This is a genomic window from Pseudomonas sp. LAIL14HWK12:I1 (genome assembly GCF_003202095.1).
GTDB lineage: Bacteria > Pseudomonadota > Gammaproteobacteria > Pseudomonadales > Pseudomonadaceae > Aquipseudomonas > Aquipseudomonas monteilii.
Map to the genome: position 1 here is coordinate 284,435 of NZ_QJKG01000006.1, position 56,375 is coordinate 340,809.

The following is a 56,375-nucleotide window of genomic DNA, read 5'->3' on the forward strand; positions in this document are numbered from 1 at the left end:
GTCGCATCCGTGTAGCCACTCGCCCCTTGCCGGGTCGGGCCGGCGTGCGCGTCCGAGAAGGCGCTCATTCCGCTCATCCAACTAGAGGTACGTATGTCTCCGCGTTTGCTGGCCATGGCGCTGGCGCCCCTGCTCGGGTTGTTCATCATTGCCCTGGGCAACGGCTTCATGTCTTCCCTGACCACCCTGCGCCTGGGCGCTGCCGGTGAATCAGCCACCACCATCGGCATTGTCTCGTCGACCTACTTCATCGGCCTGACCCTGGGTGCAATCTTCAACGACCGGCTGATCTTGCGCATCGGCCACATCCGCGCCTACACCAGCTTCGCTTCGCTGATCGCCGCGACCATCCTGCTGCAAGGGTTGTTCTACGACGTCACCTGGTGGTCTGTGCTGCGCCTGATCAACGGCTGGGCAGCGGTCGGCGTGTTCCTGGTGATCGAGAGCTGGCTGCTGCTGGCCGGCGACGCCAAGATTCGCGGGCGCCTGCTCGCGCTGTACATGATCGCCTTCTACGGCGCCGGGGTAATCGCCCAGGCCGGCCTTGGCGAAATCACCCAACTGGGTGACACCGCCCCCTTCATGCTGGCTGGCGTACTGGCTGCGCTGTCGGTGCTGCCTATCGTGATCTTGCCGCGGGTATCGCCCCTGCTGGACCAGGTCGAACCGCTCAAACCCCGCCAGCTGCTGGGTGTAGCACCGTCGGGCCTGGTGGGCTGCTTCGGTTCGGGTGTGGCCATTGCCGGGATCTATTCCCTGCTGCCGCTGTACCTGCAACGCATCGGCCTGGAGGTGGGCGAGGTCGGCAACATGATGGCTTGGGTGATCCTCGGCGCCATGCTGCTGCAATACCCGGTCGGGCGCTGGTCCGACCGCAAGGACCGCCAGGATGTGCTGATCGCCCTGGCTGCGCTGTGTGTGGTGCTGTCGCTGGTCACGGTGTTCCTGCCGTCGGACTCGTTCCTGCTGCCAGCCATGCTGTTCCTGCTGGGTGGTGGCGTGTTCACCCTGTACCCGGTGGCGGTCAGCCATGCCGCCGACCGGGCGCCGTCCGATGCGCTGGTACCGATGATTCAGGGCCTGCTGCTGATCAACTCGCTGGGCTCTGCCATGGCGCCGGTCGCCATGTCGCCGATGATGACCGAGTTTGGCGAAGCCGGCCTGTTCTGGGCCTTTGCCGTGGTCAACCTGGGCATGGTGTGCTTCTTCATGTGGCGCCGTGGCAAACGCCCGGCGGCGGAGCACCCGGCACCGTTTACGGCTTCGACCACCTTCTCGCCAACCGGCGCCGAGCTGCGCGTGACCGAAGACCTGATGCACGCCGCGCAGGAGCATCCGCCGCTGGAGCCGGTAGAAAACCCTGCACCAGCACAGCGCTCGGAATCTCATTGATCCCAGGGGCCGCAGTGCGGCCCCTGAAGTTACCGCTCGTCGCCCAAAGCGCACCCCGCTCCCCGCACTTGGCCAAACGAATGACAGATCATCCGCAAAGGAGACTTCCCATGATCCGCATTCGTCCGCTTTCCCTGTACCTCGCGCTGGCCCTGACCAGCCTCACCGGCACCGCCTTCGCTGCCACCAACACCGACACACACACCAACACCGACAGTCGCCCACAGACCGATCAGTCTGGCGGCAAGACGGCTGGTGAGGGCAGCAGCGTCAACAGCCCCGGCAGTGGTAAAAGCAACGACAGCAGCGACGCCGGCAACAACACCGATGCCGCCGACGGCGCCAGCGGCGGCTCCAACAGCACCGGCGAGGCTACCGGCTCCGGTGCGGGGCACACCGGAGGCACTGCAGAGGACCAAGACAGCCACTAGGTCGGGCGTTACGGTCATTGAACCAGCCAGTACAAAAACAAATGATCAACCCTATAGCATTTATCCATTGAATGGCCCGGCCGAACTGAAGTAAGCTCGGGCTCATTCACTGGAGAGCAACATGCCGAAACACACCCGCAACCACGCCAACCACACCGGTCGCACCCTGCGCCCTGTGCTGGCCGTTGCCGGCTGCGTGGCACCTGCCAGCTATTACTTTGGGTATTGGTTTAGCCACTAGGCGCCGATACCCACACGGCGCCCACCTTCGAGGGGCCGCCGAACATGAGAATACTCAAACCCCCGGTCGGCTCCCCGACCGGGGGTTTTGCTTTTCAGGCCTTTGAACAACACCGATTCACATTGAGGACAGATTCATGAACTACGCCACTTATTACTACGCAAACACCTATGCCTGGCGATTTAGCCAATCCCGTTCGGGCCAGCCTGCCGCCTCCGTCCGGTCTTCCACAGGTGGCAATGCAACAGCCAATACGAATTCAACGATCTGTCGAACACCTCGATAGGGCCGACCTCGCGGGCCAGAACCCGCCGTCCGCCCAGGGAAAAACGCCATGCAAGCTTCCAGCCTCGCCCTGCCCCTGACCCAGCCGCAAGCGGCCAACACCACCGTCAGCAAGCGCCTGCCCAGCCCGCACCTGCTCAAGCAGCAAATGCCGCTGTCCAGCGAACTCACCCAGCAAGTCCATGCCCACCGTCAGGCCATCCGCGACATCCTCGAAGGCCGCGATCCGCGCCTGTTGGTGATTGTCGGCCCCTGCTCGATCCACGACCCTCGTTCAGCCCTGGAGTACGCCGACCGCCTGGCAGCTCTCAGCCGTGAAGTCAGCGACAAGCTGCTGCTGGTGATGCGCGCCTACGTCGAAAAACCCCGTACTACCGTGGGCTGGAAAGGCCTCGCCTACGACCCGCACCTCGATGGCAGTGACGACATGCACTCGGGCATCGCGTTGTCCCGTGGGTTGATGCTGAGCATGATCGAACGCGGCCTGCCGATCGCCACCGAGCTGCTGCAACCGATGGCCGCCGGCTACTTCGACGACCTGCTGGCCTGGGCCGCGATTGGCGCACGCACCACCGAATCGCAGATTCACCGGGAAATGGTCAGCGGCCTGGAGCTGCCAGTCGGCTTCAAGAACGGCACCGACGGCGGCATCGCCATCGCCAGCGACGCCATGCGCAGCGCCGCCCACCCACACCGCCACTTCGGTATGGATGCGCAGGGCCACCCGGCGATCATCGAAACCCTGGGCAACCCGGACACTCACCTGGTACTGCGCGGTGGCCACAAAGGCCCCAACTACGATGCCAACAGCATCGCCATGGCCCGCCAGGCACTGGCCAAGGTTGGCGTGCAGGCGCGAATCATGGTCGATTGCAGCCACGCCAACAGCGGCAAGGACCCGGCTCGCCAGCCAGCGGTGTTCAACGATGTGCTGGCGCAACGCCTGGCCGGCGACCGCTCGCTCGTTGGCGTGATGATCGAGGGGCATTTGTTCGATGGCTGTCAGGCGCTGGGCAAGGGTGTACTGAAGTACGGCGTGTCGATCACCGACGGCTGCCTGGGCTGGACCTCGACCGAAACCCTGTTGCGCGAAGCGGCACAAAAACTGTAAGACGAAGGATGCAAGCCTGGCGAGACATACCCCAAGCAAGTGCGCTAGGCTTGCCTTTTTACCCCAAGGAGCAGTACCCATGGCCCGTGCAACCGCCCGCCACATCCTGGTCAGCAGCATCGATAAATGCAACGAACTCAAAGCCCAGATCGAAGCAGGCGCCGACTTCGCTGAAATCGCCAAAGCCAACTCCACCTGCCCGTCCAGCCGTCAGGGCGGTGACCTGGGCTCGTTCGGCCCAGGCCAGATGGTCAAGGAATTCGACACCGTGGTGTTCAGCGCTCCGGTCAACACCGTGCAAGGCCCGGTGAAAACCCAGTTCGGCTACCACCTGCTGGAAGTGACCAGCCGCCAGGACTAAGTCCTCGCAGCCGATGAAAGTCCGTGTGGGAGCGGGCGTGCCCGCGAATAGGCCAGACCAGACAACCTCGTTGCCTGAGCCGACGCATTCGCGGGCACGCCCGCTCCCACAGGGTTTGTGGGGCCTGCTCTTGCTTTGTCTGGCCTTCAATGCCCAAGCCGCCCCCACCCACGCACTCACCGTCTACGGTGAAGCTCCCCGCTACAACGCCAGCTTCCAGCACTTCGACTACGTCAACCCTAACGCCCCCAAGGGCGGCATCCTGCGCCGCTCGGCCATCGAGATCGGCCAGTTCGACCATATCCTGCCGTACATCGACAAAGGCATTGGCGTCAGCGAAGTCGATGGCCTGTTGTATGCGCCACTGGCCGTGCGCTCGTTCGATGAACCCTATACCGTCTATGGCCTGATCGCCCACAGCATGGAGCGCGGCCCCGACGATGCCTGGCTACGTTTCAATATCGACCCGCGTGCCACCTTCGCCGATGGCAAACCGGTGCGTGCCGAAGACGTACGTTTCACCTTCGAGCTGCTGATGAACAAGGGCAGCCTCAAGTACCGCACCCAGTTCGCCGACGTCACTGGTGTGACCGTGGAAAACCCGCACAGCGTACGCTTCGACTTCAAGCCCGGGCACGGCCGCACCCTGGCCCTTGACCTCGCCAGCCTGCCGGTAATGCCCGAACACGACTGGCAGCAACGCGACTTCGTCAACGGTGCCGGTTTTGACAAGCCAGTCGGCAGCGGCCCGTACCGCATCGGGCGCATCGACAACGGCCGCAGCATCACCTTCGAACGTGACCCCACCTGGTGGGCGCGCGACCTGCCCGCCAGCCGTGGCCGCTACAATTTCGACAAGCTGCGCATCGAGTACTTCGGCGATACCGAGGTGGCCCGGCAGGTGCTCAAAGGCGGGGGGTACGACTACAACCGTGAGTTCTCCGCCACCGCTTACACCCTGGGCTACAACGGTGCGCAACTGGAGGATGGTCGCCTGCAACGCGCCCACCTTGGCCCGGCCAAACCGCAAGTGGCCCAAGGCTTCGTGTTCAACCTCGACCAGCCGCAGTTCAAGGACCGCCGGGTGCGCCAGGCGCTGGGCATGTTGTGGGACTACGAGTGGAGCAACCGGCAGATGATGCGCAATATGTACATCCGCCAACAAAGCGTGTTCTCCAACACCCCGCTGGCGGCCCGCAAGTTGCCGGATGCCGGCGAGGTGAAGCTGCTGGAGCCGTTGCGCGGCCACGTACCAGGCGAAGTTTTTACCACGGTGTTCAGCGCCCCGGTCACCGACGGGTCCGGGATCATCCGCAAACAACAGTTGCAGGCCCTGGCCCTGCTTGAACAAGCCGGTTGGCACCCCGAGGGCGACCGCCTGGTGAACAGCGACGGCACACCGCTGGCCTTCACCTTCCTCAACGGCCAGGCGGGCATGGAGCGCCTGCTGCTGCCGTGGAAGCGCAACCTGGCCCAGATCGGCGTCACCCTGAACATCCGCAATGTCGACGCTGCCCAGTACGTCAACCGGCTGATGGCGCGCGACTACGACATGATCGTCACCGGCTACCCGGTTACCCTGTCGCCGGGTGCCGAGTTGTACAACTACTTTGGCTCGGCAGCCGCCCACGACCCCGGCTCGAACAACCTGATGGTGCTGCAAGACCCGGCCGTGGACCGCCTGATCGACGGCCTGGTGCGGGCCGACACCCAGGCCGACATGCTGCAGCACGCCCGCGCCCTGGACCGGGTGCTGCAATGGAACTACTACTGGATTCCCAACTACTACCCGCCAGGTAGCTCCACCGCCTGGTGGAACCGCTTTGGCCTGCCCAAGGTCCAGGCGGCCTATGACGAAGGCCTGGACACCTGGTGGGAGATCAGCCCCACTCCGCTGACCAACGCGCAAATGGCCGAACGCCAGAAGGCCTTGCGATGACCACCTACATCTTGCGCCGTCTGTTGTTGATCATCCCGACCCTGCTGGCGATCCTGCTGGTCAACTTCGCCATCGTCCAGGCTGCGCCGGGTGGCCCGGTAGAACAGGCCGTGGCGCGTCTGCAAGGCCTTGGCGGCGGTGCACCCGGCGCGCGGGCCGAAGTGGTGCACGGTGAGTCCCGCGCCACACGAGGCCTGGACCCGAAACTGATCGAGGAGATCAAGCGCCAGTACGGTTTCGACAAATCCGCCCCCGAGCGCTTGTGGCTCATGCTGGGCCAGTATGCCCGGCTGGACTTCGGCAACAGTTTCTTCCGCGGTGCCAAGGTCACGGACCTGATCCTGGACAAGTTGCCGGTCACCCTGTCGCTGGGTTTCTGGGCCACGCTGATCACCTACCTGGTGTCGATCCCGCTGGGCATACGCAAGGCGGTGCGCCACGGCAGCCGGTTCGATGCCTGGAGCAGCGCGCTGATCGTGGTCGGCTATGCCCTGCCCTCGTTCCTGTTCGCCTTGCTGCTGATCGTGCTGTTCGCCGGAGGGACCTCGCTCAACTGGTTCCCGGTGCGTGGCCTGGTTTCGGACAACTTTGACGAACTCAGCCTGCTGGGCAAGGTTGCCGACTACTTCTGGCACCTGGTGCTGCCAGTCGGCGCCTTGGTCATTGGCGGTTTCGCGACCCTCACGTTGCTGACCAAGAACGCCTTCCTCGACGAGATTTCCCGCCAATACGTCGTCACCGCCCGGGCCAAAGGCCTGAGTGAACGCCGGGTGCTGTATGGCCATGTATTGCGCAATGCCATGCTGCTGGTGGTAGCGGGCTTGCCGCAGGCACTGATAACGGTGTTTTTCGCCGGTTCCTTGCTGATCGAAGTGATCTTTTCGCTCGATGGCCTGGGCCGCATGAGCTATGACGCAGCAGTGTCGCGGGATTACCCGGTCGTGTTCGGCACACTGTTCATCTTCACCCTGGCGGGCCTGTTGATCCGCCTGATCGGGGACCTGTCGTACACGTTGCTCGACCCTCGCATCGACTTCGATACGAGGGCGCACTGATGCTTTCCCCCGTCTCGCGCCGTCGCCTGCAACGCTTTCGCCGCAACCGCCTGGGCTGGGTCTCGCTGTGGCTGTTTGCCGGCCTGTTGCTGTTGAGCATGGGCGCAGAGCTGGTGGCCAACGATAAACCCCTGCTGCTGGGCTACAAGGGCGAGCTCTACATGCCGGCACTCAAACGCTACACCGAGCAGCAGTTTGGTGGCCAATTGCCGTTCCAGCCCGATTACCGCAGTGCGTATGTGCGCCAACTGATCGCGGAACAAGGCGGCTGGATGCTGTTCGCGCCCATCCCGTTCAGCGCCGACACCCCCAACTACGACCTGCAAGTACCCACCCCCAGCCCGCCAAGTGCAAGCAACTGGTTGGGTACCGACGATCAAGGGCGCGATGTGCTGGCGCGGATACTGTACGGCACGCGGGTATCGCTGCTGTTCGCTTTTGCCCTGACCGTCGTTAGCGTGCTCATTGGCGTGATAGCCGGCGCGTTGCAGGGCTACCACGGCGGTTGGGTCGACCTGCTCGGCCAGCGCCTGCTGGAAGTGTGGTCAGGCTTGCCGGTGCTGTACCTGCTGATCATCCTCAGCGGCTTTGTCGAACCGGATTTCTGGTGGTTGCTGGGGATCATGGCGCTGTTCTCCTGGCTGACGTTGGTCGATGTGGTACGCGCCGAGTTTCTGCGTGGGCGCAACCTGGAGTATGTAAAGGCAGCCCGGGCGTTGGGCCTGCCGGACAGCCAGGTGATGCTGCGACATATTTTGCCCAACGCCATGAATGCCACGCTGACCTACGTGCCATTCATGCTGACCGGGGCGATCACGACCCTGACCGCACTGGATTTCCTCGGGTTTGGCATGGCGGCCGGGAGTGCTTCGCTGGGTGAGTTGGTGACCCAGGGCAAGCAACACCTGGAGGCGCCATGGCTGGGCTTTACCGCGTTTTTCGCGCTGGCGGTGATCTTGTCGTTGCTGGTGTTTATCGGGGACGCCTTGCGCGAAGCATTCGACCCCAGAGGTTAGGTTTTACAGGCCCGGCCTTCACATGATTCGGAATTTGCCCCATGCACGACAGCGACAGCCTCAAGAACTACCCCCAGGTACGGCAACTGGCAATTCACTCGCTGTTCGAGATTATCGAGCAGTCCAGCGAAGGCACGGTCATCGTTGACCGCAATGCACGTATCGTCTGGATGAACGAACGCTACGCCCGGCGCTTTGGCCTGGCCGATGCCGCCAGTGCCATCGGCCAGCCATGCGAAGCGGTGATCCCGGGCAGCCTGATGCGCGAGGTGGTGAGCAATGGCCGGCCAATCCTGCTGGACATGCTCGACACCCCGAACGAGCCCTTGGTGGTGATGCGCCTGCCGATCCACGACGACCAGGGCGCTCTGATCGGTGCCATCGGCTTTGCCCTGTTCGACGAACTGCGCAGCCTGTCGCCACTGCTTAAACGCTACGCCAGCATGCAGCAGGAACTGGCCTCGACCCGCTCGCAACTGCGCGCCCGCCAAGCCAAGTACAGCTTCGCCCAGTTCGTGGGCAGCAGCGCTGCCAGCCTGGAAGCCAAGCGCCGCGCCCGGCGCGGTGCGGGCAGCGATTCGCCGGTGTTGTTGCTGGGCGAAACCGGTACGGGCAAAGAGCTACTGGCCCATGCCATCCACGCGGCTTCGGCGCGGGCGCACAAAGCCTTCGTCAGCATCAACAGTGCAGCGATCCCTGAAACGCTGCTGGAAGCCGAATTTTTCGGCACCGCGCCGGGTGCGTTTACCGGCGCCGACCGCAAGGGCCGCAGTGGCAAGCTGCAGTTGGCCGAAGGCGGCACGCTGTTCCTCGACGAGATCGGCGACATGCCGCTAGCCCTGCAGAGCAAGCTGCTGCGCGTGCTGCAGGAAAAGGAATACGAGCCGGTTGGCTCGAACCAGATGCTGCGCAGCGACGTGCGCATCATTGCCGCCACCTCCATCGACCTGCAGGCGGCCATGGCCCGTGGGGCGTTTCGCGCCGACCTGTATTACCGGCTGAATGTGCTGCCGATCGACGTGCCGCCGCTGCGGGAGCGACTGGAGGATTTGCCAGCGCTGTGCGAGACCATACTGGGTGAACTGGGCAGCCAGTACGAGCTGGAGGCCGAAGCGCAACAACTGCTGGCGCGGCATGCATGGCCGGGGAACATTCGCGAGCTGCGCAATGTGCTGGAGCGCGCGACATTGCTGGCGGATCAGCCACGGTTGGGGGGGGCGGACTTGCGTGCGGCATTGGGGCCGTTGAGCCCGGTAGCGGGCGGGCCGGTGCGACAGACATACCGGGAGGCCTGCGAGGCATTCGAGCGCAAGCTGATTGGCGAGGCACTCGCAGAATGCGAGGGCAATGTACCGCAGGCTGCTAAGGCGTTGGGGCTAGGACGGTCGACCCTGTACAAGAAGATGGTTGCACTCAGTCTCTGATTAGAGACTCTAGTTTCTATATTGAGACTATGGCAAGGGCTTTGCCCTTGTGCCTCGAAGTGACGCAAAGCGAAAAAAAATCTCGAATTAGAGACAAATATTTTAGAAAAAACAAAAAACATCTATAAATCAATGACTTAAATGTTGGCACGATTCCCGCTATCTCCTGCACACCGATAAAAACAAGACTCACCCAGGAGACCCACCCCGATGACCGTGCTCATCGCCCTCGCCGCTCTGGCCCTGCTGATGCTGGCTGCCTATCGCGGTTACAGCGTAATTCTCTTTGCCCCCATCGCCGCCCTCGGCGCCGTCCTGCTCACCGACCCCTCTGCCGTGGCCCCCGCGTTCACCGGGGTGTTCATGGAGAAAATGGTGGGCTTCATCAAACTCTATTTCCCGGTGTTCCTGCTGGGCGCAGTATTTGGCAAGCTGATCGAACTGTCCGGCTTTTCCCGATCGATCGTCGCCGCCGCCATCCGCCTGCTTGGCACCCGTCAGGCGATGCTGGTAATCGTGCTGGTCTGTGCCCTGCTCACCTATGGCGGTGTCTCGCTGTTCGTGGTGGTGTTCGCGGTGTACCCGTTCGCCGCCGAAATGTTCCGCCAGAGCAACATCCCCAAGCGCCTGATCCCCGCCACCATCGCCTTGGGCGCGTTCTCGTTCACCATGGACGCCCTGCCGGGCACCCCGCAAATCCAGAACATCATCCCCAGCACCTTCTTCAACACCACCGCCTGGGCGGCGCCATGGCTGGGCCTGATCGGCACGTTGTTCGTGTTCTTTACCGGCATGGCCTACTTGCAACGCCAACGCAACAAAGCCCAGCGTGCGGGTGAAGGCTATGGCACCGACCTGCGCAATGAGCCGGAAACCGCTGCCGACCTGGCCCTGCCTAACCCCTGGCTGGCCTTGGCGCCACTGCTGCTGGTGGGGGTGATGAACCTGCTGTTCACCCACTGGATCCCGCAGTGGTACGGCCCCAGCCACAGCCTGCAACTGCCCGGCATGAACGCGCCAGTGCAAAGCGACGTGGCCAAGCTCACGGCCATCTGGGCAGTGCAGGCGGCATTGCTGGTGGGCATCCTCATGGTGCTGGTGTGTGCCTTTGGCGCCATCCGCACGCGCCTTGCCGAAGGCACCAAAAGCGCGGTGGGTGGTGCCTTGCTGGCGGCCATGAATACCGCTTCTGAATATGGCTTTGGTGCAGTGATCGCCTCGCTGCCAGGCTTTCTGGTGCTGGCCGATGCCCTGCGTGGCATCCCCAACCCGCTGGTCAACGAAGCCATCACCGTGACCTTGCTCGCCGGCATCACAGGCTCCGCTTCGGGCGGCATGAGCATCGCCCTGGCGGCCATGGGCGACACGTTCATCGCCGCCGCCCATGCCGCCAACATCCCGCTCGAAGTACTGCACCGGGTGGCCGCCATGGCCAGCGGTGGCATGGACACCCTGCCACACAACGGCGCGGTGATCACCTTGCTGGCGGTGACCGGCCTGACCCACCGCGAGGCTTACAAGGACATTTTCGGTATTACCCTGATCAAGACCCTGGCGGTGTTCGTGGTCATCGCCACGTTCTACGCCACTGGCATCGTCTAAGGAGCTATGCATGACCCTCAAAGGCAAGACTGCACTCGTCACCGGTTCCACCAGCGGCATCGGCCTGGGCATCGCCCAGGTGCTGGCCCGCGCGGGCGCCGATATCGTGCTCAACGGCTTTGGCGACCCGGCACCGGCGCTGGCCGAGATCAGCCGGCACGGGGTGAAGGCCGTTCACCACCCGGCCGACCTGTCGGACGTGGCCCAGATCGAAGCGTTGTTCGCCTTGGCCGAACGCGAATTCGGTGGTGTCGACATTCTGGTCAACAATGCCGGCATCCAGCATGTAGCGCCGGTGGAGCAGTTCCCGCAGGAAAGCTGGGACAAGATCATCGCCCTCAACCTGTCGGCCGTGTTCCATGGCACGCGGCTGGCGCTGCCGGGCATGCGCGCGCGCAACTGGGGGCGCATCATCAACATCGCTTCGGTACATGGCTTGGTCGGTTCGACTGGCAAGGCAGCCTATGTGGCGGCCAAACATGGTGTGGTCGGCCTGACCAAGGTGGTCGGGCTGGAAACGGCCACCAGCAATGTCACCTGCAATGCCATCTGCCCAGGCTGGGTGCTGACCCCGCTGGTGCAGAAGCAGATCGACGACCGTGCTGCCAACGGTGGCGATCCGCTGCAGGCACAGCATGATCTGCTGGCCGAGAAACAACCATCGCTGGCGTTCGTCACCCCCGAACACCTGGGTGAGCTGGTACTATTCTTGTGCAGCGAGGCCGCAAGCCAGGTTCGCGGCGCCGCCTGGAACGTCGATGGTGGCTGGTTGGCCCAGTGACGGGCAGCCTGGGCCTGGCGGTGGTCTCGCATTCGATTATTTGCAAGGAGGCCTTATGCGCCCTACCCCGATGACCGCGATTCTGGCCCTGACCCTGGCTGCCGCAGCCCCTGTGATGGCTGCCAGCCTGAAGGACGTCGCCCCCTACCCCGAGGCAGAAAAAGGCTTCACCCGGCAGGTGATCCACCTGCCGGCACAGGCCGATGAGTCGGCCTATAAACTGGAAATCCTCGCCGGCAAGACGCTGCAGGTGGACTGCAATCGCCAACGCCTGGGCGGCAACCTGGAAGAACGCACCCTGGAAGGCTGGGGCTACAACTACTACCGCCTGGACAAGGTCAGCGGCCCGGCCAGCACGCTGATGGCCTGCCCGGATGGCAAAAAGACCGAGGCCTTCGTGCCGGTGGTCGGTGACGGCTTCATGCTGCGCTACAACAGCAAATTGCCAGTGGTGGTGTATGTGCCCAAGGATGTCGAAGTCCGCTACCGCGTGTGGTCGGCATCGCAGGACGTGCAAAAGGCTAAAGTAGAGTAAGCACGGCCTTGCTCGGCGTCTGAAAGCTTGCGCTCCCACAGGGGATAGCGGATACCTGTCCCACAAAGAACAAGCCCGCAGTTGGCAGTAACGGGAGGAACCGCATGAACGATGTGCTCTGGCGCCCCTCCACGGCGCAGATCGAGGCCAGCCGGATGGATGCCTTCCGCCGACGGGTCAACCTGCGCTACAACCTGCAACTCACCGACTACCAGGCGCTGCACCGCTGGAGCATCGAACAGCGGGCCGCCTTCTGGCAGACCCTTGCCGACTATTTCCACGTGCGCTGGCACACCCCGCCGAGCCAAGTGCTGAGTGAAGGGCCACAAATGCCCGAAGCGCAGTGGTTCGCCAACGCCAGCCTGAACTTCGCCGAACACCTGCTGCGCCGTCGCGACGACCGCCCGGCCGTCGTTTCCATACGCGAGGATGGCCACCGCCAGGCGCTCACCCACGCCCAGCTGGCCGCCCATGTAGCGGGGTTGCAAGCGGCGTTCAAGGCCGCAGGCATCGTCGCAGGCGACCGTGTGGCTGCCGTGATGCCCAATACCTGGCAAACACTGGTGGCCATGCTTGCCTGCACCAGCCTCGGCGCGATCTGGTCGACCTCTTCGCCCGAGTTCGGCGTGCATGGCATCATCGACCGTTTCGGCCAGATTGCGCCCAAACTGCTGATCGTCTGTGCCGGCTATCAATACGCTGGAAAAGACATCGATCAGGTGGTCAAGATCAACCAGGTGTGCGAGCAGCTGCCGAGCCTGGAGCAGCTGATCGTAGTGCCTCATACCCGCAGCGGCACTCGCCTCGACGAGTTCCATGCAGCCCGGGTGAGCCTGTGGGATGACGTCTACCAGCCCGGTGGCGAACCGCGCTTCACCCCGCTGCCGTTTGACCACCCGCTGTACATCCTCTACTCCAGCGGCACCACCGGCGTGCCCAAGTGCATCGTCCACCGCGCCGGTGGCGTGTTGCTGCAGCACCTCAAGGAACACGGCCTGCACAACGACCTGAAAGCCGATGACGTGTTGTTCTACTACACCACCTGCGGCTGGATGATGTGGAACTGGCTGGCCAGCGGCCTGGCAATAGGCGCCACGCTGGTGCTGTACGACGGCTCGCCGTTTCACCCCGGCCCCGAACGGCTGCTGGACCTGATCGACGCCGAGGGCATCCACGCCTTCGGGACCAGCCCCAAGTACCTGGCAGCGCTGGAACAGGCGGGCCTTGAGCCTGCAGCCAGCCACAACCTGGCCAGCCTGCGATTGCTGCTGTCTACCGGCTCGCCGCTGTCACCCCACAGCTATGACTACGTGTACAGCAAGATCAAGGCTGACCTGTGCCTGGCGTCCATGTCCGGCGGTACCGACATTGTCTCGTGCTTCGTGCTGGGCAACCCGACCCTGCCAGTGCGCCGTGGCGAAATCCAGTGCAAGGGCCTGGGCATGGCGGTGGAAGTGTGGAATGAGCACGGCCAGCCGGTGCAGGACGAAAAAGGCGAGCTGGTGTGTACCCGCAACTTTCCCAGCATGCCTTTGGGGTTTTGGCACGACCCGGACGGCAGCCGCTACCGCGACGCCTATTTCAGCCAGTACCCGGGGGTTTGGGCCCAAGGCGACTATGCCGAACAGCGCACCCATGGCGGCCTGGTGATTCACGGCCGCTCGGATGCCGTGCTCAACCCGGGCGGCGTGCGCATTGGCACGGCGGAGATCTACCGCCAGGTGGAGAAAGTCGAACAGGTGCTGGAAAGCGTGGCCGTCGGCCAGGACTGGCAAGGCGATGTGCGCGTGGTGCTGTTCGTACGCCTGCAAGACGGCCTGCTGCTCGATGAAGCCCTGCGTCAGCGCATTCGCCAGGTGATACGCCAATTCACCCCCCCCCGCCACGTGCCGGCGGTGATTGCCCAGGTCAGTGACATACCACGTACCATCAGCGGCAAGCTTGTGGAGTTGGCGGTTCGCAATGTGGTGCATGGGTTACCGGTGAAGAACACCGACGCGCTTGCTAACCCGCAAGCGCTGGAGCAGTTTCGAGATCGCGTGGAGTTGCGCGAGCAGGCATAATGCCGCCCTTTTCCCCGAAGCACAGGTACCCCATGAAAGCCCAAGCCCGCCACATCCTGGTCAAGACCGCTGACGAAGCCGAAAAGCTCAAGCAGCGCATCGCCAACGGCGAGGCTTTCGACGTGCTGGCCAAAAAGTTCTCCATTTGCCCATCAGGCAAGCGCGGTGGCGACCTGGGCGAAATCCGCCCGGGCCAGATGGTCGGCGCCATTGACCAGGTAATCTTCAAAAAGCCGCTACGCGTGGTGCACGGGCCCATCAAGAGCAAGTTCGGCTACCACCTGGTGCAAACCTTCTACCGCGATTGATGGCAGCGGGCCACCTGACATTTCTGCCAGTTGTCCCGTCACTGCGCATTACATAAAACACAGGCAGGGCCGAAGCGACGCTTCAGGTAGTGGACCCTTCAATGGACACGGAGACCTGCCTATGCGCTGCCCTCGCCTGCTGCTGCCTGCCGCATTCCCCCTGCTTACCCTGCCTTTGCTGGCTCACGCTGAATCCCTGACCGTTTCACCCGGTGACAATCTGGGTGCCCTCGTGCAAACGAATGCTGCCGACACGTTCACTATCGGTGGCGGCACGGTTCTGTCATTGCAGCAAGGCAATGGCCAAGACACGTACACCATGTCTGGCGGTAAGTTGGGCTCGCTGAACCAGGGCGGTGACATGGACACGTTCACCATGACCGGCGGAACTATTACGGGCGCGTTTGAAGATGGTGACATCGCCGACTTCCAGGGCGGCAGCATTGGCCGGATAGATCTCAAGCTTGCTGACAACATTCTCAATATTTCCCAAAGTCTCGGGATTGAAACCCTCGTTGTCGGCAATGTCGTCAGTGGGCTTGGCAATGACACGATCACCATGACCGGTGGCACCATCGGCGGTGACATCAGCACCAGTAGCGGCGTAGACAAGATCACCCTCAGTGGCGGCACGCTCAAAGGCGAAATACGCACTGGCAATGACGATGATGTGTTTACTTGGACTGGCGGTCAGATCGGCAAACGAGTCATCCTGGAGAATGGGAATGACACGGCTACTGTCCGCACCCTCGACCTCGGCAACTCGGCCGTTATCCTGGACGGCGGCACCGGCACGGACACGCTTTCGTTCGAGCAGAGTCAGGTCGGCAAAGGTGCCTTGTACGCCAACTGGGAAAGCATCAACCTCAAACAAGGCAGCCAGCTGACCCTCGACGACACCCTTACCCTGGGAGATCTGGGCGCCGACCTACCACGCGTAATCCCTGCCACGGGCACCGGCACCTTGCAAATTGATGCGAGCAGCTCGCTGATCAGCCGCCAGGGCAGCATCGTCAGTATCCAGAGTGACAGCAAGGCATCGGTGGTTAACGCCGGTACCATCGACCTGAGCCGTGGCAACGACGCCCAGGGCCGCCTGACCATACAGGGCGATTACACCGGCAACAACGGTAACCTGCGCCTAAACAGCGTGCTGGCGGGTGATGGCGCCGCCTCCGACCGTTTGGTGGTCAGCCGTGGTGCCATCAGCGGTTCTACCCAATTGCTCATCAACAACCTCAATGGCGCGGGTGCAGCGACCGCTCTGAATGGTATCCAGGTCGTCGAAGCCCGTGACGGCGCCACCAGTACCGCCACTGCCTTCGTGCAGACACAGACGCTGTCGGTTGGCGCCTACGACTATCGCCTGTTCAAAGGTGGCGTGACCGCTGGCAGCGAAAACAGCTGGTTCCTGCGTTCAACCGTGGTCGCGCCACCCGCTCCGGCCCCTGTCCCGCAACCAGGCGAGCCGACGCAGCCAACCGAACCTGGCGAGCCGCCTGTCATTGCCCCGGCTGCAACCCCACCTGTTGCGGCACCGGCACCCGGTCAGGTGGATCTGCCGGCCCCGGTGCAAGGTGAAAGCCTGCCGCTGTATCGCCCGGAAGTTCCCGTATATGCCGCCGCTCCACGTGGCGCTGCGATCATCGCCCGCCAGGCACTGGGCACATTCCACCAGCGCCAGGGCGACCAACTGCTACTCAAAGGTGAAGGCGCCCTGCCCGCCAGCTGGGGCCAGGCCTACGGCGGCGCGCTACGCCAGCAATGGAGCGGCACGGTCAGCCCGAGCCTGGATGGCGATCTGTACGGTTTCAAGGTTGGCCAGGACTTGTACGCCAAGGTTGGCGACCACGGTTATCGGCAGCATGTTGGCCTCTACGTCAGTCACAGCCGCCTGGAGGCCGACGTCAAGGGATTCGCTTTGGCCGAGGAGAACCGAAGCGTCGGCGATCTGAGGCTTGATGGCGATAGCGTCGGCACCTACTGGACGCTGGTCGGGCCACAAGGTGCTTATCTGGATACCGTGTTGCAGTACACCCGCCTCGATGGCCGTGCCCGTTCGGACCGTGGCGACAAGCTGAACATCGACGGCCATGCCTGGACGGCTTCGCTGGAGTCCGGCTACCCCATCGCCCTGTCCGAGCGCTGGACCCTGGAGCCACAAGCCCAGCTGATTGCACAGAAGGTCTCGCTCGACAGCGCAAGCGACAGTGTCTCGCGCATCCGTCATGACGCACAGGTTGAACTGACCGGCCGGCTGGGGGTACGCCTGGAAGGTGCGTTTACGGGTAGCAGCGGGCGCTTGTTGCAGCCCTATGCACAGGTCAACCTGTGGCACGGCGACGGTGGCCGCGATACGTTGACCTTCGATGATGTCGACAAGATCAAGACCGACTACCGCTACACCTCGGCACAACTGGAAGGCGGCGTGGTGGCGCAGGTCAGTGGGGCGCTGAGCCTGCATGGCGGCGTGCAGTACACCGCCAACCTGGACAGCCGGCAGCAGGAAGCCAGCGGCGTGAACCTGGGCGTGCGCTGGCAGTTCTAGCGGCGTGCCGCCAGCAAGCCGAGGCCGGCGCAGCCCAGCAGGGAGGCACTGACCCGGTTGAACAGGCGGCGCGGGCCAGGCTGGCTGAACCAACGCTGCATGTAGGCGCCCAGGCCTGAATAAATGGCAATGGCCGCCCACTCCAGCAGCAGGAACAACACGCCCAGCCAGAGGAACTGCTCGCTCACCGGGGTGGCGCTACCGACCGTGACGAACTGCGGCAGGAAGGCGGTGAAGATCAGGATCGCCTTGGGGTTGCCGGCCGCCACCCAGAACTCCTGGCGCGCCAGGCGCCACGTGCCACTGGGGTGGTCAGTTGCCACCACGGCTTCGCCCACCGGTGCGCGCCACAATTGCCAGGCGATGTAGAACAGGTAGGCCGCGCCCACCACCTTGATGGCCAGGAACAAGTATTCGCTGGTGTGCAGCACCACCGCCAGGCCCATGGCCGCCAGGGCGATCATACCGCTGAAGGCCAGGATACGCCCGCCACCCGCCACGCAGGCGGTGCGCAGGCCGTAGCGGCTGGCGTTATGAAGCGACAGCAGGTTGTTTGGCCCGGGTGCCATGTTCAAGGCGAAGCAGGCGGGGATGAAAAGCAGCAGGCTGGAAAGGTCCATTGTTGTTTTCCTTTGGTAACAGGCGTCTATTTCGGCGGCTGCCGGGCCTTGCGGTCAAGTTACAGTCAGCGTTAAAAACTGTACGGGTACGCAGCAATTGTTACCCTGCTGGCAAAACCGAGGACCTTGTGATGCCCCGCCCCCACACCGCGCTATGGCGCGACCCGGCACTTGCGCATGTGGAAAGTCGCCGCGCCTGCCATAGCCGGGCTTGCTACAAGGCCCACAGCCACCCCACGTTTTCCATCGGCGCGGTGGATGCTGGCCACAGCCATTTCACCGGGGCTGCCGACGGGCAGGAACGCCTGAGGCCCGGCACGCTGGTGTTTGTCCCGGCCCACCGCGTACATGCCTGCAACCCCGCACCCGGGCAAGCCTGGAGCTACCAGATGCTGCATGTGGACGCCGACTGGCTGACGCAGTTGCGCCTGGAGTCGGGGCTGAGCGGTGCCGGGGCAGGCGAACCGGCGCGTATCTGCCGGGCACCACAGGTGTATCGGCAATTCTGCGAGTTGAACAGCCTGTTGTTCTCCTGCGCCAGCAACGGGGAGAAGGATGCAGCGCTGATTGCCTTTCTGGGGGACCTGGACTACTCGGCACAGCCGCCACTATTTGCAGCCCCCGCCCTGGAGGCAAGCGCGCTGAGCGGGTTGGTCGCACGCATCGAAGGCCAGGACCCGGCGCACTTGAACCTGAAAGCACTGGCCCATCAGGCCGGGCTTGGGCGCTATCAGCTGATCCGTGCGTTTCGTTCGGCCACCGGGTTTACACCACATGCCTACCTGCTCAATGCCCGGGTCAATCGCGGGCGGCAGCTGTTGGCTGAAGGGGCAGCGCTGGCGGAGGTGGCCTACCAGCTCGGGTTTGCCGATCAGAGCCACTTCCAGCGGGTGTTCAAGGCCCATGTGGGGGTGACGCCGGGGCAGTACCGAGGGCGTTGAACGCCCGCCGCCTGGGCTTGCAATATTGTTCAATACGCCTGACAGGCCCTGCAGCAGACTGCGGTTTTCCGCAGAGCAGCCCCACCCATGCAACAGTTCCTGATCATCGCCCTCGCCCACTTCCTCGCATTGCTATCACCTGGCCCGGACTTCTTCCTGGTGGCGCGTACCTCGATCAACAGCGGCTGGCGCATCGCCAGCGGTGCCTGCCTGGGCATCGCCCTGGCCAATGGCGCGTTCATCGCCATGGCGTTCACCGGCCTGTCGGTGCTGCAGGAAGGCAGCCTGCTGTTCACCGCCCTGCAACTGGCCGGGGCCAGCTACCTGCTGTACATCGGCGTACTGTTCTTACGCCATGCCGGGCGAACCCGCCTGGGCGCAGTCGCGGGTGAGTCGGCGGTACCGGGTTGGTGGCGGGGCTTGGGCATGGGTTTCTTGTCCGGCATCCTCAACCCCAAGAACGCGCTGTTCTATGCCAGCCTGGCCAGCATGGTCGCCAGTGCCAGCGGCAGCTGGAAAACGGCGTATGCCTTGTGGATGTTCAGCATCGTGCTGCTCTGGGACTTGCTGGTTGCCGTGGCCATCGGTAACCAGCGGGTACTGCGGCGTTTCGCCCGTAGCCTGCCGTGGCTGGAGCGAGCCTCGGGCGTCATGCTGGTGGCATTGGCGTTGGCGTTGCTGCTGCATCTGGCGCGGCGCTGAGCAGTTTCAGCGTCCGCATGTCCATCAAGCTGAAGTGGCCGCTGGCCCAACCGCCGGTATCCAGGTGCCACACATTGCCCAGCAGCTTGGGCTCCAGCACCGGCGTGTGCCCCACCAGCAAGGCCCGCAGGCCTTGCACCGGCTGGGTATTGCCTTCCTTCAGCCGCCGCCGCGACCACTGGCACACTTCCCGCACTTTGGGGTCGTCATCCAGTTCCAGCTCCAGCCAACGCCTCAAGGCTGCCCAGTCGGCAAACGGGCTGTCGGCATGCAGCAGGCCTACCAGGCCATCTGCGCTTTCCACTTCTATCGCAATCGGCAACTGCTCGAAGCGCTCCACGTAGCGAAGTTGCTCGGCCCGCGGCAGGTCGAGGAACCAGCTCCCACCCGCTGCACGGTACATTTCCAGGTCAAGCCGCCCCCCTCGCACGCGGGTGATTGCCAGCGCCTCATGGTTGCCTTGCACCGCATGAAACCATGGTTGCGCAAGCCATTCCAGAGCAGCCTCGCTGTGCGGCCCACGGTCCACCAGGTCACCTACGCTGAACAGGCGGTCCACGGCAGGGTCGAACCCTACCGCTTCCAGGCACTTCTCCAGCCGCTGGAAGTGACCATGGATATCGCCCACTGCCAGGTCCCGCCCTCGGATGTTGGCGAGCAACCGCCGAAACCGTCCCATTACAATCTTCCTCTGCTGGTGGCGCCATGGCAGGCGTAAAATGGAAGCACCCCCACTCTACCCCGGAGGTGCATCATGCGTACCGCCCTCGTGTGTGCCGTGCTCATGGCGCTGTCAATGGACAGCATGGCACAAGGTGCCCCGCCCGCGCAGGTCAAGGTGCGTTTCGACCACCCGGAAAAATTCCGCGATGCCAGCCTGGACAGCCACGGTTATGAGCGTGGCGCCGATGACTATGTGATGAAAACCCTCACCCAGTACTTGCAGAAGCTCGGCCAACGCTACCTGCAACCGGGCCAGCAACTGGTCATCGACATCCGCGACATCGACCTGGCCGGGCGCTTCGAGCCTTGGCACAGCCAGGCCTACGATGTGCGCTTCATGCGCGAGATCACCTGGCCGACGATTGACCTGACCTACACCCTCAACCAGCCAGGCAAACCCGCCCGGCAAGCGGAGGAACGGGTCAGCGACAAGATGTACCTCAGCCGCCCGGGCCGGGTCGCCAGCAGCAACGACCGCCTGTATGCCGAGAAGGCCATGCTCGACGACTGGTTCCGCCAACGCTTCGCCGCGCACCCGGCAACCTGAAAAACCCTTCACTGGTACAGGTGTTGGTGCCGGTAGTATGCTCGGCCCTTCAACCTTTACCAGGGAAGGGTTTAGATGAAACTGTGTGCCGTACAACTGGCGTCGCTCAAGGGCGATGTATCAGGCAACGTCCAACGTCACCTGGCCTGCATCGAGCAGGCGGCGGCACTGGGTGCCGAGCTGGTGGTCTTCCCCGAACTCTCGCTGACGGGCTACGAGCCCACCCTGGCGCGCCAGGCCGCCCTGCCGGTCAGCTCCGCACGGCTGGACCCGCTGCAAGCCGCCTGTGACCGCTTGGGCATCACCATTGCGGCTGGCTTGCCGTTGCCGACACCCGAAGGTATCCGCATCGGCATGCCGATTCTCAGCCCCATGGCTGCGCGCCAGGCCTATGCCAAACGGCGCCTTCATGAAGACGAGCTGCCTTACTTCACTCCGGGCGATCAGGCATTGCTGCTGCAGGTCGGTGAGCACCGAGTGGCACCGGCAATCTGCTACGAGTCGATGTTCATGGCCCACGCTGCCGCCGCCCGCGAGCACGGCGCCGACCTGTATCTGGTCAGTGTGGCGAAAACCGCCAAGGGGATCCGCGAAGGCTACCTGCATTACCCGGCAGTGGCGCGTGAACTGGGCATGCCGGTGCTGATGGCCAACTGCGTGGGGCCGGCCGACACGTTCATCGGCGCCGGCGGCTCGGCGGCGTGGGACAGCCAGGGGCGCTTGCTGGCGAGCCTGGATGACCACAGTGAAGGGCTGATCCTGCTGGACACCGGCAACACCAGCGCCGTGGCCCTGCCCTTGGACCTACACCCGGCATGATCTACCTGTTACTGGCGCTGCTGAGCTACGCCTGCACCTACTACCTGGTCGGCCTGCTGATCCAGGGCCAGCTTGCCGATGTGGCCGAAGGCTTACGCCATAGGCCGGACGCGCCGACACCCGGCGAGTACCTGCGCGAGGTCAAGCCCCATGCACGGCGGGCCCACCGGCACTACACCCTGATGGCCGGGTCGGTGTTGGCCATACTGGCCTGCGTGGTCGCCAGCTGGTTCAGCTGACGCGTTACAGGTCCAGTGCCAGGCTTTGCCGGCCCTCCAGCGCCAGCAGGTACTGCTTGGCCGCCAGGCCGCCGGCAAAGCCGGTAAGGCTGCCTGAAGCACCGATCACGCGGTGGCACGGTGCAATGATCGAAATCGGGTTGCGGCCGTTGGCGGCGCCTACTGCGCGCACCGCGTCGGGGTTGCCGATCTGCCGGGCGATGTCACTGTAGCTGCGGGTTTCACCGAAGGGTATCGCCAGTAACGCGGCCCATACCTGGCGCTGGAACTCGGTGCCGGCAAAATCCAGCGCCAATTCGAAGCGCTGCCGCTTACCCGCAAAGTACTCACCCAGCTGTCGTGCAGTTTCCCGCAGCACCGGGCACTGGTCGTCACGGTACACCTCGCCGAGGCGAACGCGGTTTTCCCGCTCCTCTTCCCACAATACGGCTGCCAGGCATTCGCCGCGCGCCACCAGGGTCAAGGTGCCAACGGGCGACTGCATGAGGGTGAATGCGCTGGACATAAGCGTGAACCTGCCTGTTTGCGATGGGCGTACTGTACGCATCCACAGCCCCGTGCGCATCCGCTTTCTTGCTCAGGTAATGGCACAACCGGCAATCCGCCGCGCTTCGTTGAGGTTGACCTTGGGGATCAGTTCGGCGGGGATGCGTGAGGTGGCCGACAGGTTGTAGACGTGAAAATGCGCGCTCACCACCTCCCGCGCCATCAGCGTCAGCGAAGGCAGGATGCGGCTGTCCCAGTGCTGGTCGAGCCCGCACGGCGAACACTGGCCCTGCCCGTTTTCATAGAAGCGCCCCACGGTCTGGTCCAGGTCCACCCCGACCAGCAGCACTTCTTCAAAGCCCAGGTGATACGCCAGCTGCAAGGCCACATAGGCCACTGTGCGGGCATCGAAAAAACCATGTGTCAGGTCTTTGCTGAAGGCAATCGAGCGGCTGCGCTTGCTCCACAGCGCGCGGTTGCACACGCAACTGTCACCATGGCCGCGCAAACCGTCCAGCAGGCCCGGTGTGTCGGCTTTGTGCAGGGCATAACACTCGGTACTCGCCGGCACATCGGCACCTTCATACTGCTCGGGCCAGAGTGCCAGGCGTTCGCTGTCGCGCAAGGCAGTGGCAAACAAGGCCGGCTGCTGCTGGCTAAAGCTTTTGTCGGTGCACACGTAGAAGAAGGGGTGGATACCGTGTTCGGCGGTCATGGCGACCGAGCCGTTCATGGCAATGATGGGCAAATGTGCGAACTCGCCCAACGGAAAATGCCTGGCAGAAGCGCCGGAGGCAAGGATCACCACGGGGCCCTGCTGGGTGTTGCGACACGCCTCGAAACTGGAGAACGCCCCGCGTTCAGCGCTTGGCTGCGACGGAAGTGTGTTCATCTTTGGCATCTTTGACCGAACAGTACAAACCACAATACTGATCCGTGTATATGCCGTGGCCGCTTTTACCTAACTTTACCTGGCTGAACATGAGCAAACCGCCGTTCCCTTGCCTGGCGGGGATTTGGGGCGCTTTGCGCCCCTGAAAGTCGCACGCCAAACCTAGATTTCAGCCTGGCGAATGCGCTTCTTGTCGATCTTGCCGACACTGGTCCTGGGGATCTCATCCACACAACGAAGCTGCCGTGGTATCGCCCATTTGTTCAGGTGCCCGCTGTCGACATACGGCTGCAGGTGCCTGGCCAATGCTGGCTGGTCCAGTTGCACACCGTCACAACAGACCACCAGCGCCAACGGTTGTTCCCCCCACTGTGGGTCAGGAATACCGATGACCGCCACCGAGGCGACGGACGGGTGCTGGCTGATGAGGTTTTCCAGCGCCACCGAGCTCACCCACTCGCCACCGGTCTTGATCACATCCTTGATCCGGTCACGGATGCGCACCACGCCGGCTGCGTCGATGCAGGCCAGGTCACCGGTGTGCATCCAGCCCCCCAGCCACAGCGCCGCGCCTTGCTCCGGTTCGTGCAGGTAGCCCTGGGTGAGCCACGGCGCGCGCACTACCACTTCGCCCAGGCTTTCGCCATCGTGCGGCACCGCCCTGCCCTCATTGTCGACGATACGCAGGTCCACCAAAGCAATCGGCACGCCGGCATCGATGCGCAGAGGCAGTTGTTGCGCCATGGGTTGTGCCAGCAGGTCGGCGCTCAGGTGGGTGATGCTCAGCAGCGGGCAGCTTTCCGACATGCCGTAGCCACAATGCACGCTGATGCCCCGCTCGCTGGCCCGCTGGGCCAGGCCCAAGGTCAACGCGCTGCCGCCCAGCAGCATCTTCCAGCCAGCCAGGTCGGTGCAGCGCCCTTGCTCGCTGTCGAGCATCATCTGCAGCACCGTGGGCACACAATGGGAGAAGGTCACACCCTCGTCGCGATAAAGGCGCACCAGGCGATTGGGCTCGTAGCGCCCGGGGTAGACCTGCTTGATGCCCAGCGCGGTGGCCACATAGGGCACGCCCCAGGCATGTACGTGGAACATGGGCGTGATCGGCATGTACACATCGCCCGTTCGCAGCAGCGGTAGGTCGCCGCACGCGGCCAGGGTGCCCTGCTCGACCAAGGTGTGCAGCACCAGTTGCCGGTGGCTGAAGTAAACGCCTTTGGGGTTGCCGGTGGTACCGCTGGTATAGAACAGCGTGGCCAGGGAATTCTCGTCGAAGTCCGGGAATTCGAACTGGGGCTCGGCAGCCGCCAGCATGGCTTCATACTCGCCCAGCATAGGCACCACCTGCGCGGCAGGGGCGCCATCGCTGAGGCGGATGAAGCCATCGACTGTCGGCAGGTCGGCCTGTAGCTGCTGCATCAGCGGCAGGAAGTCGTCATGCACCAGCACCCACCGGTCCTCGGCATGGTTCATGGTGTAGCGCACCTGCTCGGTGGACAGCCGCACGTTTACCGTATGCAGCACCGCCCCCAGCATCGGTACGGCAAAGAAACACTCCAGTGCGCGATGGCTGTCCCAGTCGAGCAAGGCCACGGTATCGCCGGGTTTCACCCCGGCGGCGGTGAGCGCATTGGCCAGCCGCTGAATGCGCGCCAGCAACGTCGTGTAGGTGTAGCGCAGCCGGTCGGCGTAGACGATTTCCTGATTGGGCTGGTAGCGCACCCCCGACAGCAGCAGGCGCTTGATCAGCAGCGGGTAGGCATACGCCTGCTCGGCCGCAGGCATGATGCGGGTCGTGGTCATGTTCGCGGCCATCACAGTTGCCCGGCCTCGAGCAGGTACAGGCTGTCGCTGCCGGCCCTGACACTGGCACTGAGCGAATGGATGCGCGGCAGCAGGCGTGCAAAGTAGAAGCGCGCGGTACCGAGCTTGCTCACGTGGAACGGCTCTAGTGCCGCTTGGCGCTGGCACACCACGGCCATGCGTGCCCACAGGTAGGCGTAGAAGGTGTAGCCAAACACCTGCAGGTACTCGACCGCCGCCGCGCCAAGCTCGCGCGGGTTGCCTTGGGCACGGTCGAGCAGCCAGGCACTGAGTTCGTCAAGGTTGCGCACGGCAGCGAGCAACGGTGCGCTGAACTCGGCAAATGCGGCCGGCAGCGCCTCGGCGAAGGTGGTGAGTTCAGCGGACACAGCAAGGTACGCTTCGCCACCATCGGCAAACAGCTTGCGCCCCACCAGGTCGAGGGCCTGGATGCCATTGGTGCCTTCGTAGATCTGGGTAATGCGGCAGTCGCGGATCAACTGCTCCTGGCCCCATTCACGGATGTAGCCGTGGCCACCCAGCACCTGCTGGCCGTGCACGGTGGTCTCCAGCCCCATGTCGGTGAGGAAGGCCTTGGCCACCGGCGTGAGCAACGCCACCTTGGCGTCGGCCTGGGCGCGCGCAACCGGGTCGCCGCTGTATTTGGCCATGTCCAACTGCAATGCCACGTAGGTGGAAAATGCCCGACCACCTTCGTTAAGCGCTTTCATGGTCATCAGCATGCGGCGTACGTCCGGGTGGACAATAATCGGGTCGGCATGCTGCGCCGGCTCTTCAGCCCCCGTCGGTGCGCGGCCTTGCTGGCGATCGCGGGCATAGGCGATGGCCCCCTGATACGAACGCTCGCCCAAGGCCAGGCCTTGGATACCCACGCCGAGGCGCTCGTAGTTCATCATGGTGAACATCGCATTGAGCCCCTTGTTCGGCTCACCGACCAGGTAGCCGATGGCACCGTCAAAGTTCATCACGCAGGTGGCCGACGCCTTGATGCCCATCTTGTGCTCGATCGAGCCGCAGCCCACCGCATTGGCCTGGCCCAATGTGCCGTCGGCGCCAACCAGCACTTTGGGTACCAGGAACAGCGAGATACCTTTGGGGCCAGCAGGGGCATCCGGCAGCCTCGCCAGCACCAGGTGGATGATGTTCTCGGTCAGGTCCTGCTCGCCGCCGGTGATGAAAATCTTCGTGCCGCTGATGCGGTAGCCGCCATCCGCAACGGGCTCGGCGCGGGTGCGGATCAGGCCCAGGTCGGTGCCGGCGTGGGGCTCGGTCAGGCACATCGATCCGCTCCACCGCCCTTGGTACATCGGCGGCAGGTACAGCGCCTTCAACGCCTCGCTGGCATGGTTCAGCAGTGCCAGGCAGGCGCCGGCCGTCAACATCGGGTACAAACCGAATGACAGGTTGGCGGCATTGAGCATTTCTTCGAGCTGGGCGCCGATCACTTTCGGCATGCCCATGCCGCCGTATTCCGGCGCACCGGACACCCCGACCCAGCCGTCAGCGGCGAATGCCCGGTAGGCATCGGCGAAACCGTCGGGTGTCCGAACCTGGCCAGCCTCCCAACGGCATCCCTGCTCGTCGCCACTGCGGTTGAGCGGCGCCACCTGCTCGGCAATCAGTTTGCCGGCCTGCTCGAGTATGGCCCGGGCAGTGTCGCCATCGACCACGTCGGCCAGTGCGGGCGTTTGCGCCCACCAGGCGGGGATGTCGAACACGTCGTTGAACAGAAAATCCATGTCGCGCAGTGGCGGAAGGTAATCAGACATGAGGCGAACACTCGGTTTCTTGGGTTTGCGAAAGTGCTACGGCCCGGGTTCCGGCAGCCGCCGGGGCGCCCTGGCCACGCAGGAGGAAGTGCGACAGCGCGGGTATCAGCACCAGCGCGCCGAGCATGTTCCACAGGAACATGAAGGTCAGCAGCAGGCCCATGTCGGCCTGGAACTTGATGGGCGACCAGGCCCAACCAACCACACCGGCGGCCAGGGTAATGCCGACCAGCCCCACTACCCGGCCGGTGAAGGCCACGGCGTTCTGGTAGGCCTGAGCCAGGCTCAGGCCGGCGCGCTGGTAGTGCAGCTGCACGCTAAGCAGGTACAGCGCATAGTCCACGCCAATGCCCACGCCAAGGGCGATCACCGGCAAAGTGGCAACCTTGACGCCAATACCCATGGCCACCATCAGCGCCTCGCACAGCACCGAGGTGAGCATCAGCGGCAGGATCGCCACCAGCGTTGCGCGCCAGCTGCGGAAGGTGACCAGGCAGAACAACGTGACCGCCAGGTACACCAGCAACAACATACGGTGGTTGGCCTCGCGTACCACCACGTTGGTGGCGGCCTCGATACCGGCGCTGCCGGCGGCCAGCAGGAACTGGTGCTCGGCACTGCTGTTGGCCTGGGCAAAGCGTTCGGCCACGGCAGCCACCTCGGCCAGCGTGTCGGCGCGATGGTCTTTGAGGTAGGCGATCACCGGCATCAGCGAGCAGTCGTTGTTGAACAGCTCCGGGGCGTTGACCGAAGCCTGCTGGGCGGCGTAATTGAGCACGTCCTGGTTACGCTGCAGACTGTTCAGCCGTGGGTTGCCTTCGTAGGTACCAGCGGTGATCTGGCGCACAGCGTTGGCCAGCGACACAGTGGTCTGCACACCCGGCAGTTGCTGCAGCTCCCAGGCGAGGCGGTCGGCAAGAATCAAGGTCGGGTACTGCAGGCAGCCTTCGGGAGCGGTCTTGACCATGACCGCGAAGGTGTCGCTGGACAGTGCGTAATGCTGGGTGATGTAGGCATTGTCGAGGTTGTAGCGCGAATCAGCGCGAAGCTCGGGGGCGCCACTGTCGAGGTCGCCGATTTTCAGCTGCAAGCTGCCCCAGATGCCCAGGGCGGCCAGGGCAAGGGCTGCCAGCACAGCGGCGCTGGCCCATTTGCGTTCAGTGAAGCGGTCGAGCAGGTCCCACAGCCGACCGAAGCCTCGGTGCCGAGCCGCGCGGGCATCGATACGCAGCGCCCGGTCGGCGGCCTTGCGGCCTACCCCGACATAGGACAGGGCCACCGGCATCAACAGCAATGAGGTAAAGATCAGCACTGCCACGCCAATGCTGGCGGTAATCGCCAAGTCCTGAATCACCGGAATATCGATGATCATCAGCACGGCAAAGCCCACTGCATCGGCCAGCAAGGCGGTCACCCCGGCCACGAACAGGCGGCGGAAGGTATAGCGAGCGGCGATCTGCCGATGAGTACCGCGACCGATGTCCTGAAGGATGCCGTTCATCTTCTGCGCCGCATGCGACACGCCGATGGCAAAGATCAGGAAGGGCACCAGGATCGAATACGGGTCGATGGCATAGCCCAGCCAGGCGACGATACCCAGTTGCCATACCACCGCCGTCAGCGAACACAGCACCACCAGCAAAGTGCTGCGTATACAGCGGGTATAGCAGTAGATGATCACCAGGCTGGTCAACACCGCCAGGGCAAAGAACGCCATTACCTCGATCAGGCCGTCGATCAGGTCGCCCATCAGCTTGGCAAAGCCGATCACATGAATACGGTACTGGCCGCTGGCCTGGTACTGGCTGCGCAGCTGTTCGAGCTTTTGCGAAAAGGCATGGTAGTCCAGGCCTTTGCCGGTGGCCGAATCCTGGTCGAGCAGCGGCACCACCAGCATGCTCGACTTGAAGTCGCGCGCCACCAGGCTGCCGACGATGTTGGCACGTTCGATGTTCTGCCGTAGCTGCTCGATGTCGCCGGCTGCACCCTGATAGCCGTCAGGCATGACCGGGCCACCCTGGAAGCCTTCTTCGGTGACCTCGGTCCAGCGCACCGCCGGGCTCCACAGCGACTTCACCCAGGCCCGGTCCACCCCCTGGCTGAGGAACAGCTCGTCGTTGATGTGACGCAGGGCCTGCAGGTAGCCCGGGTCGAAAATGTCGCCCTGAGTGTGCTCTACCACTATCCGCACCGCATTGCCCAGGCCGCGCAACGAGGCGCGGTTTTCCAGGTAATGCTGGATGTAGGGGTGGCTCTGCGGCAGCATCTTGTCGAAGCTGGGCCGCAGTTCCAGGCGTGTCAGCGCCATGAAGCCCAGCACCAGCGTCGCCACCAGCATGCACAGCAGAAATGGCAGGCGGTGGTTGAACACAAGGCGCTCCAGGCCGTTGCCCGAATGTGGATCGAAGTCGGCAAGGTTGCGGATTACCGGAAGGGTATCTTGGCGGGTAGCGGCCATCAGGGTCTTCTCTTGTTATGGGTGTTGCGTGGGGTTACCGGCCTGGTTGCGCACGCCCCGCTCGCCCACCAGCACCAGGCCATTGCCGGTGTCGCTGACGAGCGCGGTCACGGGGCCACGGGCGCTTTGCGGCACCTGACTGAAGCTGGCACCGTCATCCCGACTGAGCAGCAGGTCGCCGGCCTGGCTGGCCAGCCACAGCTGGCCGTCACGGTCGATGCCGGCGGCGGTGAGGCTGGTGTTGATACCCGTATTCACCGGCTGCCACTGCTGGCCGCCATCGGTGCTGCGGTAGGCGTGGCCGCGCAGGCCGTAGACCAGCAGCACACCGGGTTTGCCGACGGCACCGAACAGGGTGCCGGCATAGGGCGTGTCGACGCGACTGAAGCGTGCGCCGCTCCACTTCAGCAGCAGGCCCTGCTCGCCGGTGATGTACAGGTCGTCACCCATCGCCGCCAGGCTGGTCAGGTGCAGGCCTTGCGGGTTGTCGCTGTGGTCGAGCCAGGGTTGCCAGTGCTCGCCGCCGTCTGTGGTGCGCAACAGCAGGTTGAACACGCCCACCGCATAGCCGTTGCGGGCATCGCTGAACCACACGTCGAGCAAGGCATTGTCGGTGACCGCCGCAGGCAACTGCTCGGCCAGCGCGCGGCCATCCAGCTGTTTGTGCCAGTGCACGCCACCATCGCGGCTGTGCAGCACCACACCGTCATGGCCGACCGCCCAGCCCAGTTCGGGCGTGGCGAAGCTCACCGCATTCAGGTCGGCGCTGACGGGCACCTGGGCTTGCTGCCAGTGTGCGCCGTGGTCATCGGAATACAGGATGTGCCCGCGCGGGCCGACCGCGACCAGGCGCGGCCCGGCCAAGGTCACGTCACGCAGGGCGCTACTGCTGGCCAGGGCACTGGGCATGGCGGGCACCTCCAGTACGTCGGTGAAGGGCACGGCGTGCGCCGTGCCCTGCAGCGCCGCCAGGGCCAGCATCACTGCGCTGCATCGTTTGAAGACAGACATTGGCAACCTCTGCTCCGTGCGCTCAGCGAATGCCATTGCCGGCCAGCGACTCGGGCGACCACTGGGTTTTCGACAATGGGTCGATGTAGCGGATACCGCCGTAGGCACCCACAACGCCGTTGAGGTTGTAGGTGCCGCCGATCAGGTCGTAGATCATGAAAGGCGTGGCGTCCGGGGTCTGTTTGTCGTAGCTCTGGGTGAGGAAGGCGAACGAGCCGCGATAAAGCTGGCCACGGGCGTCGTACTGGTCCGAGGCCAGGGCGATCCAGCTGTCTTCGTCAAGGTAGAAGCGGCGCTTGTGGTAGATGTGGCGTGCGCCGTCCTTGAGCTTGCCCTCCACCACCCACACGCGGTGCTTTTCCCAGCGCACGAACTGCGGGGCCAGGTGGTTGGGGGTGATCAGTTGCTTGACGTCGGTGTTGTAAGTGAGCGGGTAGGTGTTGTACGGCACGTACATCTCCTGCTTGCCGACCAAGGTCCAGTCGTAGCGGTCCAGGGCGCCATTGAAGACGAACACATCATCGTAGGTGCCCGAGCCCGACGTGCCCGGGTTGGGCGTGTCGTAGGCCAGGTTGGGTGCCAGCTTGACCCGGCGCTGCCCCGGCAGGTACTGCCAGGCGCTGCGTGGCTGCACCAGCGGGTTGGCGGCATCGCGCAGCATCATGGCTTCGCCGGCACGGCGCGCAGGCCCGGTGTACACCAGCTTCATCTGGTAATAGGTGTCCTTGGCACCGATCGGCTTGGCCATGTCTTCGTAGATCGGGTAGCTGATATTGGCCTGGCCGGTGGTCGACAGTGACGCTTTGCCGGCGGCATCGACGTTCCATGAGTCGTACTTGGCGGTCATGCTCACGCCTTGGTAGCGCAGCAGGAAGTTCCACATGGCCTCGGCGCCGTTTTGCGGAATGGGGAACGGGATGCCGGGCAGCACGTTGTCCACGGCCGTGCCACCCTCCAGGCTTTTGGCAGCGGTGGCGTTCTTGCGGGTGTTGTCCAGCACCGCCTGCGGCAGCGCTACGCTGCGATGAGTCGGGTACACGTCGACACGGTAACTGGGATAGCGCTTGAGCAGTTCCAGGGTGGTTGCAGTCAGCAGGCCCTTGTACTGGTCGGCGTTCTTGCCATCGATGACCAGCAGCGGCTTGTCGCTGGCAAACGGGTCGGGGCGCATGCTGGCACCGCTCTGGAAGTTGGCAGGCGGCGTCTGCAGGCCCCCCTGGTAAGCCGGGATCGAACCGTCGGTATTGCCGGCCTTTTCGGCACCGATGGCGGTCAGGTTGGTGCCCAGGCGGGCAGCCTGGTCAGGGGAAACGGCGGCTTGGGCGGCGTTGAGCGCGGCCAGCGACAGGCACGAGGCCAGCAGGGTACGTACGAAATTCATGATGGTTGTCTTCCTGTGTAGGCGGTAGGAAACATGAGTCAGAAGGTCGTCTTGACGGTCAGGTACAGGGCGCCACGGTCCTCGGTGGTGGCACCACCACCGGAGAAGGAGGCATAGCCGCCGCCGTAGCAGGTGTAATCCTGTTCGCCGTCCAGGGCATTGGGGGTGCTGCCGTCGGTCTGGCCATCCTTGCAGGCCTTGGTCTCACCGAAGCTGTCGACGTACTTGAGGTCGACGAAGTACTGGTTGTAGATCGCGGCGCTTACGCCCAGCGCATAGTTGCCGGTGTTTTCGGCACCGCCGCCCTGCACCGGCGACACACCGTCGATGCCGACGTTGACCGACAGCGGCATACTCAAGTCCATGCCCGGTACCACCTGGTACCAGGTGGGGGTGAAGTTGACGGCAATGCCCCAGTTATCGCGGGTGGCCTTGTCGATACCGCGGTAGCTGCTCTTGCCCTTGTACAAGGCCTCGTTGTGGCCATCGAGCTTGAGCAAGTTGCTGTAGAACAGCTCGCCGAGCAGGGTTGCCGAGTCGAACAGCGGCGTGTCGCCGATGGTCATCAGCCCGTTGAGGGTGAAGTGCAGGGTGTCACCAGTGGCGCTCAGGCTGTCGCCATCCTTGGGCACGTCGTAGATGACCCCGCTGCTGGGCAGGCGCGCCGGCAGCAGGCCGAAGCCGCCCCCCAGGCCTGCCTGGCCGGGGGCACTGACGATTGCCGGGATGCTCGCCAGCGGCATGTTGTGGCGGATGTTCAAGTCGCTGCCGACGCTGATGCCCGCCACATCCTTGGACAGGCTCAGCCCATAGATGTCGATGTTGTCGGCATAGGCGAACTGGTAGGTGGTGCTTTGCAGTGAGTTGTAGAGGTTGCCGACCGCGCCCTGGCGGCTGCCCGGCGGGTTGCCGAACGGACCGTTGGACACGGTCATGCCACGCGCATCGAGCCAGGCCTGGGGCAGGATTTCGGAGGTCTTGCGGTAGTAGAAACCCAGGGTGCCGCCCAGCCACTCCGGCGACCACTTGGCCATGACGCCCCAGTCGCCGCTTTTGCCAGGGGTAAGGTCATGACCACGGCGCAGGGTGGTCAGCGCACCACGCACCGGGATCAGCCCCGGGGTGCCGGTATGGCCCAGCAGTAAGCTCTGCGCGCCCTCGCCTACCACGTCGGAGCCGCCATAGTAGGTACCCGCCTCGGGCAGTCGGGCCGCGTCCCAGTCGAAGAAGTACTGAGCGCCCAGGGTGAGCTCGGAATTGACCAGAAACGAAGTGGACAGCTGGTTACGGGGCACGAACAGCTCCTTGGCCTCGGTGCCCGGCGATGCCGCCAGCTTGGCCAGGTCCAGGCCGGACTGGCCGTAGCTCAACGAATGCACCGGGTTGAGCAGGGTTTCACCCCAGAACAGGTTGTGCTGGCCCAGCTTGGCGCTGACCTGTGATGCTTCGCCCACGTCACGGCTCATGAACACGAAGGCATCCAGCACTTCGCCCGAGGGGCCGCTGTAGTAACGCTGGGCGTAGTTACTCAGGTGCGGACTGCCCAGCGGTATGCCGGTGCCCGGCAGGCCATTGAGGCTGGGGTTGATGCCTGACTGGTCACCATTACCGTTGACGAACGGGTTGCTGTTGGAGCCGGTGTTGTCGTAGGCCTTGTCGTACCAGCTGGCAGTGCTGACGCGAAAACCGGTGTTGCCCTGGTACACCACGTCCAGCTCGGTCAGCAGGTCGACCCGGTTGGTGACGTTGGTGCCCGCCTTGCGGAAGTTGTAGTCGCCGTCGTTGCTGTTGGGCGTGCCCAGCAGGCGCTTGTCGGCACTTTCAGTGCGCACGCCGTAGTTGTACTTGACGGTATTGTCGAAGCGCACGGCCCAGTCTTCGTTGCCGGTATCGACTTCGAAGGCTTGGGCGGCAGGCAGCGTGAGCAGGCCGATGGCGCAGGCAAGCAGGCAGCGCTGTGGCTTCACAGCACGGTGAATGCGGTGTTCTGGCATTACGATGGCTCCACGTATTGTTATTGTTTTTTTCGCCGCCCGTCTGCTGCGGGCGTGGCTGGGGCGTCCATGCGTTACTGCAGGTTTGCGCCGTCCAGTCGGCGGATCAGGGCCTCGGCCAGCGGCCAAGGGCCGAAACCGGAAGCCGGGTTAAGGTGGCCAACAGCGCCCAGGCCAACCAGTTCGCTGCCCCAACGCCGGGCCAGTTCACCGGCGGCGGCGTAGCTGGCGAGGTGGTCGTTACTGCTGGCCGCGACAATGCTTGGGAATGGCAGCGACGTCGGCGGAAGCGGTGACCAACCCTTCTCGGCCAGGCTGGCCGGGCTTGGGTAATGCGCCGGCCAGTGGGCATTGAGGTCTGGCGGGGCCGCCAGCAAAGCCCCCTTGATCGGCCGCCGGTAGCGTGCCGCCCAATGGGCGACCATCAGTACGCCAGCACTGTGCGCGACCAGGATTACCTCACCTTCGAGCTGATCGAGCTCGCGCTGGATCGCCTCGACCCGGGCGTTGCAACACAGGCCGTCAACCTGCAACGGCGGTACGCTGCGCACCTTGGCCAGACGGCCGGCCAGCAGGGTTTGCCAATGTTCGGCGACGTGGTCACGCAGGCCAGGGACAATCAGCACGGTGGCTGTGGTTTGCAATTTTTCCACGGTGAACCTCATGTGCGATGTAGCGCTTGAAGGTCACAGTAAACAGGCCTCCCCCCGGGTGCTTTACATTGGGCGTCAGGCGCTTTTCATTTGATGACAACGGTCAAAACAGGGCTTTGCTTTTCAATTGATGACACGCACGCTATAAAACCAGTGGACCTGCAACCCCCGTACTTCAGGGACAACAATAAAAAATGCCTGCTCTAGTCCGTGCCGCCAGTTTGACCAACTACCTGGAAGTGTCCCGCCACCTGGGCCTCAATCCCCATGCACTGCTGGCACAGGTTGGCCTGAGCGCCGCGCTGCTCGACGACCCCAACCGGCGTATCCCGGTGGCCAGCGTCATCAGCTTGCTGGAGGCCTCTGCCAGCGCCACGAAGTGCGAAAGTTTCGGTTTGCGCATGGCCGAATTGCGTCAGTTGTCGGACTTCGGCGAAATCAGCCTGCTGCTCAGCCACCAACGCAACCTGCGCGATGCGCTGCAAGTGATCGTGCAGTACCGCCACCTGCTCAACGACGCGCTGGCCATCCATATCGAGGAAGCCGGCAAGACCGTGGTTATTCGTGAGGAGGTGATCAACGAGCGAGCGCCGTGCAGCCGCCAGGCCACCGAGTTGGCCATCGGCGTGATGATGCGCCTGTGCGCGGCACTGCTGGGTGCCCATTGGCACCCGATCAGTGCCAACTTCACCCACGCGGCCCCTGCCGACCCCTCCATTCACCGGCGCATTTTCGGTTGCACACTGGTGTTCGGTAGCGAATTCAATGGCATCGTTTGCCCCGCCGCCGACCTCGACAGCGCCAGCCCGCAGGCCAACGAGGCCATGGCCCGGCTGGCGCGGCGCTACCTGGACACGCTGCCGGCCAGCGGCGTGCCGTCGCTGGAACTGGAGCTACGCAAGACCATCTACCTGCTGCTACCCATGGGCCGTGCCACCATCGAGCAAGTGGCGCAGACCCAAGGCATGAACGTGCGCACCCTGCAGCGGCGGCTGGAAGAGAACGCGCTGACCTTCAAGGACCTGATCAACAGCGTGCGCCGTGACTTGGTGATGCGCTACCTGGAAAACCCCAGCTATTCGCTGGGGCGCATTGCCGACATGCTCGGTTATTCGATGCCCAGCTCATTCACCCGCTGGTTCATTGCCCAGTACGGCATGCCGCCGGCAAACTGGCGCGCACAGCACAATGGGCAGTTGCATTAACCGCCCGTTGCGGGCTCATCGATGACGATAAACACCTCACCCTTCTCGTGCTCGACAGGGTACGTGTTCAGCTTGAGCGCGGTGGAGTTCTGCAGATAACCGCTGGCCAGGTCGAAACGCAATCCGTGGGCACAGCACTGGATGACGCGACCCTCCAGGCGACCACCGCACAGCGATGCCCCCTGGTGCGGGCAACTGTCATCGACGGCATAGAACGAATCGGCAATGTTGAACAAGGCCACACTGTGGCCTTCAAGGTCCAACAGCACCCGCCCGTTGCGTTCGGGTACTTGATCGGGGGCCAGTGCCATACGTCGTTTCATGCCTGCACCACCTCCTGCAAGGCGTCTTTCATGGCCGCGAACAGTGCCTCGGCCGGCCGCACGCCTGCAATCAACGGCCCCTGATTGAAGCGGTAGCGCGGCACGGCACTGCCTGCGCGCCCTGCCCCATCGAGAAACGGGCTACCGTCGTCACGCAGGCAGTCGACCACTTGTGCGGCCTGCAGCCCGCAGCTCTGGGCAATACCGAGCAAGGTGCCGCTGTCCCCCAGGTCACGGCCCTGATGGAAATAGGCAATGAACAACTGCGCCAGCAACGCCTCCTGTTGCGGTGCACCGAGCAGGCTGCCGGCCCGTTGCATCAACCGGTGAGCATTGCCGGTATTGGGCATGCGGCGTATGCGCGAGAAATCGATATCCTCGCCCACCACGCTGGCAGCGGCGCGCACCTGGGCCTGGCGCTCGCGTACGGCTTGTTCACTGCCCAGGCGTTGCAGGTAAAACGTACTGAACGACACCCCATTGGCAGGCAGCCCAGGCAACAGCTGCACGCCCTGCCAGTGCACCTGCACCTCTACCTGAGGTTGCTCACGTTGCAACCACAACAGGGCCGCCTGCAGGTGCCGCTGCCCAATCAGGCACCAAGGGCAGACAAAATCGAAGAACACCTCGACGGACAACAGCTGTTTCACGGTTTCAACTCCTGGAGCGCAGACAGTCCATGTCGCGGTGGTAATGACGTTTAGCGAAAAAGAACACAGCCGCCGCCGCGATGCTTGTCAGCGGTACCAGCTGTAATGCGGCCTGCAGGCCGATCAGGTCGGATACCCGGCCAGTAATCAGCGGCCCGGTCGCCAGGCCCAGCAGGTTGTTGGCCAGGGTCAGGGTGGCGAAAGCGGTGCCATGTACCGAGGCGTGGGTAAGGTTGGCAACCATGGCACTGGACGGGCCGTTGGTGCCGGCGGCAATCATCATGCCCAGGCAGATCAGCACCAGTTGTGCGGTGCCAGCGGGCAACGCGAAGGCCATGCTCAGCAGCACGCAGCTGCCCAGGCAGTAACCGATGGCCAGGCTGATCTTGCGGTCCGGGCGCTGCCGGCCCAGGCGGTCGCAGAGCATGGCGCAGAGGATCATGCCGACGCCGCTGCACAACACGATAACAGCGGCGACCGCACCGGCGCGGTCAGTGCCCATGGCGTAATAGCGGTTCAGGTAGCTAGGCATCCACACAATCAAGGTGCCGCCAACAAACAACTGCAGGCCGCTGCCGACATAGGCGGCGATGACCGAGCGGCTGCTGTACAAGCTGCGCAGCGGGCGGCTGACTTTGCCCAGCGCCTGCTGCGCGCACTTGGGCGCAATGCGTGCCTCCTTGACGATCATGGGGTACAGCATCGCCAGCACCAGGCCGAACAGTGCCATGCCGGCGAATGCCCAGCGCCAACCCAGGTGCTGAGCCAACACGCCGCCCAGGGCCATGCCCAGCACCGAGCCGAACATGCCACCGGCCATGAATGCCCCGGCCAGGGTCGAGCGCATGTCGCGGGGGAACACGGCGACCACCACGGCAATGCCGACACTGCCGTAAGCGGCCTCTCCGACCCCGACCAGAAAACGCGCAATGAACATTTGCGGGTAATTTTCTGCCAAGGCGCAGCCGAGCGTCGCCAGGCTCCACAATACCGCCATGAACACCAGGCTGCGTACCCGGCCGACACGGTCGGCCAACAGTGACAGCGGGAACGTCAGCAGGCCGACCATCAGCGCGACGATGCCGCTGAGCAGGCCCAACTGGCTGTCACTGAGCGCCCATTCGCCCTTGAGCAGCGGGAACACCGCGTTGAGTACCTGGCGCGACATGTAGTCGGAGATCAACAGACCAAAGGTCAGGGCAAAGACCACCCAGGCATAACGCCGGGGCACGCTGTGGGCGGATTCGCTGCCGGCGTCTTCGGCGCTGGCGAGGTAGGTGGCCATGTTGCCTCCTTGGGTGTAGGGCTTGGGTGTTGTTTTTGTTGTTATGGGTAACAGCCAGAACTGATGTTGCTCTTGCGGGCCGCTTCGCGGGCAAGCCCGCGAAAGGGTCGGGCCTGCCTTTCAGGTACGCTGCGGCACCCCCTTCACACCCGACTGGCGGTTTGGCGCCATGCCGTTGGCCTTCAGCGTCTGCTCGATGCTGTCGTACTGCTGGCCGATGCGGTAAATGGCGCGGGCCTCTTTGCCAGTGGCAATCTCACGACCCAGTTCATGCGCCACGCGCACGGTCTGCCGGACCTGCTGCACCGAGGTGAAGCGTTTGCCGTGCTGGTCGATGATGGTGTCTTCGTTGCCACAGCGCGGGTGCAGGCCCATGGCCAAGGCCATGGTATTGAACGGCAGCACGTTCTTCAGCAACGACTCGGCGGTCAACGTGCAGCCGTCCGGTGCGCGGTGGATGAAGTTGAAGAAGTTGAACGGGTTGGGGCCGTCAAAACCGCCGCCAATGCCGATCCAGGTCAGGTTCAGCGGGCCCATGTAGTCACCCCGGCGCACAATGCGCTCAAGGGTTTCCAGGGCATGCATGCCGGTCAGCTGGAAATGCGGCTGGATATTGCTGGCCTGCAGGCGGCGCAGGTGTTCGCGGACCCAGGCCGGGCCGGCCGGCACGGTCATCTCGCTGTAAGCTGCATGGATTGCGGGGCTGGCCAGCGAGGTGCCTTCGAGATACTCGGGGTACAACAGCTCCATGATGTTCATCTGTGTGGTGTTGATCGCCACGGTCACCTGGTCGGGGCGCGGCGTCAGTTCGGCGAGCATGTGTCGGGTATCGTCCGACAGCCACTTGGCCGCCTCGCCTTCGCCCTCCGGCGCGAAGGAAATCGACCCCCCCACCTGGATGATCATGTCCGGAACCGCCTCACGCACACCGGCGATCAGCTCGTTGAACTTGGACAAGCGCTTGGAGCCTTTGCCGTCCAGTTCACGCACATGCAAGTGCAGCACGGTGGCGCCTGCCTCGTAACAGTCGACGGCCTTCTGCACCTGCTCGTCCATGGTCAGTGGAATGTCTTCAGGGAAGTCTTCGGGCATCCACTCCGGGCCATAGGGGGCCACGGTGATCACCACCTTTTCCATGTTTTCCGGGTGCAACGAATCGTCGAAGAATTGCATGCTGTAGTCCTCGCTATTGTTATTGTGCGGTTGCCGCCAGTGACGACAACAGGCTTAGAACGTGCGGCTGCCCTTGATCCCGGCGCGCTCCATCTTGCGGTGGCACGGCGGGTAGTCCATTACGGCGTAATGCTGAGTGCTGCGGTTGTCCCAGATCGCCACGCTGTTAGGCTTCCAGCGCCAGCGCACCTGGTACTCGGGCAGGTACGCCTGGCTGATCAGGTAACGCAGCAGGTCGCTGGCACCTGGGTTGGCGTCTTGGCCGAAACGCACCCGTTGCGGGGTGTGGTAGTTGCTGAAATGGGTGGTGAAGGCGTTGACGAACAACACCTGCTCGCCCGTTTCCGGGTGGGTGCGCACCACCGGGTGCTCGGCATCGGGGAACTGCGCCTTCAGTGCCAGGCGTTTGTCCAGCGGCATGGCGGCGCCGAAGCTGGCCTCGATGCTGTGGCGGGCGCGCAGGCCTTCGATTTTGGCCTTTACGTCGCTGGGCAGGTTTTCATAGGCCAGCACCATGTTCGCCCACATCGTATCGCCGCCCACCGGAGGGCATTCGACGCAGCGCAGTACGCAGCCCATGGGGGGCGCCTCGCGCCAGGTGGCGTCGGTGTGCCAGGCATTTTCATAACGGTCGTTGGGCTGGTCCGGGCGCTTGTAGATCTGCACCAGCCCTGGGTGCTCAGGATCGCTACCGGCCACCGGGTGGTCTTCCAATTCGCCGAAGCGACGGGCGAAGGCCACATGCTCGGCACGGCTGAAGTGCTGGTCGCGCAGGAACAGCACACGGTGTTGAAGCAGCTGCTGGCGCAGTTGGGCGAACAGGTCATCATCGTGAATCGCGTCGGCCAGGTTGACGCCACTTACCTCGGCACCGATCGCGCAGGTCAGTTGTTCGATGTGCATGCTGTTGCCCTCTTCAGATGACGAAGATCGACGAGCCGGTGGTTTTGCGAGCTTCCAGGTCACGGTGGGCCTGAGCGGCATCCTGCAAGGCGTAGTGCTGGTTGATTTCGATCCGGATGCGCCCGCTGCTGACGTGGTCGAACAGTTCACCGGCCAGGTCGGCCTTTTCTGCCGGGTCGGCAATGAAGTCGGCCAGTGCCGGCCGGGTGAGCTGCAGCGAACCCTTGATCGCCAGCAATTGCGGGTCGAATGGCGGGATGGTGCCCGAAGCCGTGCCAACGCATACCATCAGGCCACGGCGTTTGAGCGCATCGAGCGAGCCCATGAAGGTGTTCTTGCCAACGCTGTCAAACACCACGTTCACCCCTACCCCGTCGGTCAGCTCACGCACGCGGCTGGCCACGTCCTCGACGCTGTAGTTGATGATGTGGTTACAGCCATGGGCGCGGGCCACTTCAGCCTTGGCCTCGGTGGATACGGTGCCGATCACGTTCAGCCCCAACAGCCTCGCCCACTGCGCGACAATCAGGCCAACCCCGCCAGCAGCGGCATGCAGCAGCACGCTGTCACCGGGCTTGAAGTCATAGAGCCGGCGTAGCAAGTAGGCCGAGGTCAGGCCGCGCATGGTCATGGCGGCAGCGGTCTCGAAGGCAATGGTTTCCGGCAGTTTTATCAGTGCCGCGGCGGGTATGAGCCGCTCGGTGCAATAAGCACCCAGGGTATTGAGGAAGCCGGTATAGGTGACACGGTCACCGACCCTCACCTGCGTCACGCCCTCGCCCACGGCCTCTACCACCCCGGCAGCTTCCACGCCGATACCATTGGGCAACGGAATCGGGTAGGTGCCATTGCGGAAGTAGGTGTCGGCGTAGTTCAGGCCCACCGCCACCTGGCGCAAACGCACCTGGCCCGGGCCAGGCTCGCCCACCTCGGCATCCTCGTAGCGCAGCACTTCGGGGCCACCGGTCTGATGGAAACGTACGACTTTGGACATGCTTGTCTCTCCACTCATCGATCTGGACGCCTGGCGTCAGTTCTGGATGACTGGACTGTATGCCCTTGGCTTTCAGGATGCTTCGCATCGGACGACAGCGGGTTTTCATTTGATGACAGCGCGATCGGCACCCTGCCCTGCATGAACGCTGTTTTATTGATGAGCCTGCTTGATGCTTATCCATGGCGAGACTAATACTTAAGTCTCTGCCTGGGGAGGCACGAAACATGCAACCAAGATTCGTTATCGTTCCCGCTGTGCCGATCGAAAAGGAGTCGTTCCGCATGGGCAGCCGCTATTACGCCGCTACCGTTTGTGGAGGGTTCGACATTTACGATAACCAGGTGAAGGAGCGGCTCAAACCGAGCTACCCGAGCAGGACGGATGCGCAGGTTCAGTGCGAGCAGATGAACAAGCGCGGGGACGTGGGTTGATCAATATGCCAAGCCCTAAGCGGTCTCCGTGGCAGTGACCCTGCTTCGCGAGCACAAGGCCCGCCTGCCCAGCATGGGCGGTTCGAGCGGCTCGGGTTACTGACTCAGTCCAGGCACTCTCTGGCAGCCTGGCGCAACTTGTCGCCCGACAGGAAGCTGCCCTTGTAGAACGTAGCGCGGCTGCCATCGCGAGAATCGACCACGTCCAGCACATCGTCGCTCGCTACGGCACTGGGCGCCGTCAGCCGATAACCGTGGGCTATCGACTTCTGCGTAGCCTGGGGCGCTAGTGCCTGCCACTTAGGCAGGACGCACGCGGCGTACTGCTGCGGCGATTTTTTGGTCAGTTTACTGGCCGTGGGTTTGCCGGGGGTTGCGCAGCCGGCAAGGCTGGCAACTAACGCAGAAGTGATAAGGATACGAAAGGTAGGCATTTGCAATTGGCCATTAGGGATACGCTGCATTCTAACGGGGGTTGCGCCGAGTTACTAATCAACCAAGGTCTGGCTGCAGTTTTCGCGCAATTGACACGGCCATAGGCGCTGGGGCACCTGATAATTCTGCCAGTAGCGTGAGCAGGTGGAGGCTGCGACAGTAAAGGTGTCAACCCACCAGTCGGCAAGGAATTCCACAATGCAAAATAACGCCAACAAAACCCTTCTTTTCTACCAGAATGGCAAACTCATCACCCTTAAAACCGGTGAACAGAACCGTAGCATTTTTCGCCACTCGGACGTGCCACTTGCCGAGCAACAATCAGACGGTAACCAGTCCATCGGATTGTTGGTAACGGACGATAAAGGTTCGGTACTTCAGGTGGAAACAGACCGCTGAAAAACCTGGGCACTCTCCGGCGCCCGAGCAATGATCGCGTAAGCTCTTCCGGGTTTGGGCGAGAAAGCGCCTTCTACAAATCGGTTGCGTTTCACCCTGCCCTGCGGCGATGCTCACAGGCCCGTTGAAGCAACTGACAAGGAAGGCCTTTAACACCATGGAAACGCTTCATAGCATCAAGTCAGACTTGGTCAGAACAGCCGATCACCTGGACCAGCTCAGTCAGGCCATGAGTGGTCATGCCAGGTTCATGGCGGCGCGCGGTAGTTCGCAAAGCGAGGTGGATGTTGCTGCGCACATCAAGTCCATCGATGTGGTTGCGGACGAGTTGCGCTCTGTCGCCGCAAGAATCGACGACATGGAAGGCGCTTGTTGACTGACTTCACGGTCTGGAAATCGCCTTGGTTTGCCTAGCTAATCCATTCCTGACCGCGACTATATACCCGGTTCAGGGTGCCAGCCCCCCCAAACGGGGGTCAGGGTTTGGCTCCCCGGTACAGCACGATGGCCGCTACATCGAGGGCCAGCACGATGGCGACAAACAGAAACATGACATACAGGTCTTCAGGAAGCATTGCCGTATCCCCCAAATGCGCCGGTTTGAAAGGGTAAGAGCAATATGCGTTCCAGTCGGCGCATCAGATATTCGGGCAGCGACTCAGCTGAACTTGAGCTTCACCACTTTGCTCAGCGCCCACCCCCCGAAGACGTAGAACACATCCAGGTAGAGGCGCCCTGCATAGTTGGGCAACGGCGCGTTATTCAACAACACATCCGGGTCGGGCGCCGGGGGAAACAGCGCATAAAAACCGTTGGGCAGCACCGCCAGCGCCAGCAGCAACAGGTAAGTCAAGGTTTGCAGTAAGGTAGCGCGATTCCTGGATTTGGCAGACCACTTCAAGCCGTAGTACGCAACCAGGCCGGCAACGGGCAACACCCAGAAATGCGTCGGGATCCCAATGAACATTTCGGCGACAACGCTTCTTGCTTGCACCCGAGATTCTCCTTCTAAATAGGCGGATTATTGCGGCCGTGGCCAGCAAATGCAAAAAGCCCGCTCTCAACAGCGGGCTTTTTGTGTTTTCCAGTGCTAACCCTCATGCCTTGGAACACATCAGTGCGGCGTCCAGCAACCTCGTGTGCCCATGTTACTGCTTGAAGGCAACCCGGTATCAGGCTTATTGGCTATATGGACCTCGGGGCGCCTTCTCGCGCCCGCCATTAGTAGCGACGATACTCCTGCCCACCATGATCACCGTCGTAATAATGGCGATGATGCCGCCCGTCATGCCAGTATGGCCAGCAGCCACTGAGCAGCAGCGAACCGGACAACACCACAACCCATGCAGTCTTGCGTTTCATGTGCGCACCTCCGACAAGCGAAGCCAAGGCTTGCTTACGTTGGACCGCACTCAATCGGGATGTTCAGGCTGGCGCACGCCGCTGGTCATCTTCCCCGCCAGGTTTCATGTAGCGGCTGGCCCGATTACGCGTATGGCGTGCCCCACAATCGGGGTCAGGATATGGCATTGAGAAACACATAAGTCGCCGCCAGGTCCAGTACCAGCACAGCCACCACGCTGAAAATCATGTAATAGCGGTCATCCTGAGTCATTTCTGCGTACCCCGCATGATCAATGTCTCAGGGCTTCAGCAATTCCTGTTCCAGTGCAGAGGTAAAGCCATGCTGCGTTGGTTGCTCGTACCTTACTGGCGGTACCCGGTAGGCAAGCGGGGAACGAGAGGAACAAGGGGAAGGCAGTGGTAATACCGATAATCCACGAAAACACTCAGGGTCAGCTAGAGTTTTATTGGGTACAAGCACCGCGAGATAACGATCATGCTAAAACAAGAAGCAGACGACGTGATTGAGCGTATACGGGACGATCTGAAAAGGCACGGTGTGCTGATCGGCTACGACCCGGAATTTACCAGTGCAGACTTTGGCTGCGACCTGGACTACCACATTGCTCAGGTCAGAGAGGATCCGAACAACCGTGTGTTGCGGATTGCGATACATGACGAAGGCTTGTGGGCCCAGCTCCGGCAGGGGACAGTCTATCGCTGTGTTGTCAGTGATTGCCGGGGGAAGCTCTTTGGCATTCCGATTGCGATAGAGCCGAGGACCGATGCGTCCTACACCATTCAGTACAAGCTCTGAAGCACCCGGTGGGTAGCCTGCCTGGCAGATTACCTTCCCTGCAGACCGAAGGCTGGATTATTCAGAAGCCACATCAGGGTTCGCAGTGTGGGCGTACCCATCAACAACTTGACGCGCTCGGTCAATGCCCCAGGCCTGCGACCGGTACATCGATTCGCCGGGCCTGGCTTCACGACCAAAAGCTCCATTTTTCTTTGTGTTCATCGACGCATGATGATTGCGTCATACCGGACGGCTCGAAGGCTCAACATCTGACCGTCCACAGCTGGTCAATCCGCGTCGTATAGGATTGACTCATCATCTCCCTCCTCATACCCCAGTCCGGTGTAGCCGGCACGCTGGCGGCGCGCATTGTCCCCCTCCCCCAGCGCACGTTGATGTCATCCATCACCTGCATCAGTCGGTCACATGCCACCGATTGCTTCAGCGCAAACAAGTCCTCTGAAAACTCACCTGGCTGCCGCAAGTCCATCAGCAGCACCTCAGCCTTGCTGTACCGAAAACCGGGCCTGAAGATTCGGTCGACCGCTTCTGCGGCCAACCGGGTCATCAGCAGCGTATCGCAGGTAGGGTATGGCAGTTCTACCAATGCGCCCTGGGCGTGGTGTGACTCGTCCGGGTTGAACATGCCGGTGCGGATGCTCACGCGCATACGCTTGCATACTGAGCCCTGGGCCCGAAGCTTTTCTGCAGCCCGGCCAACGTAGGTGGCCACTGCCTGTTTGATGGGCGCCAGCTCAGTGAGGCGCTTGCCGAACATCCGGCTGCAACAGATCTCCTGTTTCGCAGGCTCGGCCTCGTCCAGCTCCAGGCATGGCGTGCCAGCCAGTTCGCGGGCAGTCTTCTCGATCACCACACTGAATTTCTGCCGCAGCGTCCAGGCATCCGCCTTGGCCAGATCCATCGCCGTGTGAATGCCCATCGCTTCGAGGTGGGCAGTCATACGGCGGCCCACACCCCACACCTCTTTCACTCCAGTATTGCGCAGCACCCAATCGCGCTTGAACGGATCGGTAATGTCGACCACCCCGCCCGTCTGCGCCTGCAGGCGCTTGGCGGTGTGGTTGGCCAGCTTGGCGAGCGTCTTGGTGCCGGCGATCCCGACACCCACGGGGATGCCGGTGCATTGAAAGATTCTGGACCGAAGTTTCCGCCCGAACTGGGTCAGGTTTTCCTGAATACCGGACAATTCAGCGAAGCATTCGTCGATGCTGTAGATCTCGGTGGCCGGAACCATTGATTCGATCAAGGTCATGACGCGCTCACTCATGTCGCCGTACAGCGCGTAATTACTACTGAAGGCCCTGATACCATGGCGGCGTAGCTTGTCCTTCGCCAGGAAGTACGGCTCGCCCATCTTCACAAAGGGCTTCGCGTCGTATGACCTGGCGATCACGCAGCCGTCGTTGTTGCTCAACACAACAATAGGGGTCTTGGCCAGGTCGGGCCGAAAGACGCGCTCGCAGCTCGCGTAGAACGCGTTGCAATCGATCAGCGCGAAGACCTGGTCACTGCGCATGGTCGCGAACGCTGTAACGGACAACGCCCCAAACGACGAGCTCATCGCCTTCCATGATGTACCGTGGTGGATATGCCGGGTTCTCCGACTTGAGAATCACCACCCCTTCACGGCGGTGCAGACGCTTGCAAACGGGCTCGCTGTTGACCGCAGCGATGACAATGTCCCCATGCTCCGCTTCACGCCCGCGGTCTACGATGACGATGTCACCCGAGTAGATCCCTGCCCCTTGCATGCTGTCGCCCTCCACTTTCACCAGATACACATGGGGCGCGCGGAGGTCGAATAGCTCATCAAGGGAGATATGACCTTCCAGATGGTCCGCAGCGGGTGAAGGGAAACCGGCCGGAACGTGAAACGAATACAGAGGAAGTAGTTCGGTTCCGCCGGTTGGCGCGCCCAAAAATGTGATGGTCATGATGGAATGTCCAATGCAAGCTGTATGCATATACAGTAGATCTGGCATCGGTTGCCCGGTCAATCCTGACCGGTAAAAATTCTGACGGGCGAGAGGTGGAAAATGTGCGGACGGTACTCGATCTACGCGTCGATGGATCACTACTTGCGCCAGCTGTCGTTGGATCTGGTCGTGATAAATGGCTATGACCACGAGCCAATAAACCGATACAACGTGGCGCCATCGACCCGAGTCGAGGTCATTCGCCAGAGCGGTGATGAGCTGACTGTGGATAGGGTCAAGTGGGGATGGTCGCCGTTATGGGCGAAGGGGAAACGTCCTGATCCAATCAATGCTCGGGCCGAGACAGTGGTGACGGGAAAGTTCTTCAAGGGGTTGTGGCCAGGAGGCAGGGCTTTAGCGCCTGCCAATGGCTGGTTCGAATGGATACCTGACCCAACAGATCCAAAGCGCAAGCAGCCGTATTACATCACAGGCGCCGACGGAGCCCCGCTTTACTTCGCCGCACTTGCTGAGGTGCACCAGAGCCTCGAACCGGATGAGCGCGACGGGTTCGTGATCATCACAGCGCCGGCGGACGAGGGGCTGATCGACATCCATGACAGAAAGCCCTTAGTGCTCACGCCACAGACCGCTCTAGAGTGGTTGGCCCCTACCACATCGCCTGAGCGCGCTGCAGCGATCGTGGAAACGGGATGCCGCCAGGCTGAGGATTTCAGGTGGTACCCGGTGGGCAAGGCAGTGGGGAATGTACGCAATCAGGGCGCCGAGTTGATAAGGCCGATTCGGTGAAGAGGCAGCAAATCCTTTCTACGGGCGCACCAGGCCGAGCGAATGTCGAAAATTCGGCGCATGGCATCAAGGTCTGCGCACCCTGTGAGCCCTTTTGTGTTCCAGCCGAGCAAAGGTGGGCTGTGGATCAACGAGCCAAGTGTTACAATCCGCCACTTCAAATCGGCGCTCAAGGCGCTGAACATCCGTGAACGCCGGCAGTACGACACCCGCCACACCTACGCAACCATGTGCTTGATGCCTGGGATGAACCCCGCGTTCATCGCGAACCAGCTCGGCCACAGCGTTGAGATGTTGCTCTCTACCTACGCGAAATGGATCAGCTCCTCCTCGGACTGGAGGGAGCTGGAGAAGCTGCCGCCCCGCGTCGAATTGGTCCAAAATTGGCCCAAGAATGACGAGAGGGCCTAAATACACCTCTGGAACCCCCGCAGGACAAGCACTTGATCTCCACAGCTAACATCACCATGCAGTTCGGCTCCAAGCCGCTGTTCGAAAACGTTTCCGTCAAATTCAACAACGGCAACCGCTACGGCCTGATCGGCGCCAACGGTTGCGGCAAGTCGACCTTCATGAAGATCCTCGGCGGTGACCTGGAGCCATCCGGTGGCCAGGTCATGCTCGAGCCGAACACCCGCCTGGGCAAACTGCGCCAGGACCAGTTCGCCTACGAGGAATTCACCGTGATCGATACGGTGATCATGGGCCACGGTCAACTGTGGAAGGTCAAGGCCGAGCGCGACCGCATCTACTCGCTGCCGGAAATGACCGAGGAAGACGGCATGGCCGTCGCCGAGCTGGAAACCGAGTTCGCCGAAATGGACGGCTACACCGCCGAATCCCGCGCCGGCGAACTGCTGCTGGGCCTGGGTATCCCACTGGAGCAACACTTCGGCCCGATGAGCGAAGTGGCACCAGGCTGGAAACTGCGCGTGCTGCTGGCCCAGGCGCTGTTCTCGGACCCGGACGTGCTGCTGCTCGACGAACCGACCAACCACCTGGACATCAACACCATCCGCTGGCTGGAAACGATCCTCACGGCGCGTAACAGCACCATGATCATCATTTCCCACGACCGACACTTCCTCAACAGCGTCTGCACCCACATGGCTGACCTGGATTACGGCGAACTGCGCCTGTTCCCGGGCAACTATGACGAGTACATGACCGCAGCCACCCAGTCGCGTGAGCAACTGCTGTCGGACAACGCCAAGAAGAAAGCCCAGATCGCCGAGCTGCAGACCTTCGTCAGCCGCTTCTCGGCCAACGCCTCGAAGGCCAAGCAGGCGACTTCGCGCGCCAAGCAGATCGACAAGATCCAGCTGGCCGAGGTCAAGCCGTCCAGCCGTGTCAGCCCGTTCATTCGTTTCGAACAGACCAAGAAACTGCACCGCCAGGCCGTGGTCGTCGAAAAAATGGCCAAAGCCTTCGACGACAAGGTGTTGTTCAAGAACTTCGACATCACCGTCGAAGCGGGCGAGCGCGTCGCCATCATCGGCCCCAACGGCATTGGCAAGACCACGCTGCTGCGCACCCTGGTCGGCGAGATGACCCCGGATGCAGGTTCGGTCAAGTGGACCGACAGCGCCGAAGTGGGCTACTACGCCCAGGATCACGCCCACGACTTCGAAGACGACATGACCCTGTTCGACTGGATGGGCCAGTGGACCTCTGGCGAGCAGGTAATCCGCGGCACCCTGGGGCGCATGCTGTTCTCCAACGACGAGATTCTCAAGTCGGTGAAGGTGATTTCCGGTGGTGAGCAAGGCCGCATGCTGTTCGGCAAGCTGATCCTGCAGAAGCCGAACGTACTGGTGATGGACGAGCCGACCAACCACCTGGACATGGAATCGATCGAAGCGCTGAACCTGGCGCTTGAAAACTACCCGGGCACCCTGCTGTTCGTCAGCCACGACCGCGAATTCGTATCGTCGCTGGCCACGCGCATCATTGAGCTGTCGGCCGATGGCGTGGTGGACTTCAGCGGTACCTATGACGACTACCTGCGTAGCCAGGGTGTGCTGGTCTGACTGATGGGGCGGCATGGCCATCTATATGGCTGAGCCGGCCTCTTCGCGGGCATGCCCGCTCCCACAGGTACTGCGCAGGCCTTGAGTACTGTGCGGTAGCTGTGGGAGCGGGCGAGCCCGCGAAGAATCCACCGCCAGTCTCTCAGGCTGGCATTCCCCGACGAATAATTCGTTAGCCTGCTTTCATTTCCCTCCTGTAACAGCCATCATGGAACTACGCCCAAACGCCCGCCCGCGAAAGAGCCCATGACCGCGCAACAACCCGCCCCCACCCGCAATACCCTGCATATCACCCTGCAGATCCTGTCGATCGTTTTCTACACCTTCATTGCCTTCCTCTGCATCGGCCTGCCGATTGCGGTACTGCCCGGCTATGTGCACGACCAGCTGGGCTTTGGCGCGGTGATCGCCGGGGTGACCATAGGCCTGCAATACCTGGCCACCTTGCTCAGCCGCCCGTTTGCCGGGCGCGTTGCCGATACGCTTGGGGGCAAGCGGGCCATCCGCTTCGGCCTGCTGGGGATTGCCAGCTGCGGGGTATTGACCCTGCTGTCGGCCTGGACCCTGACGCTGCCGCTGCTGAGCCTCGCGTTGCTGCTCGCAGGCCGTTTGCTGCTGGGCATCGCCCAGGGGTTGATTGGTGTAGCCACCTTGAGCTGGGGCATCAGCCAGGTCGGCCCCGAACACACCGCCAGGGTGATCTCGTGGAACGGGATTGCGTCTTATGGTGCTATCGCGATAGGCGCCCCCTTGGGCGTACTGGCCGTGGACGGGCTGGACTTCAGCGTACTGGGGCCCGCCTTGCTGGTGCTGGCCGTGGCTGCCCTGCTGGTGCTGCGCAAACGTCCTGACGTGGTGGTGGTGCGCGGCAAGCGCCTGCCCTTCTGGTCCGCGTTCGGCCGTGTGGCCCCGTGTGGCCTGGGCCTGACCCTCGCCTCGATCGGCTATGGCACCCTGACCACCTTTGTCACCCTCTACTACCTGGAGCGCGGCTGGGCCGGTGCTGCCTGGTGCCTGAGTGCGTTTGGTGTGTGCTTCATCATTTCGCGGCTGCTGTTCGTCAATGCGGTCAACCGCTTTGGTGGCTACAACGTGGCGGTCGCCTGCATGGCCACCGAAGTGCTTGGCCTGAGCTTGTTATGGCTGGCACCTTCCCCGGCCTGGGCGCTGGTCGGCGCTGGGCTTACCGGTTTCGGGCTGTCGTTGGTGTACCCGGCGCTGGGCGTAGAGGCAATCAAGCAGGTCCCCAGCAGCAGCCGTGGCGCGGGGCTAGGCGCCTATGCGGTGTTCTTTGACATGGCCTTGGCCATCGCCGGGCCGGTAATGGGCGCAGTGGCCGTGCACTTCGGCTATGCCTCGATCTTCTGCGTGGCGGCCCTGTTGGCCCTGGCCGGGGTGGGCCTAACGCTGTTGCTGTCGCGGCGCGCCCGCCTCGGCTGACCGCTCGCCCGGTTGCGGTGCACCCAGCCCCTGGCTGAAGAACGCCGCCGTTTCGCGCTCCAGCGAATGATGAATATGGCGTCGATCCACGCCCTCGGCATCTTTGCACAGTACGGGCATTCGCGTGTATTGCTCGGCGTCGCAATGGGCCATGAACACAAAGTGGCCGGCGCCGGCCAGCAAGCGGTAATCCGGTGTGACCGGCAGTTTGCGGGCCAGTGCTTCGGCGTTGCGGTCCACGGCCACCAGTTGATCGCTGTCTCCGCTGTAGATCAGGGCGGGTACCTGCACTCCGGCCAGGGCATGGCGTCCGAACAGCAAGCTTAACGGGGCCATCAGCATCACCGCCCCCACCCGCTGGTCTGCCTGGGGCGCCAGCTCGCTGCGGTCGGCAATCAGAATCCCGTGGGTTTTGCAGGCGTCGGCGTCGTTCGGACGTTCCAGGCAGTACTGGCGCAGGCGGTCCAGGTCGGGGCGCGCGCCAGACAGTATCAACGCGGTTTCGCCGCCGGCCGAATAGCCGATCACACCGACCTTGCCTTCATTCAGGTAAGGCCCGAGCAATGCATCGTCACGGGCAGCACCAATGGCAGCGCTGACTTGCAGTGGCCGGCCATAAAGATTGCTCAGGGTACCCAGGCGAGTGTGGTCGCGGGCGTTGTCCCCCGGGTGCACGACAGCTACCACCACGAACCCCTGGCGCGCCAGGGACGTGGCCAGGTAATGCAAGGCCAACGGGCTGCCGGTGTTGCCGTGAGACAACACCAGTAACGGGAACCGGCCCATGGCAACGGGTGCCTCTTCAGCCACCTCGACTGGGTAGCCGTCTATACGGCTGCGATGGGTTGACCCAACGGCCGGATAAAAAGCCAGGGCTTGCATTGGCCGGTTATCGACCGGGTCGGCCAGTGTCATGTGGTGCAGGCCGGCCACCCATGGCGCAGCCTCGGCGTGGGCCAGCAGGCCGGCGAGCAGGGCCAGTGCCAACATGCAGCGTGGAAGGGTCATCGGCCGGCGGTTCCTTGCAGGGCGAAGTGATAGCCCAGCATAGAACCGGCCTGGCCGGCACAGCATGAAAACTGGATGAAACCGTCGTCATGCATGTGGCGTGCGCGCCCTATGCATTTGCGCATGGCATCGAACCCGTGGCATAGATGCAGGTCCACGTCTTTACGTGACCGTTTCGCGCCATTGAAGGAGATTCATGCATGAGCAAGCCCGCCTATGTGCCACCTAAGGTCTGGCGCAACGACGCAGCATCCGGCGGCCAGTTCGCCAGCATCAACCGCCCGGTTGCAGGCCCGACGCACGACAAGGACCTGCCGCAGGGCCAACACCCGCTGCAGTTGTATTCCCTGGCCACGCCCAATGGCGTCAAGGTCACCGTTGCCCTTGAAGAGCTGCTTGCTTTGGGCCACAGCGGTGCCGAGTACGATGCCTGGCTGATCCGCATCGGCGAGGGCGACCAGTTCTCCAGTGGCTTCGTCCAGGTAAACCCCAACTCGAAGATCCCTGCCCTGCTCGACCGTAGTGTCGAGCCACCTGTGCGGGTGTTCGAATCGGGATCGATCTTGCTGTATCTGGCGGACAAGTTCGGTGCCCTGCTGCCGAAATCGCCGGCTGCACGCACCGAAAGCCTGAACTGGTTGTTCTGGCAGATGGGCGCAGCGCCTTACCTGGGTGGTGGCTTTGGCCACTTCTACGTGTATGCACCAGAGAAGGACGAGTACGCCATCAACCGCTTCACCATGGAAGCCAAGCGCCAGCTGGATGTACTCGACCGCCGCCTGGCCGAAAGCCGCTACCTGGGCGGCGACGAGTACAGCATTGCCGATATCGCCGTGTGGCCATGGTATGGCCAGTTGGTGCGCGGCAACCTGTATGGCGCGGCGGAGTTCCTGGCGGTTGACGAATACCCCAACGTGCAGCGCTGGGCCGAAGAAATTGCCCAGCGCCCGGCGGTGCAGCGCGGCACCCGGGTGAACCGGACCTGGGGAGATGAAGACAGCCAGGTGCCCGAGCGGCATTGCGCGGCGGACCTGGATTGAGGGCTAGCCGGGGTCGCTACGCGACCCCAACAATGCCCGCCTGCATAAAACCGTTTGCCCGCGCGCAAACCTGCGTCCGTCAAGCCCTTCTTGTACACTCCTCGCATTAGCCCCCACCTGCACATTTTTTTGGTGAACGCATGATCGAGGTAACCGAGGTTTCCATTGCCGAGCTGCGCGACGCGCTCGAATCGGGCCGCACGACGGCGGTCGAGCTGGTCAAGGCCTACCTGGCGCGTATCGACGCCTACGATGGCGCCGACACCGCCACGGCCCTGAACGCCGTGGTGGTGCGCAACCCGGAGGCGCTGAAAGAAGCCGAGGCCTCCGACGCCCGCCGCGCACAGGGCCAGGTGCTGAGCCCGCTGGACGGCATCCCCTACACCGCCAAGGACAGCTACCTGGTCAAAGGCTTGACCGCTGCTTCCGGCAGCCCTGCCTTCAAGGACCTGGTCGCCCAGCGCGACGCCTTCACCATCGAGCGCCTGCGCGCCGCCGGTGCCGTGTGCCTGGGCAAGACCAACATGCCGCCCATGGCCAACGGTGGTATGCAGCGCGGCGTGTATGGCCGCGCCGAAAGCCCGTACAACGCCAACTACCTGACCGCGCCGTTCGCCTCGGGCTCCTCCAACGGTGCCGGCACCGCCACCGCCGCCAGCTTCAGCGCCTTCGGCTTGGCTGAAGAAACCTGGTCCAGTGGCCGTGGCCCGGCGTCCAACAACGGTTTGTGCGCCTATACCCCATCGCGCGGGGTGATTTCGGTGCGTGGCAACTGGCCGCTGACCCCGACCATGGACGTGGTGGTGCCTTACGCCCGCACCATGGCCGACTTGCTGGAAATCCTCGATGTGGTGGTAGCCGATGACGCTGACAAGCGCGGCGACCTGTGGCGCTTGCAGCCTTGGGTGCCGATTCCGGCAGCGTCGACGGTGCGCCCTGCGTCTTACCTGGATCTGGCCGTGGATGCCGGTGCCCTCAAAGGCAAGCGCTTTGGTGTGCCACGCATGTACATCAATGCGGATGCCGAAGCTGGCACCTCCGAAAAGCCGGGCATCGGCGGCCCGACCGGCCAGCGCATCAACACCCGCGCCACGGTGATCGCCTTGTGGCAGCAGGCGCGCCAGGCCCTGGAAGCGGCCGGTGCCGAAGTACTGGAAGTGGACTTCCCGCTGGTGTCCAACTGCGAGGGCGACCGCCCGGGTGCCCCGACTGTTTACAACCGTGGCATTGTCAGCAAGGAATTCCTGCACGACGAACTGTGGGAGCTTTCGGGCTGGGCCTTCGACGACTTCCTGCGCGCCAACGACGACCCCAAGCTCAACCGCCTGGCCGATGTCGATGGCCCACAGATCTTCCCCCACGACCCGGGTACCCTGCCCAACCGTGAAGACGACCTGGCTGCCGGCATGGACGAATACGTCAACATGGCCAAGCGTGGTCTGAAAACCTGGGACCAGATCGAGACCCTGCCTGACGGCCTGCGCGGCCTGGAAAAGACCCGCAAGCTGGACCTGGAAGACTGGATGGACAATCTGGGCCTGGACGCGGTGCTGTTCCCGACCGTTGCCGATGTGGGCCCGGCCGACGCCGATGTCAACCCGGCCTCGGCCGACATCGCCTGGAGCAACGGTATCTGGGTGGCCAACGGCAACCTGGCGATCCGTCACCTGGGTGTGCCAACCGTCACCGTGCCGATGGGCGTGATGGCCGACATCGGCATGCCGGTGGGGCTGACCTTTGCCGGGCGGGCTTACAGCGACAATGCGCTGTTGAGCTTTGGTGCAGCCTTCGAGGCGACCGGCTCGCGCCGCATGATCCCGCCACGCACCCCAGCCCTGAGCTGATTATTGGGGCTGCTTTGCAGCGAAGATCGCACAATTCAACTTAATGTGTAAAAATACACAAAAAGTTGAATTGTGCGATCTGCCATGCCCATCTCCCCCAGCGAAGAACGCCACCTCACCCTCTCTGTGCTCAAGGCCGCCATCCAGGCCTTGGGTAGCGTTGCCGCACGCAACATGGAAATCCTCCTGCACGACCTCGACCACCCGGAGCACTCCGTGGTGGCGATCGTCAACGGCCACCTGTCCGGCCGTAGCGTCGGCAGCCCGATTATTGCAGCCCCGGAACAGGACCAAGGCTTCAAAGCATTGATGCAGGCCTCGGCCGATCAGCGCGGCTGCGAGCCCGTGGTACTCCCCGACTACCCCACCACGCTCAAGGGCCGCACCCTGCGCAGCGCCACCGCTATCTTTCGAGACAGCACCGGCCACCCCTTCGCCAGCCTCTGTGTCAACACCGACATCACCGGCCTGGACGCAGCCATGAGCTTTCTCCAGCAGTTGCAACCGTTGGGTGCCACACCCGCGGTAAGCGAGCCTGCCGACATGGAACTGCTGATGAGTGAAATCATCCAGGCCTCGCTTCAGCGCAGCGGCCAGGGGCGAATGAACAAACAGGCCAAAGTCGAGGCTGTTCGAGTCATGCAGGAGCGTGGCTTGTTCATCGTCAAAGGCGGCGTGGAAAAGGCTGCCAGTGCCCTCGGCGTGACCCGCTACACCATTTACAACTACCTTGAACAATTGCGCGGAGCCAGCCAATGACCTTGCATATCCAAACACCCCTGATCGAATCCCGACCGCTGTCGTTGGCCGCCGGCTGCAATGTCTGGCTCAAACTCGATGCCCTGCAACCTTGCGGCTCGTTCAAGCTGCGCGGGGTGGGCCATGCCTGCGAAGTGCATCAGGCCCGCGGCGCCAAACAGTTCATCTCGTCCTCGGGGGGCAACGCCGGCCTGGCGGTGGCATACGCCGGGCGCAAGCTGGGCGTACCGGTAACCGTAGTAGTCCCCGAAACCACCACTGAGCGAGCCAAGGAATTGCTGCGTCTGGAAGACGCCAAGGTGGTGGTGCATGGCAGCTCCTGGCAAGAAGCCAACGCCCTGGCACAGACCCTCGTCGGCCCGGATGACGCCTTTATCCACCCGTTTGACGACCCGCTGTTATGGACCGGGCATGCCAGCCTGATCGATGAAGTGGCCGAAGCCGGCGTGAAGCCCGACGCTGTGGTGCTGTCGGTAGGTGGCGGCGGCTTGCTCAGCGGCGTGGTCGAAGGGTTGCAGCGCAACGGGTGGGGCGAGGTACCGGTGCTGGCAGTGGAAACCAACGGTGCAGCTTCGCTGCATGCGGCCATGCAGGCGGGGCATTCGGTTGAACTGGAGCGTATTGCTTCCGTGGCAACGTCGCTGGGGGCAAAGCGCGTCGCAAATCAGGCGCTGATCTGCGCGCAGCAGCACCCGGTGCACAGCCACTTGGTCAGCGATCGCGCAGCGCTGGAGGCCTGCGAGCGGTTCCTGCTGGACCATCGCCTGCTGGTCGAACCGGCGTGCGGGGCCGCGTTGGCATTGGCGTATGCGCCGGGCGCACTGGCGCAATACCAGAGCGTGCTGGTGGTGGTTTGTGGCGGTGCTACCGCAACGCTGGCGCAGATTAAGGCGTGGTTGCAGCAAGCTGATTGAGGCTGCCACCTGTCGGTGGTGATTACGATAGTCACATGCGTCTGTTCTACTGAGCCCGCCGCAACCGGAAAAATGCCCTCGCAACGGCGTCACCCCTGACGAAATGCGTATCGCACCCTTTCGGTCTGCGGCAAGTGAAGGCACAATGCGTGTCCTTTTTTTGGCCGGCCTGGCCGGGGGCCTTTAAATGATCAAGACGCCGTATTACCTCATCGACAAAACCAAGCTGCTCAGCAACATGGAGAAGATCGCCTACGTGCGTGAACACTCCGGTGCCAAGGCGCTGCTTGCCCTCAAGTGCTTCGCCACCTGGTCGGTGTTCGACCTGATGCAGCAGTACATGGACGGCACCACCTCGTCCTCCCTCTTCGAGCTCAAGCTCGGCCGCCAGAAGTTCGCCGGTGAAACCCACGCCTACAGCGTGGCCTGGGCCGACGATGAGGTCGAGGAAATGCTGGAGAACTGCGACAAGATCATCTTCAACTCGATCGGCCAACT

56 protein-coding genes (1 of these 56 cut by a window edge) are annotated in these 56,375 nt (G+C 63.0%); 33 read left to right on the plus strand and 23 right to left on the minus strand.

Annotated features, from left to right (window positions below; genetic code table 11):
* Positions 1 to 93: 93 nt before the first annotated feature.
* The 14 genes from D906_RS17350 (at position 94) to D906_RS17415 (ending at position 17,092) form a co-directional block, all read left to right on the plus strand.
* Positions 94 to 1,392, plus strand: a complete 1,299-nt coding sequence (locus D906_RS17350) for an MFS transporter (RefSeq protein WP_016715588.1) — start codon at positions 94 to 96, stop codon at positions 1,390 to 1,392.
* A gap of 110 nt (positions 1,393 to 1,502) precedes the next feature.
* Complete coding sequence (locus D906_RS17355; protein WP_019098697.1) at positions 1,503 to 1,823, plus strand: hypothetical protein; 321 nt, start codon at positions 1,503 to 1,505, stop codon at positions 1,821 to 1,823.
* Positions 1,824 to 2,398: 575 nt separating this feature from the next.
* On the plus strand, positions 2,399 to 3,460 hold the full coding sequence (locus tag D906_RS17360; protein ID WP_019098696.1) for a 3-deoxy-7-phosphoheptulonate synthase: 1,062 nt from the start codon (positions 2,399 to 2,401) through the stop codon (positions 3,458 to 3,460).
* Between the two features lie 79 nt (positions 3,461 to 3,539).
* On the plus strand, positions 3,540 to 3,821 hold the full coding sequence (locus D906_RS17365) for a peptidylprolyl isomerase (RefSeq protein ID WP_016715592.1): 282 nt from the start codon (positions 3,540 to 3,542) through the stop codon (positions 3,819 to 3,821).
* A gap of 139 nt (positions 3,822 to 3,960) precedes the next feature.
* Positions 3,961 to 5,760, plus strand: coding sequence for an extracellular solute-binding protein (locus tag D906_RS17370; RefSeq protein ID WP_026020444.1), 1,800 nt, complete (start codon positions 3,961 to 3,963; stop codon positions 5,758 to 5,760).
* A complete protein-coding gene (locus D906_RS17375; protein ID WP_016715594.1) occupies positions 5,757 to 6,815 on the plus strand; it encodes a microcin C ABC transporter permease YejB in 1,059 nt (352 codons plus the stop codon). The genes D906_RS17370 and D906_RS17375 overlap by 4 nt, the downstream gene beginning before the upstream one ends.
* Complete coding sequence (locus tag D906_RS17380; RefSeq protein ID WP_027609292.1) at positions 6,815 to 7,831, plus strand: ABC transporter permease; 1,017 nt, start codon at positions 6,815 to 6,817, stop codon at positions 7,829 to 7,831. Before D906_RS17375 ends, D906_RS17380 begins: the two co-directional genes overlap by 1 nt.
* Positions 7,832 to 7,872: 41 nt before the next feature.
* On the plus strand, positions 7,873 to 9,255 hold the full coding sequence (locus D906_RS17385; protein ID WP_027615532.1) for a sigma-54-dependent Fis family transcriptional regulator: 1,383 nt from the start codon (positions 7,873 to 7,875) through the stop codon (positions 9,253 to 9,255).
* Positions 9,256 to 9,465: 210 nt separating this feature from the next.
* Positions 9,466 to 10,857 carry a GntP family permease gene (locus D906_RS17390; protein ID WP_016715597.1) on the plus strand — a complete coding sequence of 464 codons (1,392 nt, stop codon included), beginning with the start codon at positions 9,466 to 9,468 and terminating at the stop codon, positions 10,855 to 10,857.
* A gap of 10 nt (positions 10,858 to 10,867) precedes the next feature.
* Complete coding sequence (gene hbdH / locus D906_RS17395; protein ID WP_019098693.1) at positions 10,868 to 11,638, plus strand: 3-hydroxybutyrate dehydrogenase; 771 nt, start codon at positions 10,868 to 10,870, stop codon at positions 11,636 to 11,638.
* Between the two features lie 55 nt (positions 11,639 to 11,693).
* Positions 11,694 to 12,173, plus strand: coding sequence for a serine protease inhibitor ecotin (eco, locus tag D906_RS17400; RefSeq protein ID WP_019098692.1), 480 nt, complete (start codon positions 11,694 to 11,696; stop codon positions 12,171 to 12,173).
* Positions 12,174 to 12,277: 104 nt separating this feature from the next.
* Positions 12,278 to 14,236 (plus strand): acetoacetate--CoA ligase, encoded by a 1,959-nt coding sequence (locus D906_RS17405; protein ID WP_027615531.1) that lies wholly within the window; start codon positions 12,278 to 12,280, stop codon positions 14,234 to 14,236.
* A gap of 32 nt (positions 14,237 to 14,268) precedes the next feature.
* Positions 14,269 to 14,544, plus strand: coding sequence for a peptidylprolyl isomerase (locus D906_RS17410; protein ID WP_016715601.1), 276 nt, complete (start codon positions 14,269 to 14,271; stop codon positions 14,542 to 14,544).
* Positions 14,545 to 14,665: 121 nt separating this feature from the next.
* The gene (locus D906_RS17415; RefSeq protein ID WP_027615530.1) at positions 14,666 to 17,092 is read left to right on the plus strand and encodes an autotransporter outer membrane beta-barrel domain-containing protein; all 2,427 of its coding nucleotides are present in this window, start codon (positions 14,666 to 14,668) and stop codon (positions 17,090 to 17,092) included.
* Here the strand turns inward: D906_RS17415 and D906_RS17420 are convergent.
* Positions 17,089 to 17,712, minus strand: a complete 624-nt coding sequence (locus tag D906_RS17420) for a LysE family translocator (RefSeq protein WP_019097533.1) — start codon at positions 17,710 to 17,712, stop codon at positions 17,089 to 17,091. The genes D906_RS17415 and D906_RS17420 overlap by 4 nt on opposite strands.
* A gap of 131 nt (positions 17,713 to 17,843) precedes the next feature.
* Here D906_RS17420 and D906_RS17425 point away from each other — a divergent pair, with 131 nt between their 5' ends.
* Complete coding sequence (locus tag D906_RS17425; RefSeq protein ID WP_019097534.1) at positions 17,844 to 18,653, plus strand: AraC family transcriptional regulator; 810 nt, start codon at positions 17,844 to 17,846, stop codon at positions 18,651 to 18,653.
* 87 nt (positions 18,654 to 18,740) lie between these two features.
* Entirely contained in the window at positions 18,741 to 19,355 is a 615-nt protein-coding gene (locus D906_RS17430) for a LysE family translocator (RefSeq protein ID WP_019097535.1), read from the plus strand.
* Here the strand turns inward: D906_RS17430 and D906_RS17435 are convergent.
* A complete protein-coding gene (locus tag D906_RS17435) occupies positions 19,303 to 20,034 on the minus strand; it encodes a metallophosphoesterase (protein ID WP_019097536.1) in 732 nt (243 codons plus the stop codon). The genes D906_RS17430 and D906_RS17435 overlap by 53 nt on opposite strands.
* Positions 20,035 to 20,109: 75 nt before the next feature.
* Here D906_RS17435 and D906_RS17440 point away from each other — a divergent pair, with 75 nt between their 5' ends.
* From D906_RS17440 to D906_RS17450, 3 genes are all read left to right on the plus strand, one after another.
* Positions 20,110 to 20,625: a DUF3016 domain-containing protein gene (locus tag D906_RS17440; protein WP_019097537.1), complete on the plus strand. Its 516-nt coding sequence runs from the start codon at positions 20,110 to 20,112 to the stop codon at positions 20,623 to 20,625.
* Between the two features lie 75 nt (positions 20,626 to 20,700).
* Positions 20,701 to 21,444 carry a carbon-nitrogen hydrolase family protein gene (locus D906_RS17445; protein WP_019097538.1) on the plus strand — a complete coding sequence of 248 codons (744 nt, stop codon included), beginning with the start codon at positions 20,701 to 20,703 and terminating at the stop codon, positions 21,442 to 21,444.
* A complete protein-coding gene (locus tag D906_RS17450; RefSeq protein ID WP_019097539.1) occupies positions 21,441 to 21,683 on the plus strand; it encodes a hypothetical protein in 243 nt (80 codons plus the stop codon). Before D906_RS17445 ends, D906_RS17450 begins: the two co-directional genes overlap by 4 nt.
* A gap of 4 nt (positions 21,684 to 21,687) precedes the next feature.
* Here D906_RS17450 and D906_RS17455 read toward each other — a convergent pair whose 3' ends face one another.
* The 9 genes from D906_RS17455 to D906_RS17495 form a co-directional block, all read right to left on the minus strand.
* Positions 21,688 to 22,188 carry a methylated-DNA--[protein]-cysteine S-methyltransferase gene (locus D906_RS17455; protein ID WP_016715610.1) on the minus strand — a complete coding sequence of 167 codons (501 nt, stop codon included), beginning with the start codon at positions 22,186 to 22,188 and terminating at the stop codon, positions 21,688 to 21,690.
* Positions 22,189 to 22,260: 72 nt separating this feature from the next.
* Positions 22,261 to 23,061 (minus strand): LPS biosynthesis protein, encoded by an 801-nt coding sequence (locus D906_RS17460; protein ID WP_016715611.1) that lies wholly within the window; start codon positions 23,059 to 23,061, stop codon positions 22,261 to 22,263.
* Between the two features lie 162 nt (positions 23,062 to 23,223).
* Positions 23,224 to 24,864 carry a fatty acid--CoA ligase gene (locus tag D906_RS17465; protein ID WP_026020369.1) on the minus strand — a complete coding sequence of 547 codons (1,641 nt, stop codon included), beginning with the start codon at positions 24,862 to 24,864 and terminating at the stop codon, positions 23,224 to 23,226.
* Positions 24,865 to 24,875: 11 nt separating this feature from the next.
* Positions 24,876 to 26,654 (minus strand): acyl-CoA dehydrogenase C-terminal domain-containing protein, encoded by a 1,779-nt coding sequence (locus D906_RS17470; protein ID WP_019097540.1) that lies wholly within the window; start codon positions 26,652 to 26,654, stop codon positions 24,876 to 24,878.
* Entirely contained in the window at positions 26,647 to 29,112 is a 2,466-nt protein-coding gene (locus D906_RS17475; RefSeq protein ID WP_019097541.1) for an RND family transporter, read from the minus strand. Before D906_RS17475 ends, D906_RS17470 begins: the two co-directional genes overlap by 8 nt.
* A 15-nt stretch (positions 29,113 to 29,127) precedes the next feature.
* Positions 29,128 to 30,123, minus strand: a complete 996-nt coding sequence (locus D906_RS17480) for a YCF48-related protein (RefSeq protein ID WP_027615529.1) — start codon at positions 30,121 to 30,123, stop codon at positions 29,128 to 29,130.
* A gap of 22 nt (positions 30,124 to 30,145) precedes the next feature.
* Positions 30,146 to 31,504: a DUF1329 domain-containing protein gene (locus tag D906_RS17485; RefSeq protein WP_027609300.1), complete on the minus strand. Its 1,359-nt coding sequence runs from the start codon at positions 31,502 to 31,504 to the stop codon at positions 30,146 to 30,148.
* Positions 31,505 to 31,542: 38 nt separating this feature from the next.
* Positions 31,543 to 33,498, minus strand: coding sequence for a DUF1302 domain-containing protein (locus D906_RS17490; RefSeq protein ID WP_027615528.1), 1,956 nt, complete (start codon positions 33,496 to 33,498; stop codon positions 31,543 to 31,545).
* Between the two features lie 74 nt (positions 33,499 to 33,572).
* Positions 33,573 to 34,151, minus strand: coding sequence for an alpha/beta hydrolase (locus D906_RS17495; RefSeq protein WP_019097544.1), 579 nt, complete (start codon positions 34,149 to 34,151; stop codon positions 33,573 to 33,575).
* Between the two features lie 194 nt (positions 34,152 to 34,345).
* Here D906_RS17495 and D906_RS17500 point away from each other — a divergent pair, with 194 nt between their 5' ends.
* Positions 34,346 to 35,356: an AraC family transcriptional regulator gene (locus D906_RS17500; RefSeq protein WP_019097545.1), complete on the plus strand. Its 1,011-nt coding sequence runs from the start codon at positions 34,346 to 34,348 to the stop codon at positions 35,354 to 35,356.
* Here the strand turns inward: D906_RS17500 and D906_RS17505 are convergent.
* The 6 genes from D906_RS17505 to D906_RS17530 form a co-directional block, all read right to left on the minus strand.
* On the minus strand, positions 35,353 to 35,679 hold the full coding sequence (locus tag D906_RS17505) for a Rieske 2Fe-2S domain-containing protein (protein WP_026020371.1): 327 nt from the start codon (positions 35,677 to 35,679) through the stop codon (positions 35,353 to 35,355). The genes D906_RS17500 and D906_RS17505 overlap by 4 nt on opposite strands.
* Entirely contained in the window at positions 35,676 to 36,329 is a 654-nt protein-coding gene (locus D906_RS17510) for a DsbA family oxidoreductase (protein ID WP_019097546.1), read from the minus strand. The genes D906_RS17505 and D906_RS17510 overlap by 4 nt, the downstream gene beginning before the upstream one ends.
* Positions 36,330 to 36,333: 4 nt before the next feature.
* A complete protein-coding gene (locus D906_RS17515; protein WP_027615527.1) occupies positions 36,334 to 37,614 on the minus strand; it encodes an MFS transporter in 1,281 nt (426 codons plus the stop codon).
* A 120-nt stretch (positions 37,615 to 37,734) separates the two neighbouring features.
* A complete protein-coding gene (locus D906_RS17520) occupies positions 37,735 to 38,787 on the minus strand; it encodes a 3-keto-5-aminohexanoate cleavage protein (protein WP_019097548.1) in 1,053 nt (350 codons plus the stop codon).
* Positions 38,788 to 38,841: 54 nt separating this feature from the next.
* The gene (locus D906_RS17525; protein ID WP_019097549.1) at positions 38,842 to 39,690 is read right to left on the minus strand and encodes a TauD/TfdA family dioxygenase; all 849 of its coding nucleotides are present in this window, start codon (positions 39,688 to 39,690) and stop codon (positions 38,842 to 38,844) included.
* A gap of 13 nt (positions 39,691 to 39,703) precedes the next feature.
* Positions 39,704 to 40,684 carry a quinone oxidoreductase gene (locus tag D906_RS17530; RefSeq protein ID WP_016715624.1) on the minus strand — a complete coding sequence of 327 codons (981 nt, stop codon included), beginning with the start codon at positions 40,682 to 40,684 and terminating at the stop codon, positions 39,704 to 39,706.
* A gap of 227 nt (positions 40,685 to 40,911) precedes the next feature.
* Here D906_RS17530 and D906_RS17535 point away from each other — a divergent pair, with 227 nt between their 5' ends.
* A complete protein-coding gene (locus D906_RS17535) occupies positions 40,912 to 41,118 on the plus strand; it encodes a hypothetical protein (protein WP_020371287.1) in 207 nt (68 codons plus the stop codon).
* 104 nt (positions 41,119 to 41,222) lie between these two features.
* On the opposite strand, the gene D906_RS17540 is transcribed toward D906_RS17535, so the two are convergent.
* Positions 41,223 to 41,582 (minus strand): hypothetical protein, encoded by a 360-nt coding sequence (locus tag D906_RS17540; protein WP_019097550.1) that lies wholly within the window; start codon positions 41,580 to 41,582, stop codon positions 41,223 to 41,225.
* A gap of 169 nt (positions 41,583 to 41,751) precedes the next feature.
* On the opposite strand from D906_RS17540, the gene D906_RS17545 reads away from it, so the two are divergent.
* Together D906_RS17545 and D906_RS17550 are read left to right on the plus strand one after the other, a co-directional pair.
* Positions 41,752 to 41,952, plus strand: a complete 201-nt coding sequence (locus tag D906_RS17545) for a hypothetical protein (protein WP_019097551.1) — start codon at positions 41,752 to 41,754, stop codon at positions 41,950 to 41,952.
* 157 nt (positions 41,953 to 42,109) lie between these two features.
* Positions 42,110 to 42,328: a hypothetical protein gene (locus D906_RS17550; protein ID WP_019097552.1), complete on the plus strand. Its 219-nt coding sequence runs from the start codon at positions 42,110 to 42,112 to the stop codon at positions 42,326 to 42,328.
* A gap of 282 nt (positions 42,329 to 42,610) precedes the next feature.
* Here the strand turns inward: D906_RS17550 and D906_RS17555 are convergent, their stop codons facing one another.
* Positions 42,611 to 42,919, minus strand: coding sequence for a hypothetical protein (locus D906_RS17555; RefSeq protein WP_019097553.1), 309 nt, complete (start codon positions 42,917 to 42,919; stop codon positions 42,611 to 42,613).
* Between the two features lie 254 nt (positions 42,920 to 43,173).
* Complete coding sequence (locus tag D906_RS26645) at positions 43,174 to 43,314, minus strand: hypothetical protein (protein ID WP_019097554.1); 141 nt, start codon at positions 43,312 to 43,314, stop codon at positions 43,174 to 43,176.
* A gap of 478 nt (positions 43,315 to 43,792) precedes the next feature.
* Here D906_RS26645 and D906_RS17560 point away from each other — a divergent pair, with 478 nt between their 5' ends.
* The gene (locus D906_RS17560; RefSeq protein WP_019097555.1) at positions 43,793 to 44,113 is read left to right on the plus strand and encodes a hypothetical protein; all 321 of its coding nucleotides are present in this window, start codon (positions 43,793 to 43,795) and stop codon (positions 44,111 to 44,113) included.
* Between the two features lie 244 nt (positions 44,114 to 44,357).
* On the opposite strand, the gene D906_RS17565 is transcribed toward D906_RS17560, so the two are convergent.
* Positions 44,358 to 45,632 (minus strand): Y-family DNA polymerase, encoded by a 1,275-nt coding sequence (locus tag D906_RS17565; protein ID WP_019097556.1) that lies wholly within the window; start codon positions 45,630 to 45,632, stop codon positions 44,358 to 44,360.
* Positions 45,622 to 46,050, minus strand: a complete 429-nt coding sequence (locus D906_RS17570) for a LexA family transcriptional regulator (protein WP_019097557.1) — start codon at positions 46,048 to 46,050, stop codon at positions 45,622 to 45,624. Before D906_RS17570 ends, D906_RS17565 begins: the two co-directional genes overlap by 11 nt.
* A 102-nt stretch (positions 46,051 to 46,152) precedes the next feature.
* Here D906_RS17570 and D906_RS17575 point away from each other — a divergent pair, with 102 nt between their 5' ends.
* The 4 genes from D906_RS17575 to D906_RS17590 all read left to right on the plus strand — a co-directional run bounded on the left by D906_RS17575 (position 46,153) and on the right by D906_RS17590 (position 50,312).
* Positions 46,153 to 46,842: an SOS response-associated peptidase family protein gene (locus D906_RS17575; RefSeq protein ID WP_027615526.1), complete on the plus strand. Its 690-nt coding sequence runs from the start codon at positions 46,153 to 46,155 to the stop codon at positions 46,840 to 46,842.
* 42 nt (positions 46,843 to 46,884) lie between these two features.
* Positions 46,885 to 47,253 (plus strand): integrase, encoded by a 369-nt coding sequence (locus tag D906_RS17580; RefSeq protein WP_019097559.1) that lies wholly within the window; start codon positions 46,885 to 46,887, stop codon positions 47,251 to 47,253.
* Positions 47,254 to 47,285: 32 nt separating this feature from the next.
* The gene (locus tag D906_RS17585; protein ID WP_016715632.1) at positions 47,286 to 48,872 is read left to right on the plus strand and encodes an ABC-F family ATPase; all 1,587 of its coding nucleotides are present in this window, start codon (positions 47,286 to 47,288) and stop codon (positions 48,870 to 48,872) included.
* A gap of 246 nt (positions 48,873 to 49,118) precedes the next feature.
* Positions 49,119 to 50,312, plus strand: coding sequence for an MFS transporter (locus D906_RS17590; protein WP_019097582.1), 1,194 nt, complete (start codon positions 49,119 to 49,121; stop codon positions 50,310 to 50,312).
* Here the strand turns inward: D906_RS17590 and D906_RS17595 are convergent.
* Positions 50,274 to 51,320 (minus strand): dienelactone hydrolase, encoded by a 1,047-nt coding sequence (locus tag D906_RS17595; RefSeq protein ID WP_027615525.1) that lies wholly within the window; start codon positions 51,318 to 51,320, stop codon positions 50,274 to 50,276. The genes D906_RS17590 and D906_RS17595 overlap by 39 nt on opposite strands.
* Before the next feature lie 200 nt (positions 51,321 to 51,520).
* Between D906_RS17595 and yghU the strand changes: the two genes are divergently transcribed.
* The 5 genes from yghU to nspC all read left to right on the plus strand — a co-directional run.
* Positions 51,521 to 52,360, plus strand: coding sequence for a glutathione-dependent disulfide-bond oxidoreductase (gene yghU, locus D906_RS17600; protein WP_019097584.1), 840 nt, complete (start codon positions 51,521 to 51,523; stop codon positions 52,358 to 52,360).
* Between the two features lie 140 nt (positions 52,361 to 52,500).
* Positions 52,501 to 54,204: an amidase gene (locus D906_RS17605; RefSeq protein WP_025754184.1), complete on the plus strand. Its 1,704-nt coding sequence runs from the start codon at positions 52,501 to 52,503 to the stop codon at positions 54,202 to 54,204.
* 84 nt (positions 54,205 to 54,288) lie between these two features.
* Positions 54,289 to 54,963, plus strand: coding sequence for a transcriptional regulator (locus D906_RS17610; protein WP_016715637.1), 675 nt, complete (start codon positions 54,289 to 54,291; stop codon positions 54,961 to 54,963).
* Positions 54,960 to 55,877, plus strand: a complete 918-nt coding sequence (locus tag D906_RS17615; protein WP_027609383.1) for a pyridoxal-phosphate dependent enzyme — start codon at positions 54,960 to 54,962, stop codon at positions 55,875 to 55,877. Before D906_RS17610 ends, D906_RS17615 begins: the two co-directional genes overlap by 4 nt.
* A gap of 187 nt (positions 55,878 to 56,064) precedes the next feature.
* On the plus strand, positions 56,065 to 56,375 hold the 5' end (the start) of the coding sequence (gene nspC, locus D906_RS17620) for a carboxynorspermidine decarboxylase (RefSeq protein ID WP_016715639.1). The gene runs 787 nt beyond the window's last position; the window shows 311 of its 1,098 coding nt (coding positions 1–311); the start codon lies at positions 56,065 to 56,067; its stop codon lies beyond the right edge, outside the window.

Bases quoted from the DNA above. Each gene is read 5' to 3' on its own strand.
- D906_RS17440 (WP_019097537.1), top strand. From the start codon at position 20,110: ATGCGTACCGCCCTCGTGTGTGCCGTGCTCATGGCGCTGTCAATGGAC.
- D906_RS17360 (WP_019098696.1), top strand. From the start codon at position 2,399: ATGCAAGCTTCCAGCCTCGCCCTGCCCCTGACCCAGCCGCAAGCGGCC.
- D906_RS17525 (WP_019097549.1), bottom strand. From the start codon at position 39,690: ATGCACATCGAACAACTGACCTGCGCGATCGGTGCCGAGGTAAGTGGC.
- D906_RS17560 (WP_019097555.1), top strand. From the start codon at position 43,793: ATGCTAAAACAAGAAGCAGACGACGTGATTGAGCGTATACGGGACGAT.
- D906_RS17355 (WP_019098697.1), top strand. From the start codon at position 1,503: ATGATCCGCATTCGTCCGCTTTCCCTGTACCTCGCGCTGGCCCTGACC.
- D906_RS17385 (WP_027615532.1), top strand. From the start codon at position 7,873: ATGCACGACAGCGACAGCCTCAAGAACTACCCCCAGGTACGGCAACTG.
- D906_RS26645 (WP_019097554.1), bottom strand. From the start codon at position 43,314: ATGAAACGCAAGACTGCATGGGTTGTGGTGTTGTCCGGTTCGCTGCTG.
- D906_RS17535 (WP_020371287.1), top strand. From the start codon at position 40,912: ATGCAACCAAGATTCGTTATCGTTCCCGCTGTGCCGATCGAAAAGGAG.
- D906_RS17595 (WP_027615525.1), bottom strand. From the start codon at position 51,320: ATGACCCTTCCACGCTGCATGTTGGCACTGGCCCTGCTCGCCGGCCTG.
- D906_RS17390 (WP_016715597.1), top strand. From the start codon at position 9,466: ATGACCGTGCTCATCGCCCTCGCCGCTCTGGCCCTGCTGATGCTGGCT.
- D906_RS17515 (WP_027615527.1), bottom strand. From the start codon at position 37,614: ATGGCCACCTACCTCGCCAGCGCCGAAGACGCCGGCAGCGAATCCGCC.
- D906_RS17565 (WP_019097556.1), bottom strand. From the start codon at position 45,632: ATGCGCAGTGACCAGGTCTTCGCGCTGATCGATTGCAACGCGTTCTAC.
- D906_RS17570 (WP_019097557.1), bottom strand. From the start codon at position 46,050: ATGACCATCACATTTTTGGGCGCGCCAACCGGCGGAACCGAACTACTT.
- D906_RS17470 (WP_019097540.1), bottom strand. From the start codon at position 26,654: ATGTCTGATTACCTTCCGCCACTGCGCGACATGGATTTTCTGTTCAAC.
- D906_RS17460 (WP_016715611.1), bottom strand. From the start codon at position 23,061: ATGAACACACTTCCGTCGCAGCCAAGCGCTGAACGCGGGGCGTTCTCC.
- D906_RS17430 (WP_019097535.1), top strand. From the start codon at position 18,741: ATGCAACAGTTCCTGATCATCGCCCTCGCCCACTTCCTCGCATTGCTA.
- D906_RS17590 (WP_019097582.1), top strand. From the start codon at position 49,119: ATGACCGCGCAACAACCCGCCCCCACCCGCAATACCCTGCATATCACC.
- D906_RS17490 (WP_027615528.1), bottom strand. From the start codon at position 33,498: ATGCCAGAACACCGCATTCACCGTGCTGTGAAGCCACAGCGCTGCCTG.
- D906_RS17605 (WP_025754184.1), top strand. From the start codon at position 52,501: ATGATCGAGGTAACCGAGGTTTCCATTGCCGAGCTGCGCGACGCGCTC.
- D906_RS17500 (WP_019097545.1), top strand. From the start codon at position 34,346: ATGCCTGCTCTAGTCCGTGCCGCCAGTTTGACCAACTACCTGGAAGTG.
- D906_RS17550 (WP_019097552.1), top strand. From the start codon at position 42,110: ATGGAAACGCTTCATAGCATCAAGTCAGACTTGGTCAGAACAGCCGAT.
- D906_RS17520 (WP_019097548.1), bottom strand. From the start codon at position 38,787: ATGCAATTCTTCGACGATTCGTTGCACCCGGAAAACATGGAAAAGGTG.
- D906_RS17380 (WP_027609292.1), top strand. From the start codon at position 6,815: ATGCTTTCCCCCGTCTCGCGCCGTCGCCTGCAACGCTTTCGCCGCAAC.
- D906_RS17545 (WP_019097551.1), top strand. From the start codon at position 41,752: ATGCAAAATAACGCCAACAAAACCCTTCTTTTCTACCAGAATGGCAAA.
- D906_RS17465 (WP_026020369.1), bottom strand. From the start codon at position 24,864: ATGACCACGACCCGCATCATGCCTGCGGCCGAGCAGGCGTATGCCTAC.
- yghU (WP_019097584.1), top strand. From the start codon at position 51,521: ATGAGCAAGCCCGCCTATGTGCCACCTAAGGTCTGGCGCAACGACGCA.
- D906_RS17450 (WP_019097539.1), top strand. From the start codon at position 21,441: ATGATCTACCTGTTACTGGCGCTGCTGAGCTACGCCTGCACCTACTAC.
- D906_RS17435 (WP_019097536.1), bottom strand. From the start codon at position 20,034: ATGGGACGGTTTCGGCGGTTGCTCGCCAACATCCGAGGGCGGGACCTG.
- D906_RS17365 (WP_016715592.1), top strand. From the start codon at position 3,540: ATGGCCCGTGCAACCGCCCGCCACATCCTGGTCAGCAGCATCGATAAA.
- D906_RS17575 (WP_027615526.1), top strand. From the start codon at position 46,153: ATGTGCGGACGGTACTCGATCTACGCGTCGATGGATCACTACTTGCGC.
- D906_RS17505 (WP_026020371.1), bottom strand. From the start codon at position 35,679: ATGAAACGACGTATGGCACTGGCCCCCGATCAAGTACCCGAACGCAAC.
- D906_RS17410 (WP_016715601.1), top strand. From the start codon at position 14,269: ATGAAAGCCCAAGCCCGCCACATCCTGGTCAAGACCGCTGACGAAGCC.
- D906_RS17610 (WP_016715637.1), top strand. From the start codon at position 54,289: ATGCCCATCTCCCCCAGCGAAGAACGCCACCTCACCCTCTCTGTGCTC.
- D906_RS17580 (WP_019097559.1), top strand. From the start codon at position 46,885: ATGTCGAAAATTCGGCGCATGGCATCAAGGTCTGCGCACCCTGTGAGC.
- D906_RS17485 (WP_027609300.1), bottom strand. From the start codon at position 31,504: ATGAATTTCGTACGTACCCTGCTGGCCTCGTGCCTGTCGCTGGCCGCG.
- D906_RS17555 (WP_019097553.1), bottom strand. From the start codon at position 42,919: ATGTTCATTGGGATCCCGACGCATTTCTGGGTGTTGCCCGTTGCCGGC.
- D906_RS17420 (WP_019097533.1), bottom strand. From the start codon at position 17,712: ATGGACCTTTCCAGCCTGCTGCTTTTCATCCCCGCCTGCTTCGCCTTG.
- eco (WP_019098692.1), top strand. From the start codon at position 11,694: ATGCGCCCTACCCCGATGACCGCGATTCTGGCCCTGACCCTGGCTGCC.
- D906_RS17530 (WP_016715624.1), bottom strand. From the start codon at position 40,684: ATGTCCAAAGTCGTACGTTTCCATCAGACCGGTGGCCCCGAAGTGCTG.
- D906_RS17415 (WP_027615530.1), top strand. From the start codon at position 14,666: ATGCGCTGCCCTCGCCTGCTGCTGCCTGCCGCATTCCCCCTGCTTACC.
- D906_RS17425 (WP_019097534.1), top strand. From the start codon at position 17,844: ATGCCCCGCCCCCACACCGCGCTATGGCGCGACCCGGCACTTGCGCAT.
- D906_RS17375 (WP_016715594.1), top strand. From the start codon at position 5,757: ATGACCACCTACATCTTGCGCCGTCTGTTGTTGATCATCCCGACCCTG.
- D906_RS17350 (WP_016715588.1), top strand. From the start codon at position 94: ATGTCTCCGCGTTTGCTGGCCATGGCGCTGGCGCCCCTGCTCGGGTTG.
- D906_RS17615 (WP_027609383.1), top strand. From the start codon at position 54,960: ATGACCTTGCATATCCAAACACCCCTGATCGAATCCCGACCGCTGTCG.
- D906_RS17445 (WP_019097538.1), top strand. From the start codon at position 20,701: ATGAAACTGTGTGCCGTACAACTGGCGTCGCTCAAGGGCGATGTATCA.
- D906_RS17475 (WP_019097541.1), bottom strand. From the start codon at position 29,112: ATGGCCGCTACCCGCCAAGATACCCTTCCGGTAATCCGCAACCTTGCC.
- hbdH (WP_019098693.1), top strand. From the start codon at position 10,868: ATGACCCTCAAAGGCAAGACTGCACTCGTCACCGGTTCCACCAGCGGC.
- D906_RS17405 (WP_027615531.1), top strand. From the start codon at position 12,278: ATGAACGATGTGCTCTGGCGCCCCTCCACGGCGCAGATCGAGGCCAGC.
- D906_RS17455 (WP_016715610.1), bottom strand. From the start codon at position 22,188: ATGTCCAGCGCATTCACCCTCATGCAGTCGCCCGTTGGCACCTTGACC.
- D906_RS17480 (WP_027615529.1), bottom strand. From the start codon at position 30,123: ATGTCTGTCTTCAAACGATGCAGCGCAGTGATGCTGGCCCTGGCGGCG.
- D906_RS17540 (WP_019097550.1), bottom strand. From the start codon at position 41,582: ATGCAGCGTATCCCTAATGGCCAATTGCAAATGCCTACCTTTCGTATC.